At 66.6% G+C, this 56928-nt stretch carries 55 protein-coding genes; 14 read left to right on the top strand and 41 right to left on the bottom strand.

The genetic code is table 11. From position 1 onward, the window contains the following. Positions 1-89 precede the first annotated feature (89 nt). Positions 90-1133 carry an ADP-ribosylglycohydrolase family protein gene (locus LOC57_RS15975; protein ID WP_227914463.1) on the top strand — a complete coding sequence of 348 codons (1044 nt, stop codon included), beginning with the start codon at positions 90-92 and terminating at the stop codon, positions 1131-1133. Between the two features lie 30 nt (positions 1134-1163). On the opposite strand, the gene LOC57_RS15970 is transcribed toward LOC57_RS15975, so the two are convergent. From LOC57_RS15970 to clpS, 9 genes are all read right to left on the bottom strand, one after another. Next, positions 1164-2624, bottom strand: a complete 1461-nt coding sequence (locus LOC57_RS15970) for an HNH endonuclease (RefSeq protein WP_229960902.1) — start codon at positions 2622-2624, stop codon at positions 1164-1166. Between the two features lie 350 nt (positions 2625-2974). Next, complete coding sequence (locus LOC57_RS15965) at positions 2975-3991, bottom strand: exonuclease domain-containing protein (RefSeq protein WP_227924886.1); 1017 nt, start codon at positions 3989-3991, stop codon at positions 2975-2977. Continuing rightward, complete coding sequence (locus tag LOC57_RS15960) at positions 3984-4772, bottom strand: DedA family protein (protein WP_229960900.1); 789 nt, start codon at positions 4770-4772, stop codon at positions 3984-3986. The genes LOC57_RS15965 and LOC57_RS15960 overlap by 8 nt, the downstream gene beginning before the upstream one ends. Before the next feature lie 108 nt (positions 4773-4880). Next, positions 4881-5507 (bottom strand): RdgB/HAM1 family non-canonical purine NTP pyrophosphatase, encoded by a 627-nt coding sequence (rdgB, locus tag LOC57_RS15955; protein ID WP_227913871.1) that lies wholly within the window; start codon positions 5505-5507, stop codon positions 4881-4883. Next, positions 5508-6272: a ribonuclease PH gene (rph, locus tag LOC57_RS15950; RefSeq protein ID WP_231700913.1), complete on the bottom strand. Its 765-nt coding sequence runs from the start codon at positions 6270-6272 to the stop codon at positions 5508-5510. A gap of 27 nt (positions 6273-6299) precedes the next feature. Further along, positions 6300-7145, bottom strand: a complete 846-nt coding sequence (locus LOC57_RS15945) for an MBL fold metallo-hydrolase (protein WP_229960898.1) — start codon at positions 7143-7145, stop codon at positions 6300-6302. Next, positions 7142-8131, bottom strand: coding sequence for a glutamate racemase (murI, locus tag LOC57_RS15940; protein WP_229960896.1), 990 nt, complete (start codon positions 8129-8131; stop codon positions 7142-7144). The genes LOC57_RS15945 and murI overlap by 4 nt, the downstream gene beginning before the upstream one ends. 106 nt (positions 8132-8237) lie before the next feature. Further along, on the bottom strand, positions 8238-8792 hold the full coding sequence (locus LOC57_RS15935; protein WP_229960894.1) for a DUF2017 domain-containing protein: 555 nt from the start codon (positions 8790-8792) through the stop codon (positions 8238-8240). A gap of 73 nt (positions 8793-8865) precedes the next feature. Then, on the bottom strand, positions 8866-9174 hold the full coding sequence (gene clpS / locus LOC57_RS15930) for an ATP-dependent Clp protease adapter ClpS (protein ID WP_227913867.1): 309 nt from the start codon (positions 9172-9174) through the stop codon (positions 8866-8868). An 86-nt stretch (positions 9175-9260) separates the two neighbouring features. Between clpS and LOC57_RS15925 the strand changes: the two genes are divergently transcribed. Both LOC57_RS15925 and LOC57_RS15920 read left to right on the top strand, forming a co-directional pair. Next, positions 9261-10586, top strand: a complete 1326-nt coding sequence (locus LOC57_RS15925; RefSeq protein WP_227913866.1) for a nicotinate phosphoribosyltransferase — start codon at positions 9261-9263, stop codon at positions 10584-10586. Positions 10587-10588: 2 nt separating this feature from the next. Continuing rightward, positions 10589-11206 (top strand): nicotinamidase, encoded by a 618-nt coding sequence (locus tag LOC57_RS15920; protein WP_229960892.1) that lies wholly within the window; start codon positions 10589-10591, stop codon positions 11204-11206. A 155-nt stretch (positions 11207-11361) separates the two neighbouring features. On the opposite strand, the gene LOC57_RS15915 is transcribed toward LOC57_RS15920, so the two are convergent. The 7 genes from LOC57_RS15915 to LOC57_RS15885 form a co-directional block, all read right to left on the bottom strand. Then, the gene (locus tag LOC57_RS15915) at positions 11362-13155 is read right to left on the bottom strand and encodes a DEAD/DEAH box helicase (protein ID WP_227924892.1); all 1794 of its coding nucleotides are present in this window, start codon (positions 13153-13155) and stop codon (positions 11362-11364) included. Between the two features lie 184 nt (positions 13156-13339). Then, positions 13340-13648 (bottom strand): DUF3039 domain-containing protein, encoded by a 309-nt coding sequence (locus LOC57_RS15910; protein ID WP_227918249.1) that lies wholly within the window; start codon positions 13646-13648, stop codon positions 13340-13342. 24 nt (positions 13649-13672) lie between these two features. Next, entirely contained in the window at positions 13673-15250 is a 1578-nt protein-coding gene (locus LOC57_RS15905; RefSeq protein WP_229960890.1) for a transporter, read from the bottom strand. Next, positions 15232-16005 carry an ABC transporter ATP-binding protein gene (locus LOC57_RS15900; RefSeq protein ID WP_227913862.1) on the bottom strand — a complete coding sequence of 258 codons (774 nt, stop codon included), beginning with the start codon at positions 16003-16005 and terminating at the stop codon, positions 15232-15234. Before LOC57_RS15900 ends, LOC57_RS15905 begins: the two co-directional genes overlap by 19 nt. 136 nt (positions 16006-16141) lie before the next feature. Next, the gene (locus LOC57_RS15895; protein WP_229960888.1) at positions 16142-17263 is read right to left on the bottom strand and encodes an NADH:flavin oxidoreductase/NADH oxidase; all 1122 of its coding nucleotides are present in this window, start codon (positions 17261-17263) and stop codon (positions 16142-16144) included. 16 nt (positions 17264-17279) lie between these two features. Then, on the bottom strand, positions 17280-18251 hold the full coding sequence (locus tag LOC57_RS15890; RefSeq protein WP_229960885.1) for a co-chaperone YbbN: 972 nt from the start codon (positions 18249-18251) through the stop codon (positions 17280-17282). A gap of 107 nt (positions 18252-18358) precedes the next feature. After that, the gene (locus tag LOC57_RS15885) at positions 18359-20035 is read right to left on the bottom strand and encodes a hypothetical protein (protein ID WP_229960883.1); all 1677 of its coding nucleotides are present in this window, start codon (positions 20033-20035) and stop codon (positions 18359-18361) included. A gap of 299 nt (positions 20036-20334) precedes the next feature. Here LOC57_RS15885 and LOC57_RS15880 point away from each other — a divergent pair, with 299 nt between their 5' ends. Next, on the top strand, positions 20335-21693 hold the full coding sequence (locus LOC57_RS15880) for an AI-2E family transporter (RefSeq protein WP_442860293.1): 1359 nt from the start codon (positions 20335-20337) through the stop codon (positions 21691-21693). Here LOC57_RS15880 and LOC57_RS15875 read toward each other — a convergent pair. Further along, the gene (locus LOC57_RS15875) at positions 21690-22034 is read right to left on the bottom strand and encodes a hypothetical protein (protein ID WP_227913858.1); all 345 of its coding nucleotides are present in this window, start codon (positions 22032-22034) and stop codon (positions 21690-21692) included. The genes LOC57_RS15880 and LOC57_RS15875 overlap by 4 nt on opposite strands. A 40-nt stretch (positions 22035-22074) precedes the next feature. Here LOC57_RS15875 and nucS point away from each other — a divergent pair, with 40 nt between their 5' ends. From nucS to LOC57_RS15860, 3 genes are all read left to right on the top strand, one after another. After that, complete coding sequence (gene nucS / locus LOC57_RS15870; protein WP_227913857.1) at positions 22075-22770, top strand: endonuclease NucS; 696 nt, start codon at positions 22075-22077, stop codon at positions 22768-22770. Positions 22771-22823: 53 nt separating this feature from the next. Next, entirely contained in the window at positions 22824-24074 is a 1251-nt protein-coding gene (locus tag LOC57_RS15865; protein WP_227913856.1) for an N-acetylglucosamine-6-phosphate deacetylase, read from the top strand. 208 nt (positions 24075-24282) lie between these two features. Continuing rightward, a complete protein-coding gene (locus LOC57_RS15860) occupies positions 24283-24486 on the top strand; it encodes a cold-shock protein (protein ID WP_146361532.1) in 204 nt (67 codons plus the stop codon). A gap of 92 nt (positions 24487-24578) precedes the next feature. Here LOC57_RS15860 and murA read toward each other — a convergent pair whose 3' ends face one another. The 14 genes from murA to LOC57_RS15790 all read right to left on the bottom strand — a co-directional run bounded on the left by murA (position 24579) and on the right by LOC57_RS15790 (position 37409). Continuing rightward, positions 24579-25844 (bottom strand): UDP-N-acetylglucosamine 1-carboxyvinyltransferase, encoded by a 1266-nt coding sequence (murA, locus tag LOC57_RS15855; RefSeq protein ID WP_227913855.1) that lies wholly within the window; start codon positions 25842-25844, stop codon positions 24579-24581. 115 nt (positions 25845-25959) lie between these two features. Further along, positions 25960-26388, bottom strand: a complete 429-nt coding sequence (locus LOC57_RS15850; RefSeq protein WP_227913854.1) for a DUF2550 domain-containing protein — start codon at positions 26386-26388, stop codon at positions 25960-25962. Positions 26389-26397: 9 nt separating this feature from the next. Then, on the bottom strand, positions 26398-26691 hold the full coding sequence (locus LOC57_RS15845) for a F0F1 ATP synthase subunit epsilon (RefSeq protein ID WP_227913853.1): 294 nt from the start codon (positions 26689-26691) through the stop codon (positions 26398-26400). Positions 26692-26696: 5 nt separating this feature from the next. Then, a complete protein-coding gene (gene atpD / locus LOC57_RS15840) occupies positions 26697-28160 on the bottom strand; it encodes a F0F1 ATP synthase subunit beta (RefSeq protein WP_227913852.1) in 1464 nt (487 codons plus the stop codon). Positions 28161-28240: 80 nt separating this feature from the next. Then, on the bottom strand, positions 28241-29134 hold the full coding sequence (locus LOC57_RS15835; RefSeq protein WP_227913851.1) for a F0F1 ATP synthase subunit gamma: 894 nt from the start codon (positions 29132-29134) through the stop codon (positions 28241-28243). Positions 29135-29232: 98 nt separating this feature from the next. Next, positions 29233-30870 carry a F0F1 ATP synthase subunit alpha gene (atpA, locus tag LOC57_RS15830; protein WP_227913850.1) on the bottom strand — a complete coding sequence of 546 codons (1638 nt, stop codon included), beginning with the start codon at positions 30868-30870 and terminating at the stop codon, positions 29233-29235. Between the two features lie 99 nt (positions 30871-30969). After that, positions 30970-31785 carry a F0F1 ATP synthase subunit delta gene (locus LOC57_RS15825; protein WP_227913849.1) on the bottom strand — a complete coding sequence of 272 codons (816 nt, stop codon included), beginning with the start codon at positions 31783-31785 and terminating at the stop codon, positions 30970-30972. Then, positions 31785-32333, bottom strand: a complete 549-nt coding sequence (locus tag LOC57_RS15820; RefSeq protein WP_227913848.1) for a F0F1 ATP synthase subunit B — start codon at positions 32331-32333, stop codon at positions 31785-31787. The genes LOC57_RS15825 and LOC57_RS15820 overlap by 1 nt, the downstream gene beginning before the upstream one ends. Positions 32334-32377: 44 nt before the next feature. Next, on the bottom strand, positions 32378-32596 hold the full coding sequence (atpE, locus tag LOC57_RS15815; RefSeq protein WP_227913847.1) for an ATP synthase F0 subunit C: 219 nt from the start codon (positions 32594-32596) through the stop codon (positions 32378-32380). A 73-nt stretch (positions 32597-32669) separates the two neighbouring features. Beyond that, complete coding sequence (gene atpB, locus LOC57_RS15810; protein ID WP_227913846.1) at positions 32670-33473, bottom strand: F0F1 ATP synthase subunit A; 804 nt, start codon at positions 33471-33473, stop codon at positions 32670-32672. 85 nt (positions 33474-33558) lie between these two features. Next, the gene (locus LOC57_RS15805; protein ID WP_227913845.1) at positions 33559-33834 is read right to left on the bottom strand and encodes an AtpZ/AtpI family protein; all 276 of its coding nucleotides are present in this window, start codon (positions 33832-33834) and stop codon (positions 33559-33561) included. After that, positions 33827-34309, bottom strand: a complete 483-nt coding sequence (locus tag LOC57_RS15800) for a hypothetical protein (RefSeq protein WP_227924900.1) — start codon at positions 34307-34309, stop codon at positions 33827-33829. The genes LOC57_RS15805 and LOC57_RS15800 overlap by 8 nt, the downstream gene beginning before the upstream one ends. A 149-nt stretch (positions 34310-34458) precedes the next feature. Further along, entirely contained in the window at positions 34459-35454 is a 996-nt protein-coding gene (locus tag LOC57_RS15795) for an MraY family glycosyltransferase (protein ID WP_229960881.1), read from the bottom strand. Beyond that, entirely contained in the window at positions 35454-37409 is a 1956-nt protein-coding gene (locus tag LOC57_RS15790; protein WP_229960879.1) for a polysaccharide biosynthesis protein, read from the bottom strand. Before LOC57_RS15790 ends, LOC57_RS15795 begins: the two co-directional genes overlap by 1 nt. A 171-nt stretch (positions 37410-37580) precedes the next feature. Here LOC57_RS15790 and LOC57_RS15785 point away from each other — a divergent pair, with 171 nt between their 5' ends. From LOC57_RS15785 to map, 4 genes are all read left to right on the top strand, one after another. Continuing rightward, positions 37581-38480: a glycosyltransferase gene (locus tag LOC57_RS15785; RefSeq protein WP_227913841.1), complete on the top strand. Its 900-nt coding sequence runs from the start codon at positions 37581-37583 to the stop codon at positions 38478-38480. Positions 38481-38482: 2 nt separating this feature from the next. Then, positions 38483-39454 (top strand): glycosyltransferase, encoded by a 972-nt coding sequence (locus tag LOC57_RS15780; RefSeq protein WP_229960877.1) that lies wholly within the window; start codon positions 38483-38485, stop codon positions 39452-39454. Next, entirely contained in the window at positions 39451-40425 is a 975-nt protein-coding gene (locus LOC57_RS15775) for an NAD-dependent epimerase/dehydratase family protein (protein ID WP_229960875.1), read from the top strand. Before LOC57_RS15780 ends, LOC57_RS15775 begins: the two co-directional genes overlap by 4 nt. A gap of 70 nt (positions 40426-40495) precedes the next feature. Continuing rightward, on the top strand, positions 40496-41278 hold the full coding sequence (map, locus tag LOC57_RS15770; protein ID WP_227913883.1) for a type I methionyl aminopeptidase: 783 nt from the start codon (positions 40496-40498) through the stop codon (positions 41276-41278). Here map and LOC57_RS15765 read toward each other — a convergent pair. The 9 genes from LOC57_RS15765 to argS all read right to left on the bottom strand — a co-directional run bounded on the left by LOC57_RS15765 (position 41275) and on the right by argS (position 53331). Then, entirely contained in the window at positions 41275-42045 is a 771-nt protein-coding gene (locus LOC57_RS15765) for an L-threonylcarbamoyladenylate synthase (RefSeq protein ID WP_229960873.1), read from the bottom strand. The two genes, map and LOC57_RS15765, sit on opposite strands and share 4 nt — an antisense overlap. Beyond that, positions 42042-42956: a peptide chain release factor N(5)-glutamine methyltransferase gene (gene prmC, locus LOC57_RS15760; protein WP_229960871.1), complete on the bottom strand. Its 915-nt coding sequence runs from the start codon at positions 42954-42956 to the stop codon at positions 42042-42044. Before prmC ends, LOC57_RS15765 begins: the two co-directional genes overlap by 4 nt. Before the next feature lie 13 nt (positions 42957-42969). After that, positions 42970-44049, bottom strand: a complete 1080-nt coding sequence (prfA, locus tag LOC57_RS15755) for a peptide chain release factor 1 (protein WP_227913836.1) — start codon at positions 44047-44049, stop codon at positions 42970-42972. A 157-nt stretch (positions 44050-44206) separates the two neighbouring features. Then, the gene (rho, locus tag LOC57_RS15750) at positions 44207-46369 is read right to left on the bottom strand and encodes a transcription termination factor Rho (protein ID WP_229960869.1); all 2163 of its coding nucleotides are present in this window, start codon (positions 46367-46369) and stop codon (positions 44207-44209) included. A 429-nt stretch (positions 46370-46798) separates the two neighbouring features. Beyond that, positions 46799-47794 (bottom strand): homoserine kinase, encoded by a 996-nt coding sequence (thrB, locus tag LOC57_RS15745; protein ID WP_442860736.1) that lies wholly within the window; start codon positions 47792-47794, stop codon positions 46799-46801. 8 nt (positions 47795-47802) lie between these two features. Beyond that, the gene (gene thrC, locus LOC57_RS15740; protein ID WP_227924908.1) at positions 47803-48930 is read right to left on the bottom strand and encodes a threonine synthase; all 1128 of its coding nucleotides are present in this window, start codon (positions 48928-48930) and stop codon (positions 47803-47805) included. A gap of 3 nt (positions 48931-48933) precedes the next feature. Further along, positions 48934-50229, bottom strand: a complete 1296-nt coding sequence (locus LOC57_RS15735) for a homoserine dehydrogenase (protein ID WP_229960867.1) — start codon at positions 50227-50229, stop codon at positions 48934-48936. Positions 50230-50253: 24 nt separating this feature from the next. After that, on the bottom strand, positions 50254-51678 hold the full coding sequence (lysA, locus tag LOC57_RS15730; RefSeq protein ID WP_229960865.1) for a diaminopimelate decarboxylase: 1425 nt from the start codon (positions 51676-51678) through the stop codon (positions 50254-50256). Positions 51679-51681: 3 nt separating this feature from the next. Next, positions 51682-53331, bottom strand: a complete 1650-nt coding sequence (gene argS, locus LOC57_RS15725; RefSeq protein WP_229960863.1) for an arginine--tRNA ligase — start codon at positions 53329-53331, stop codon at positions 51682-51684. A 206-nt stretch (positions 53332-53537) separates the two neighbouring features. Here argS and LOC57_RS15720 point away from each other — a divergent pair, with 206 nt between their 5' ends. Genes LOC57_RS15720 through LOC57_RS15710 form a run of 3 tightly spaced genes read left to right on the top strand, consistent with a single transcriptional unit; the run spans position 53538 to position 56488 of the window. Beyond that, complete coding sequence (locus LOC57_RS15720) at positions 53538-54020, top strand: FMN-binding protein (protein WP_229960860.1); 483 nt, start codon at positions 53538-53540, stop codon at positions 54018-54020. Between the two features lie 9 nt (positions 54021-54029). After that, positions 54030-54941 carry an FAD:protein FMN transferase gene (locus tag LOC57_RS15715; RefSeq protein WP_229960858.1) on the top strand — a complete coding sequence of 304 codons (912 nt, stop codon included), beginning with the start codon at positions 54030-54032 and terminating at the stop codon, positions 54939-54941. Then, positions 54938-56488, top strand: a complete 1551-nt coding sequence (locus LOC57_RS15710) for an FAD-dependent oxidoreductase (RefSeq protein WP_229960856.1) — start codon at positions 54938-54940, stop codon at positions 56486-56488. The genes LOC57_RS15715 and LOC57_RS15710 overlap by 4 nt, the downstream gene beginning before the upstream one ends. A 32-nt stretch (positions 56489-56520) precedes the next feature. On the opposite strand, the gene LOC57_RS15705 is transcribed toward LOC57_RS15710, so the two are convergent. Continuing rightward, the coding region (locus LOC57_RS15705; protein ID WP_229960854.1) for an HNH endonuclease signature motif containing protein at positions 56521-56928 on the bottom strand (408 nt) is incomplete at its 5' end.

Genomic DNA, 56928 nt, shown 5'->3' with positions numbered 1-56928 from the left:
CAGTGCAGTCTGTTAACTCCCTGAATATCCCCTGTGCATCCAGCCTTCCGGCTCCGGGCCAGGAAGCGCCCAGCACCTATGCTGGAGTGGTGAGTTCCGAACCGCATTCCGTTCCCGTGTCCGCTTCCTTCGCATCTTTGTCCGGCAAGATCCGGGGATGCCTGTTAGGCGGTGCCCTCGGCGACGCCTTCGCGAATCCGGTGCCGCCGCGGGATGCAGCCGGACTGGGGATTACAGCGGATACGCAATTGGCCCTCTACTCGCTGGATGGCCTGCAGGAAGCCATCGAGTGGGCCAATCAGGGGTTGGGAGCCGATGAGACAGCCTGCATCTGGCTGGCGTACCTGCGCTGGCTCCGCAGCCGGGGACTGCCGCTGCCCGAAGCGGGCCTGGTGCCTCAGCCGCGCGCCATAGACGCCGAACCGCTGCTTCGCTCTGCAGACGGCGCTGCCGATGCTGCCGGCGCGGATCCGGAAGTGCTCGCGGCCCTGTCCACGGGGGAAATGGCAACCCGACAGCGTCCGGTCAACACCGAAAACAGTTCCGCTGCACCCCTGGTCCGCTCAGCTCCGTTCGGACTGCTGCCCTACGTGGGTGCGGAAACGGTCTACAAGCTGAGCTTGGATGCAGCGTCGCTGACCCACGGGCACCCGGCGTCCCGACATGCCGCGGCGGTCTTTGCCTCCACGGTGCACGGACTGCTGGCTCCCGGGGCTACCTTGCGCGGCGCAGCGGAGGCGGCCACGGAGCAGGCCGCACTGGTTGCGTCCGACGACGGCGGCTCCCCCGAGCTCGTGAAGCGACTGCAGGCCGTATTGGCCGGCACATCTGTGGATGGCACCGTCACCGGAGAAGATACCCGGCCAGCCGCAGCAGAGGACGCACTTGCCCTGGGGCTGGAGATCGCCCTCGCTGCCGCTGACAGTTCGGTTCCTGACTCCGCCGGCGCCATAGTGCCGGCCGCTGTCCGTCAGGCTGCCCTCCGTGGCGGCGCGCCAGCCGCCGTGGTCGCCGGCAGCATGCTTGGAACGCTTTATGGACCGTCGGCGCTGCCCGATGCCGACGCCCTCCGAGAGCACAGCGCCATCGAGAAAATCGCTGGTGCTTTCGCGGCAACGACCATTGCCCCTTAGCTCTGTCCCGGCTTTCCCGGTGCAGTGCAGCTACGTACCCGGCAAGGGTGGGGCGGTTGACCGGTAGCGGTGGCCGGTTGGCGCGATGATGTCCACGGTGTGGCGACGGGCAGCAGCAGTGGCCTTCCGGACCCGCGATCTCGGGTGGCCCGTAGTACCGGACGCCCCGATGACGGCCGCTTTCCACCCTGGCGCTTCCTTGGCCTGGTTGCACGCCTCGCACAGCCCCTGGATATTGGCTGCCTCCGTAGGACCGTCGTCACGGTGTGGCCGGATGTGGTCCTGGTGCCGGATCGGCGCATCACACCACGGGGTCCGGCACGCCTGGTCCCTAGCCGTGACCAATCGGGCCAGGGACACAGGTACGAACCTGGCCTTCGAGTCCATGGCCAGCAGCTCCCCGGAACTCGGGGCAGTGTAGAGGCGGCGCAGCAAGGTCCCGGTCGGGCCAGGCGCACTGGCGGTAGAACCGCTTGAAGGATCTCCGGAGCCATGGGAGGCATCTGTCGGGGACTCCCCCGGCTTCCCTGTCTTCTGAGCCCTTCGACGGGCGCCCTTACCTGCCAGATCCCGCGCCCACGGCGCCGGCACTATTCCGTAGCCGGTCAAGTGTGCCGGCTCTTTATCCCCGGCCAGCAGGGTTCGGTCCGTCATTACCAGCTGCACTTCCACCGGCACCTGCTCAGCCTTTGCCTGGCCGGTGATGCGTTCGACCATGGTGTCGGCCATGATCTGGCCCCGACCGCGGGCATCGCCCCGGGCCCGCAACGAATCCGCAGCACGGCTCAGTGCCGCATACACCGCAACCCCCTGGGCCACCGGCAGCAGACCCGTCAGGTAGGTCATGGTGTCCGGAGCCGGACGGCAGGACACAAACCGGTCCGCCTCCGCCTTCGCCGCCCGCCGCACCAACGCGGCCTGATCAAGCCGGTACGTGATCTTCCGGATCCTCGCTATCAGGCGCTGATCCCCCAATCCGTCCAGCCCGGCAGGATCCCCGGCGATTTCCTGATCTACCAGTTGCCGGTCCTCCACGGATAGGCAGGCGGTCTCGCGAACCAGCAGGGTCGCCCGCCACTCACTGATGTGGCCTTCCGACAACGCTTGAAGCGTGCACGGCATCTCCCGGGTCAAGGCCTTCGCGAAGCCAAGGATCCGTCCGCCCCGGGCCGGAGACTCACGCCGAGCCAACGCCACCTGCGCTCCAACGCCCACACCATGCTTCTCCGCCGGCAGCCCGGCCCGGGCATGAGCCGCACGCACGGACACGTCCAACGCCGCCGCCACCCGGGCCTGCGCCGCACACGCAGCAGCCTTCAGCTCCTCCAAAGCACGGAGCCGGTCAACAAGCCCTGCATCCGAATCAGCAGCAATCGCGGCCAGGGATTCCCCGGAGGCGAGCGCCCGGGACCAAGAGGCCAACTCAACAACAGATGCAACGTCCTCGCCCGGGGCTAGGCGGCCGGTCTGGCCCACAGGCCGTTCAGACACTGCCGGACCAGGCCCTGGTGACGAGGACGGCGTCCTTGCCGTTGCACCTGCACCTGCCTCTGCCTCTGCCCCTGCGCTCGTTTTCATCTTCGTCTTCGACGCCGTTGCCGGAGCCGCAGCGGAGGCACTCGCGGGCGCAAGGCGGAAAACAGGCGCCGGTCGGGGACCCGAGGGGTCGGGCTGCAAGCACTCCGCCACTCGCAATGATTCGAACATGTGTTCGATAGTAACGACCGCAAAAGTTCGCAACAACAGGTGTTTTTGAGCCTGTGGACAAAGTACTTATACAAACAGGTACAGGACGCCCGGCGCGGCGATATCCCCAGACGGACGGCCGCGCCGCCCTCCCCCTACTGCGAAGCCCGGGGCCAAATCCCGCCGAGAGTCTGGAGGAACTCCGCTTCGGAGAGGACTTCAATCCGCTGGCCCCGCTCATGCAAGTCCAAGACCCGCCGGGCCTTGCCGGTCAGGCGTCCGCTGCGAAGGTCCGCCGGTTCGAAGCCGTCGCCGACCACCAGCACCGTGGTTGCGCGGGTGACGTTGCTGGCCGTCCGGGCGCCTACCTCCGCGGCACGGTCCTTGGCGCTCTGGCGGGCCATTCCCAGGTTTCCGGTGAAGACCACGGTCTGCCCGTACAAGGGATGGGCGGGGTCCGCGAGCGGGTTGGGCAGCGGGTTCTCCCCTTCGGACGGCCATCCGGTCCAGGCAGTCCCCGCTGCAGCCGCCGTCCCGGTGCCCTTGGCCATGGCGTCACGGGTGGCTTTGGACAGCTCATGCTGGCCCGGCACATAGGCGGGCAGCCTGGAAGCCTGCATGCCCTGGCGGAGGAAAAAGTCCGGCATGGAGGAGGCCCCGCAGCGCCGGGCAATGTCCACCATGATTCCGGCACAGGCACGGGCGTCTTCTGTGGCGTCGTGGTGGTTCAGCAGCGGAACGCCTGCCGCTTCTGCGGCGAAGGGCAGCGAGTGCGAGGGCAGCTGGTAGGTGCGGCGGGAATGGACCACCGTACAGGTGTAGTCGTACGCCGGGCCGGCCAGCCCGGACACTTCCAGCGCGGACCGGATCACCCCCATGTCGAAGGCCGCATTGTGCGCCACCAGGAGGTCATCCCCAATGAACGCCCCGATCTCGGGAAAAAGCTCGCCAAAGCGGGGAGCTCCGGCCACCATCTCCGGTTCAATGCCGTGGATGCGCACATTGCGCCGGTCGAAGTAGTCGTGCCCCTCGGGCGGCCGCATCAGCCAGGAAGTCTCTTCGACCACCTGTCCGCCGCGGACCCGGACCAGGCCCACCGAGCACGGGGAACCGCGGAATCCGTTGGCGGTTTCAAAGTCGATCGCGGTGAAGTTCAGTCCCGCGTTAAGCATCTTCGCCGGTCACCGGCTTCCGCCGTGAGCTGCGGACCTTGGCAGCAACGAACCACACAGCCGCAATGACAACCGCTGCAATGACGATCTTCTGGAAAACACCGGCGTAGGCCTCAACGAGGTGCCAGCTTTCGCCCAGATAGTAGCCGGCCAGAATGAAGATGGTGTTCCAGATCAGGCTGCCGGCAGTAGTGAGCGCGGAAAAGGTCAGCAGGCCCATCCGTTCAATGCCTGCGGGAATGGAAATGAGGCTGCGGAACAGCGGAATCATCCGGCCAAAGAACACCGCTTTATAGCCGTGGCGTTCAAACCAGGCCTCCACCTTGTCCACATCTTCCAGGTCCACCAGGGGAACCTTGGCCACCACCCGGCGCATCCGGTCCCGGCCGAGCCAGGCACCCAGCCCGTAAAGGGCCAGCGCGCCGAGAACCGAACCCAGCGTGGTCCAGAACAAGGCAGCCGTGAGGGAAAAGCTTCCCTGGCTGGCGGTGAAGCCGGCCAGCGGAAGGATAATTTCGCTCGGCAGCGGCGGAAACAGGTTTTCCAGCGCAATGGCCAGGCCGGCACCGGGGGCACCGATGCTTTCCATCATGCCGACAGCCCAGTCTGCGACCCCGCCAAGGGCGGAGGGCTCCGCTGCGGCCTGTTCCGCGGCAACCTGCCCTTCGGCAGGAGGCGCGACGGCGGCGGGAGCGGCAGGAGGCTCGACGACGGCGGTGCCGGCGGAGAACTCGAAGAAAGTCGGGGAGGTGGCTGCGGGAACGGCTTCAGTAATAGTCATCTCCCGCTCAATTCTGCCCCAGCCCCCTGCGCCGGGCAGAATCCCGGGACCCCTCCCCGGCGTGTTTGGGACACATCACACACCGGGGCCCGGGGATTCGGAGACGGGCTAGCCTTCCGCAGCCAGTGTGCGGACCAATGCCGGAAGCAAGGCACGGAAGGCCTGCCCGCGGTGGCTGATGGCATTCTTTTCCGCGCTGCTCAGTTCCGCGCAGCTGCGCTCGGAACCGGCTGGAACCAGGATGGGATCGTAGCCAAAACCGCCGTCCCCCCGGCGCTCGGTGAGCAGGGTTCCGCGCAGTTCGCCCCGCTCCACGGTTTCCGAGCCGTCCGGGCCGGCCAGTGCCGCGGCGCACACAAAGGCGGCCCCGCGGTGCTCGGCGGAAATGTCCCCCAACTGGGCCAGCAGCAGGTCCAGGTTCGCGGCGTCGTCGCCGTGCCGGCCGGACCAGCGGGCGGAGAAGATGCCCGGCGCTCCGCCCAGGACGTCCACGGACAGGCCGGAATCGTCCGCCACCGCGGGCAGGCCCGTGGCGGCGGCAACCGCATGGGCCTTGAGCAGTGCGTTCTCTTCGAACGTCACGCCTGTCTCGGCGACGTCGGGAACCCCGGCGGCCGCGGCGTCGATCACCTGCGTGTCGACATCGAGCCCGGGCACCTGCCCGCGCAGCAGTTCGCGCAGTTCACGCAGCTTGCCCGGATTGCGGGTGGCCAGGACCAGGCGCGCCTGTGCCATTTATGCCGTGCCCAGGGTCTGCCGCTGGATGGCGGCCAGTTCGGCGGTGCCCTGCAGCGCCAGGTCCAGCAGCGCGTCCAGTTCGGCGCGGTCGAAGGGAGCGCCCTCGGCGGTTCCCTGCACCTCCACGAACTTCCCCGAGCCGGTGACCACAACGTTCATGTCGGTTTCCGCCCGCACGTCTTCGACATAGGGCAGGTCCAGCATGGGCACGCCGTCGATGATGCCCACGCTGATGGCGGCAACGGTGTCCAGCAACGGGGACGCGTTGCGGGCTATGAGCTTGTTTTCCTTGGCCCAGGCCACTGCGTCGGCGAGCGCCACATAGGCCCCGGTGATGGCTGCGGTACGGGTGCCGCCGTCGGCCTGCAGGACGTCGCAGTCCAGCACGATCGTGTTCTCGCCCAGCGCCTTGGTGTCGATGATGGAACGCAGGGAGCGCCCGATCAGCCGGGAAATCTCGTGGGTGCGGCCGCCCAGTTTGCCCTTCACCGACTCGCGGTCATTGCGGGTGTTGGTGGCGCGGGGAAGCATGGCGTACTCGGCGGTGACCCAGCCCTTGCCTTCGCCCTTGAGCCAGCGCGGCACGCCGGGCGTGAGTGAGGCGGTGCACAGCACGCGGGTGTTGCCGAACTCGATCAGGGCCGAGCCTTCGGCCTGCTTCGACCAGCCGCGGGTGATGGTGATGCTGCGCAGCTGGTCCGGGGTACGTCCGTCCGCGCGCACGAGGCTGGCGGACGGGACGGGAGTGGAGGCGGTAGTCATGGCTTCAGTCTATCGCCGGCACTGCGGCTAGACGCTGCGCGCCTTCTGCACCGCCAACGGCTCCGCGAACGGGCTGCCAACGTCGTAAGACACTCCGGCCACGGCCACCGCAAGGTCACCTGTGTAGGAGCCGCGGGCCTCGGCCACGCTGAGGCTGGCGTCATTCCAAACCGGCAGGTGCGTGAGCAGCAGCCGGCGCGCATTAGCGGCAGTGGCCGCAGCCCCGGCACGGCGCCCGGTCAGGTGCACACCCTCGATCGCGTCGTCGCGGCCCTCGTGGAAGGCAGCTTCGCAGAGGAAGACGTCGGCGTCCCGGGCAGCTGCTTCCAACCCCGGGCAGGAGTCAGTGTCCCCGGAATAAGCCAGGGTCCGCAGGGTGGATACGCCGCCGGCGTCCAAGCTGCGGGCCTCGACCCGCAGCGCGTAGGCTTCTTCGGCGGGGTGCCGGACCGGATACGGGGTGATGCTGAAGGGCCCGATCTCCACGGTGCCGCCCGGCGTCCAGTTGCTGAACTCGAAGTCCTCGTGCATCCCCGGATCCAGCTCCAGGCCGTAGGCGGTAGCCATTCGGTCTGCGGTAGCCGCCGGTCCCCACACCTTGATCCGGTCCCGGTTCCAGCCCGAGGGATCCCAGTGCACCGCCACGTGCAGCCCGCACAGGTCCATGCAGTGGTCGGGGTGCAGGTGGGTCAGCAGGACGGCATCAATGTCCCGCAGGTCCATGTAGCGCTGCAGGGCCCCCAGGGACCCGTTGCCCAGGTCCAGCAGGATCCGCCAGTCGCGCACGCCGTCGTTGGCGGTCACGAGGTAGCACGACGCCGGCGAAGCGGGGCCGGGAAAGGAGCCGCTGCAGCCCACAATGGTCAGTTTCATGCGGTGCCGTTCCAGGAGGCGCCGCTCTGCGCCCCCATGTGTTCGGGGGCGTCTGCCCGTGCTGCGGCAATCATCTGCGGGGTGACCCGCGCCATGCTGCCGGTGGGGTAATGCGCTGCCACGTGGTCAACGTGCTGGACGCTGAGGACCTCGGGGCCAAGGAAACGCCGGGCGAGCAGCTCGAAGGAAGCCGAATCCCCGGTTGCGACGAAGGTGTGCTGCGGGGGTGTCTGCGAACGGCGTTCGATGCCGTGGGAAATCAGGGCCCGGTAGACGTCTTTGGCAGTTTCCTCGGCGCTGGACACCAGGGTCACGCCGTCGCCCATTACGTAGGAAATCACGCCGGTGAGCAGCGGATAGTGGGTGCAGCCGAGGACGAGGGTGTCTACGTCCTTCGCCCGCAGCGGAGCGAGGTATTCCTCGGCGGTGGCGAGCACGTCCGGGCCGGAGGTAATGCCGGCCTCCACGAACTCGACGAAAGCGGGGCAGGCCACGGAGGAGACCGTCAGGTGCGGAGCGGCAGCGAAAGTATCGTCGTAGGCCCGCGAGCCCACGGTGGCGGCGGTGCCGATGACGCCGATCCGTCCGGTGCGGGTGGCCGCGACGGCGCGGCGGACGGCCGGCTGGATGACCTCTATGACCGGGATACCGTACCGGCGGGTGTAGCGTTCGCGGGCGTCACGCAGGACGGCGGCGGAGGCAGTGTTGCAGGCAATGACCAGGAGCTTGACGCCGGAGTCCACCAGCTCGTCCATCACGCCCAGCGCGTTGGCCCGCACTTCGGCAATGGGCAGCGGCCCGTACGGCCCCTTGGCGGTATCCCCCACGTACATGATGGCTTCGTTGGGCAGCTGGTCCAGGACGGCGCGTGCCACGGTCAGGCCGCCGACCCCGGAGTCGAAAATGCCGATGGGTGCGTCCGACTTCCCCTCTGACTTCCCAGACGGTTGTGCTGCAGCGGACGGATTGACCCGGTTCGAACTCATAATGTAACGACAATAGTCCTCCCCGCGGCGCCCGCACATTCACCGCTGCGTGCCGTTGCTCACAGCCCAAGCCGGTATTGCGGGTCGGTAAAGCGCCAGTTCAGCGTCAGTTCAGGGTGTCGAGCAGTGCCTGCATCAGTGTTTCCTGCAGCCATGTGACGAAGTTGTACACCAGGGCCAGGTAGCCGTCCACGTCCTGTGCCTTGGACGGGTCCGTTATGTCGTGCAGCCGTTCAGCGTCCTCATCGTCGGCCAGGCCCAGGCGGTCGCCCAGGACCAGCCGGACGTCGTTCAGGGCGCGGGCAAAGAGCCGGGCCTGCTCCGCGTCCAGCCGCAGCGGGCCGGTTTCCAGCTGCAGGGCAGCCGCGCGCAGGGCCGCCTGCTTCGATTCGCGCAGGCTGCGTTCGGTGAACCGGCGGAATTCCAGGGCGTCGTCTTCCGCCTCGGTGCCGTTAGGCAGCAGCCGCAGCAGCGCCGGGTCCTCGGGGGCGGCGGCGGACGGGTCGATCCCCACCATTGCCGCGAGGGGATCTGCGTCCGCTGCGGTGTCCGGTTCCAGCAGGGACTGCACATCGGCGAAGAGCTTGCGCAGCAGGTCCCGCTCCCCCGGTTCCAGGTTGGCGGTGATGCCCTTGCGGGTGAGCTTGAATCCGGTTGCCACGATATCCGTTCTGTTGTGCGTTTCGTCAGCAGCTGTTGAAGTACCGGTGCCTGTTTAAGGGCCCGGGAGCCGGCTAAGCTGCGTCCGCCTTCTGGAAGGTGGCCCACAGCCCGTAGGAGTGCATCGCCAGTGTGTCGCGTTCAGCGGCCTCCCGGGAGCCGGTGGCCACCACCGACTTTCCGGCCTGGTGCACCTCCATCATGAGCCGGTGCGCCTTGGCCTCCGAGTAGTTGAAGTAGCTCTGGAAGACGTAACTGACATAGCTCATGAGGTTCACCGGGTCATTCCACACGATCACCACCCAGGGGACGTCCACGGCGGTAAGGGATTCGGTCTCCTCACGTATCAGGGTGTCCGTGCCGGGTGCAGTGCTGGTAGCCATGGCTTCAATTGTAGTGAGGATTCAGTGCCGAACTGCCGCGGCGGCGTCTTCTCCCCAATCGGGATAAGCGGGTTAGAGTTTTGCCTGTGAACAGTCCCGCCGCTTGGCATTCCCCAAACTCCGCCCTGTATACGGATCATTACGAGCTGACCATGCTCCAGGCCGCCCTGCATTCGGGCACGGCCTCCCGCCGCTCCGTCTTCGAGGTTTTCGCCCGGCGCCTGCCCGACGGCCGCCGCTACGGTGTTGCTGCCGGAACCGGCCGCATCCTGGAAGCCCTGGAAAACTTCCGGTTCGATGCACCGCAGCTGGATTTCCTGGCCCGCACCAACGTGGTGGACGAGCGCACCCTCGCCTGGCTGGCGGATTTCCGTTTCTCGGGCAACATCTACGGGTACGCCGAGGGCGAAGCCTATTTCCCGCAGTCGCCCCTGCTAATTGTCGAGTCCAGCTTCGGGGAAGCGTGCATCCTGGAAACCATGCTGCTGTCCATGCTCAACCATGACAGTGCCATCGCCTCTGCCGCCTCCCGCATGACCTCGGCCGCAGACGGCCGCCCCTGCATTGAAATGGGCTCGCGCCGCACCCATGAGGAAGCAGCCGTGGCCGCAGCCCGGGCCGCGGTAATTGCCGGCTTCAACAGCACATCGAACCTGGAAGCAGGCCTGCGCTACGGACTCAAGACCGTAGGCACGGCGGCGCACTCGTTCACCCTGCTGCACGACTCCGAGAAGGAAGCCTTCACGGCGCAGACCGCTGCCCTGGGCATGGGTACCTCGCTGCTGGTGGACACGTACGACGTCGAACAGGGCGTCCGCAACGCGGTGGAAGTGGCCGGACCGGCGCTGGGCGGCGTCCGCCTTGATTCCGGGGACCTGGTGGCGCAGGCCCGCTGGGTGCGGGACCTGCTCGATGACCTGGGCAACACCGGCACCCGCATCATGGTCACCTCCGACCTGGACGAGTACGCCATCGCGGCCCTGGCCTCGGCGCCGGTGGACACCTACGGCGTCGGGACCTCCCTGGTCACCGGCTCAGGCGCGCCCACCGCCGGCATGGTCTACAAACTGGTCAGCCGCGAGGGTGATGACCATGAGTTTGTTTCCGTGGCCAAGGCGGCCAAGAACAAGGCTTCGCGCGGCGGGCGCAAGTACGCCATGCGCCGGCTGAACGAACACGGCACGGCAACCGCCGAGGTGGTGGGAATCGGCCACGCCCCGGCCGACGACGGCAACGACCGTCCGCTGCTGCACCAGTTCGTTGCCGATGGAGAGATCCTGCCCGGCTGGACCGGGCCCGAGGCCGTCACGCGTGCAGCCCGGCGGCACGCAGAATCCCTGGCCGAACTGCCCACCTCGGTAAACCGCCTGCAGCGCGGCGAACCGGCAATCCCCACCGAATACGAGGAGTAAGCATGGCGCGTGCCCTGATCATTGTCGATGTACAAAACGACTTCTGCGAAGGCGGCTCGCTGGCCGTCTCCGGCGGAGCCGACCTTGCCGGTGAGATCACCGATTACGTGGAAACCTCGGCTGGCCGCTACGACCTGGTGGCCGCCACGCAGGACTGGCACATCGATCCCGGAGCGCACTTCTCCGAGACGCCGGACATGGTCAATTCCTGGCCGCGGCACTGCGTGGCCGGCACACCCGGGGCCCAGCCGCACCCTGACCTGGACACCGAACTGGTGGACGCCTTCTTCCGCAAGGGCCAGTACGAGGCGGCCTACTCCGGCTTCGAGGGCGTGCTGGCCCCGGACGTCGAGGTTCCCCTGGGTGAGCCCGAAGCGGAACCGGACAGCGGCGAAGAGACGCTGAGCCTGGATGACTGGCTGCGCGACAACGATGTAGACGAGGTGGTGGTCCTGGGCCTGGCCGCCGACTACTGCGTGCGTGCCACCGCCATGGACGCAGTGGCCGCCGGCTACACCACCGCAGTCATTCCGGAACTTTCCCGCGGCATCAACCGGGAATCCACCATGGCCGCCTGGGCGGAACTGGAAGACGCCGGCGTCGAGATCATCGACCTCTAGCAGCACACACACGGGGAAGGGGCGGGCCCCAATGAGTACCCCCCAACCACCCGGACACCGCGCGACATTCGCCCCGAGAACCGCGACCTCTCCCCGCACACCCCGGGGCACGGCCGGGACGCATATGCGTCCGGCCCTTCCACGCGTACACGGCGCTACTTGCGCCCGATGAACCAGTCCTGCAGCTTCTTCAACCGCTTGTTCAGCTGCTCCTCGTTGGCCTGGGCCACGGGCGGTCCGCCGCAGATCCGGCGCAGCTCGCTGTGCACCACCCCGTGGGGCATGCCGGAACGGGCGGACCAGGCGGAAACGTTCTTGGCCAGTTCTCCCCGCAGTTCGGTGAGCCGGCGGTGGTCCACCACCTCCGGGGCTTCCGCCGGCGGCGCCTCAGCCGCCCCGGAACGGCGGCCCCTGCGCGAGAGCTGCTCATGCTGGCGCTGGCGCAGCAGCGTGCTCATCTGGTCTGCGTCCAGCAATCCTGGAATCCCGAGGAAGTCCTGTTCCTCCTCGCTGCCCAGCGCTCCGCCGGTGCCGAACTCGCCGCCGTCGAAAAGCACCCGGTCAAACGACGCCTGGGACTCCAGCGCCTCGAACTTCTGCTTGGTCAGCTCACCGGACGCCTTCTCCTCCCGGTTCGCGGCCTCCATCAGGCTGTCCTCCAGCCCGAAGCCTTCCTCTTCCAGATGGTTGTCCGGCCGGTCCAGGGCGTGGTCGCGTTCCACTTCCATCTGGTTGGCCAGCGCCATCAGGTTCGGCACCGAGGGCAGGAACACCGAGGCGGTCTCCCCGCGCTTGCGGGCACGCACAAAGCGGCCCACGGCCTGCGCAAAGAACAGCGGGGTGGCCGTGGAGGTGGCATACACCCCGACGGCGAGGCGCGGCACGTCCACGCCTTCGGACACCATCCGCACCGCCACCATCCACCGCTGCGTACCGGCGGAGAACTCTTCGATCTTCTCCGAGGCCTTGGCATCGTCGGAGAGGATGACCGTGGGAGACTCCCCCATGATCTTCTTCAACCAGCCGGCGTAGGCCCGCGCGTCGTCGTGGTCCGTGGCAATCACCAGGCCGCCGGCGTCGGGCACGGACCGGCGGACCTCGGTGAGGCGCCGGTCAGCCGCGGCGAGTACGGCCGGAATCCATTCTCCGGTGGGGTTCAGTGCCGTGCGCCAGGCCTGGGCCGTAATGTCCTTGGTGACGGCGGCCTCGCCCAGCGACGCCGCCATCTCGTCTCCGGCGCTGGTGCGCCAGCGCATCTGGCCGGAGTAGGCCATGAACATCACCGGCCGGACCACATGGTCCTTGAGCGCCTGGCCGTAGCCGTAGGTGTAGTCCGCCTTGGACCGGCGGATCCCGTCCCGGTCTTCGACGTACTCCACGAACGGAATGGCGGCAGTGTCCGAACGGAACGGCGTACCGGTGAGGGACAGCCGCTTGGCCGCCGGTTCGAAGGCCTCGCGGATGCCGTCGCCCCAGGACAGTGCGTCGCCGCCGTGGTGGACCTCATCCAGGATCACCAGGGTGCGGGCCGCTTCCGTCTTGGCGCGGTGCAACATGGGCTTGGACGCCACCTGGGCGTAGGTGACGGCCACACCGATGAACCCGTGGCCGTGCCGGCCGTCGGCGTTCTTGAAGTTCGGGTCGATGGCCAGGCCAACCTTGGCGGCGGCGTCGGCCCACTGCCGCTTCAGGTGATCGGTGGGCGCGACGACGGTAATCCGGTTAACGATGCCGCGTTCCACAAGTTCGTTGGCCACCCGCAGCGCGAAGGTGGTTTTACCGGCGCCGGGGGTGGCCACGGCCAGGAAATCGCTGGCATTGGAAGCAAAGTACTTCTCCAGCGCTTCGGCCTGCCACTGGCGCAGCTTCGGGGCGGTACCCCAGGCGGCACGTTCAGGATAGGCGGGCGGCAGGGAAGCGCCGGCGCCGAAAAGCGTTTCGGAACTCACGCTGGGAACGCAACCTTTCCAATTTCTCGATTGGTTGTTGCCGTACGGGCGCCGGACGGGGACAGCTCAAAGCACCTGCCGGCAGGGGCAGGCGTCAACACATAGGTCATGCAGGCATCAGGACTAACTGCCTTCAGCAGAAGAAGGCTGGGAAACGGGCGGTCAAGACGGCCGGACGGACGTATTACTTTTTGCCCTTGGGGTTGTCGCCCTCGGGGCGCAGGCCCTCATAGATTTCCTTGCAGGTGGGGCACACCGGGAACTTCTGCGGATCCCGGCCCGGGGTCCAGACCTTGCCGCACAGGGCAATAACCGGTTCGCCGGACAGCGCGGACTCCATGATTTTTTCCTTGCGCACGTAGTGGGCAAAGCGTTCGCTGTCACCGGGCTCCAGCTCTTCACGCAGTTCTTCGCGCTCGATGGTGGCCGTGGAGGTCCCGTTGTCATCCAGGCGGCGGGGATCGTTCTCGAAAGGATCTGGGGGCAGGCTCATGGACACCATCTTAGTACCCGGCACCTACTTGTTGACGGAGACCTGCTGCAGCAGTTCCGGACCCCGCGCGTCCAGCCAGCGGCCACCTACACGGATCCCGGCAACCAGCAGCCCGCCGCCCAGCACCAGCCCTGCGGCCAGTGTCACAACACCCCAGAGCGTACTGCCGGTAACCACCGCGGCAACCGCTGGTGCCAGCACCGGCAGCAGCAGGGCGAACAGGACCATGCTGAAGACACCCTGGACCAGCAGGGACCGGCCGGTGGACCCCGGCGGTGTCTTGAAGGCGTTTTCACCCGGCAGCGGCACGTTGTAGGTGTACCGCGCAGAAACGACGCTGGACACGCCCAAGCCCGCCAGCAGCGCGCCCAGCCCCACGCCGAGGGACGGCAGCACCAGCTCCGGCCGGCCGGTCAGGAACCCGGGCAGCACCGCCGCCAGGAGAACTGCCGGCACGGCAAACACGGCGCAGGCGAGGGCGCGGCCTGCCCGGTCCGCCCGGCCGCTCACGCCGGTGGACAGGTGCAGGGCAAAGGCGGTGTTGTCGTACGCGACGTCGGCGTGGAGCGAAAAGCCCAGCAGGAACCCGATCAGCGGAGCAAGCAGCAAGGTCACCAGCCAGGTGCCGTTGCCCTCGTAGCTGTTGGATCCGAAGACCAGGACCACGGCGAGCAGCGGCACAACCAGCAGCGAGGCGCTGTACCGCGGGTCGCGCAGCCAGTAGATCATGGCCCGGGCGGCAACAGCGCCGGACGGCGTGCCCGGGAACCGGGCGAACAATCCCAGCCCACCGGCTTTGCCCCGGGCCGCTGCGGCCTGCGGCGGGTTGACCAGGGCGCGCTGCAGCAGCAGCTTCCAGGCCACTACCAGCGCCGCCAGGAAGGCTATACCGATGAGGGCCTTGGCGGCCGCGGCGCCGTAGTTGCCCAGGGCCACGTCGCCGGGCACGGACCACACGGCTCCGAGCGGTGTCCAGGACAGGCCGGACGCCAGCCGGACAAGGAAGTCCCCGCTGGAGGCAATGCCCTCCCCCACAGCGGAAATGATGGGACCCAGCAGGACCAGCGGGATGATCAGGAGCATCGTGCTCGCTTCGCGGAACCGGCGCGAACCGGTCAGGGACACCGCTGCAGAAACCGTGACGCGCGCTGCAACCAGGCAGGTGAACAACGCGGCCGCGGCCATCACCAGTGCTGCGGCCAGGGCGGCCGGTGAACGGTACCAGCTCAATGCCTGTGCCAGTACGGCCAACGCCGTGGCGGCGCCGGGGATGCCGATGAGCCCGCCCACGGCCAGCCCCACCAGCAGCTGCCGCATGGGAACGGCGTACGTGGTAAAGCGGGCCGGATCCAGGGTCAGATCCAGCCCGGAAAAAACGACCGGAATGAGCGCCCAGCCAAGGATGGCGGCGGAACCGGCAAGCACGACGGCGGTGCGCGCCAGTGCCGGGTCCGCGCCGACCACGAACAATGCGGCCAGCAGGAAGGCCAGCAGCCCCAGGGCGTAAAGGGCGCCGAGGATGATCCCTACCAGCTGCCACGGGCTGCGGTGCAGCGAGTTGCGCAGCAGCAGCAGCTTCAGTCTCAGAAGGTGCGCAACCATTCCAGCCCCTCCGAGTGTGTACGGCCTCCCACGAGGGAAACAAAACGTTCTTCCAGGCTGGTGCCTCCGCGTACTTCATCCACGGTGCCCGCCGCCAGCAGGTTTCCGTTGGCCACCACCGCAACGTGGTCGCACATCCGCTGGACCAGGTCCATCACATGGCTGGACACAATTACGGTTCCGCCGGAGGAGACGTAACCGGAGAGGATGTCGCGGATGTTGGCGGCGGAGACCGGATCCACCGCCTCGAAAGGTTCGTCCAGGACCAGCAGCCGCGGTGCGTGGATAAGCGCGGAAGCAAGCGCCACCTTTTTGGTCATGCCCGCGGAGTAGTCCACCACCAGCTTGCCTGCATCCGCGGTGAGGTCCATCGCGGCCAGCAGGTCCTTGGTGCGCGAAGCCACCGTGTCCCGGTCCATGCCGCGCAGCAGGCCGGCGTAGGCCACCAGCTGCTCGCCGGTCAGCCGGTCGAAGAGCCGCACGCCGTCCGGCAGGATGCCCATCAGCCGCTTGGCTTCCAGGGGGTGGGCCCATACATCGGTGCCGTGCACCGCCGCAGTGCCCTGGTCCGGGCGGAGGAGCCCGGTGGCCAGGGACAGCATGGTGGTTTTGCCGGCGCCGTTGGGGCCCACCAGCCCGTAGAACGAACCGGCGGGCACGTCCAGGCTGATGCCGTTCACGGCCACCTTGCCGCCGAATCTTTTCGCGAGGCCACGCACCGCCAGGGCGGGGGCCGGTCCTGGTGTTTGGGTCATGGGACCAGATTAACGCCGGGACGGGCCGGAGTGCTCCGCACAAAGGACCAGATTCACGCCCGTGTCCCCGGGGGAGGCTCCCTCCCGGGGACTACCTGCGCCGGCTGATCTGGATGCACCGGGCGGGCGGCGTGCCCTAGAAGCCGCCGGGCCGGGCGGCCCGCTCATACTGGGGCACCCAGGGCAGCTTCGCGTCCAGCTCGGCCGCGGCTCGCATCCACCAATGCGGGTCGCGCAGGGCGGCCCGGGCAATCAGGACGGCATCCGCCGAGCCGGCCTGCAGCACCTGCTCGGCCTGCGCGCCGGTGTCAATAAGCCCGACGGCGGCCGTGGGAACGGACGCTCCGCGGCGGACAGCCTCCGCGTATTCCACCTGGTAGTTCGGTCCTACGGGAATAACGGCACCCGGAACCGCTCCGCCGGTGGACACGTCGATGAGGTCCACTCCGTGTTCCCGGGCCTGCCGGGACAGGACCACCGAAGATTCAGCGTCCACTCCCCCGGGCATCCAGTCCGTGGCAGAGATTCGCAGCAGCAGGGGCATGGACTCGGGGATGACCGCCCGCACCGCGTCAATGACCGCCAGGGTCAGCCGGTTGCGTCCGTCTTCACTGCCGCCCCATGCATCGGTGCGTGTGTTGACCAGCGGGCTGAGGAACTGGTGCAGGAGGTAGCCGTGTGCACCGTGGATTTCGATGGTGTCGAAGCCGGCGTCCACCGCGCGGACCGCTGCGTCGGCGAAATCGGAGATGACCCGGCGGATGCCGGCCTCGTCCAGTTCGACGGGCGCGGCGTAGGTGCCGAACGGGTCCGCTGTGGGACCCACCGTCTGCCAGCCGCCGTCCCCGAGGGGAACGCTGCCGTGCCCGGCCGCAAAGGGAGCATAGGTGGAGGCCTTCCGGCCGGCGTGGGCCAGTTGGATGCCGATGCGTGCGTCCACGGCACCGTGCCGGTGCACGAAGTCGGTGATGCGGCGCCAGCCTGCAGCCTGCTCGTCATTCCATATACCGGCATCCTGCGGACTGATCCGGCCCTCCGGACTGACGGCAGCAGCTTCGGTAATAATCAGGGCTGCACCGCCGGCGGCAAAGGAACCCAGGTGCATCAGGTGCCAGTCATTGGGCACACCCGGCGCGTTGGCGGGGTCCGCGGGATTCACGGCGTCAGCTGAGTACTGGCACATGGCGGCGACCCAGCCGCGGTGGGCCAGCTCCAAACCGCGCAGGGTGATCGGGTCAAAAAGCGATGGTGTATCCACGGAAAAAGCGCCCTTCCTAGAACAGTGCCCGGGCGAGGGCGGAACGGGCCTTAGTGACCCGCGGATCGGATACACCCACTACTTCGAAGAGATCCAGCAGCCGCAGCCGGGCTGTCTCCCGGTCCTCGCCGCGCACCCGCCCGATTAGGCCGGTGATGCGCCGGAAGGCGTCCTCAACGTGCCCGCCGGCAATGTCCAGGTCCGCCACGGCCAGCTGGGCCTGCACATTGTCGGGCTCCTCTGCACCTGCACGGCGGATCCCGTCGGCGTCCACCCCGCGCAGGCGGGCCATCAGCTCCACTTGTGCCAGGCCGGCCTTGGCTTCTGCGTCGGCAGGCTGCTCTGCCAGCGCCTTGCGGTAGGCGGCCGCGGCGGCGTCATAGTCCTCGGCATTGATGGCGTCGAAGGCTTCCTGGTGCAGCGGAGGCAGCGGGGCCTCTTCGGCCGGCGTTTCAGGGGCAGCCCCGTCCAGGGCGCCGTTGACGCCGTTGGTAGCGGCAACCTGCATCAGTTCGGCAACGACGGCGCGGATCTGTTCTTCGGGCAGGGCCCGGTCGAACAGGGGAACCGGCTGGCCCTTGAGCACGGCTGCGACGGTGGGAACCGCAATAGCCTGGAAGGCCTGGGCGATCTGCGGATAGGCGTCAACGTCAACGCGGGCAAGCAGCATCCTGCCGTTCTGCTCCACGGCGACGGCGGCCAGGACCGCTGAAACATTCTGCGACTCGGCGCTGGTATGCGAATACAGGTCGATGACCACCGGCACATCAGCGGAAAGCTGCACCACCTGCGGGAAGGTCTGCTCCGAAACCTCCACAACAAAGGGTGAGGAAGCGGGGGCGGCGGCTGCCGGGCCGGAGCCAGGGGCGGCGGCTGCCGCAGCGGGCGGGGCGGCGGAACGGGCCTTGAGGGCGGAGAGGTCGACTGCACCCCGCAGATTCACAGGTGAGGGGGCCGCCGGCGACGGGCGGTGGTTCGGTGTGCTCATTTCTTCACCTTATTACGCCGCGCCCCGTCACCGGCAAGCCCGTGCCCGCATCCCTGCCGGCGGCGCGGGGCTTGCCCCGGATCCCTTGCGCTTCGCCGCCTCCGCAGCTACTTCAGGGTTGCGCCCAACAGCTGCTGGGCGGCACCCACCACCTGCGCCTGGCTGTTGCTCCCGGCGGCAGGAACGTAGACCATCACCGCTTCACCGTGGCGCACGTCAATGCCTGCACCGGTGTTGGCCTCGCCGGTGAGCGACTGGTACACGGTCCCTTCCAGGTTGATCGAGTCGCCGGCTTCCTTGGGGGTGCTGGAGAACGTGTTGGCGAGGTAGCCGAAAACGATGGCCCCGCCGTCGGCCGTGCGCAGCGCGTGCGTAGCCGAGGGCTCGGCAGTGTGCGTAAACGTGTTCGTGGCGAACTCGTTCTTGGGGTCGGTCTTGACCTGTTCCTGGAACTTCACTACGTCCTCGGTGAACCGGTTTCCGGCGAATGTTGCCTTGTTGTCGCCCTGGGGGTTGGTCAGCGAATCGGCGAGGGCGGCCACGGCCTGCTGCGGGCTCATCAGGAGACCGTTGGCGGAATCGGCCGGAATCTGGTCAGCGCCGGTTCCGGCGGCAGGGGGCTGAGGGAACGTGCTCGCCGGAAGCATCTGGACGGCTGATACAAGCTTGTAGTTCTCGCGTGCCGAGGCCTGGACCAGCAGGAGCGCCTGCGGCACAGGGTTGGCCTCGCCCTGGGTGACGGCAACGATGGTCCGGGGCCAGCTGTCGGTGGCGGCAACTGACTGGGTCCGCAGAGTCTGCGCAGCCACCGGAACCGGAGCTTCGTGATCGGCGGCCTTCGCAGCCACCGCATAGTTCGCCTCGCGCAGGGCATAGGCGGAGCCGCCGACGCGGGGTGCCAGCGCGGTCGCGTCCTTCGCCGCATCGCCGGCCTCAACGGTGCCGGCGACGTCGGCAAGGATGCGTTCCAGCTGCGAATCCAGCACAACCGGGCGGGTGCCTGCTGAACCCTCTTCCGCCAACGCGGGGGCGGGGGTGGCCACAAGTACCAGCGCCGCGGCGGCAGCTGCCGCCATGGCCGGACGACGGCGTGCGGGGGCATGGGCGGTGAAAGCAGAGGTGGAGCTGGGTGACTTTTCGGCGGGAACAGAACGGTTGTCCGGGCCGGCGCTGCGGCGGCCGCCGCGGCGCGGGGTGTCACCGCTGCGCAGGAAGCCCAGGGCAAGGCCGAGGACCGCCAGCAGTGCACCGAGCACAATTAGCGGAACGGCAAGCGGCCGGCTGGCGTCACTTTCCCAGGTCAGCGTCACGTCGCCGGGAGCAGCAGCGGTGCCGTCGGTGGCCAGCAGGATCTCCCAATCGCCCGCAGCCGGCGCCTTCCAGTCATAGGACAGCTCGCCCTCCCCTGCTTCCTCTACTACCCAGAGGTCGGAACCGGCAGGATTCGGGGTCTTCGCCTCGCCCTGTTCGGAGGCTGCGGCCAGCTCGTCGCCGTCTGCGGCTTCCAGCCGGTTGGCGGCGGCTTCGCCTACCCACGCTTCGACGTCGTTGGCCCGGCCAACCGCCAAGGTGAAGGGGGCATCCTGGCGGACCGTGATTTCCACGCCGTCCGGATAGCCGGCCAGCAGTTCCGCGTCGAGGACGGTCACCGGTGCTTTGGCGTCGCTGACGGCAGCGGACGCCGATTCGGTCTCCGGGGGCGCCCAAATGGTGCGCTGCCCAATGCCTACCAGCATCAGCAACACCCCAAGGACGATCAGCGGAACTGCAAATTTGTTTCGCACAACTTACCTATCTTCAGTCAACGACATCTCTGGGCGGCCGCATCCCTGCCCCGGGCAGGCGGGAGCGGGGCCTCTTATACGGCGGCCCCGGCGCGGCGGTTTATTAGTTGTCCTGGCACTTTATAACCCAATGGTAACGAAATCCCGTTCCACCTCCCATTCGCGCCGCCGGCGCCCGCTGCTGTCCGGGTGCGGGGATGCCGCCGAGGATGCGGGAGGAACGGACCGCAAAGGGCCACGGCTGATAGGGTTTCGCAACGTACCAAGAGGCAAAAACAGCAGAGGGAGAGCGTACGCAAATGAGCGAGAACGAGGACGTGCCTGTCCACGCACCGCTCCCCGGACCGGCGGCGAAGGGACCCCGCACGGCAAACCCCGATTCAGCGGAGACCGGCGGTACCCGCGGGGCAGCGGGGCGGACGCGGATGCCCGGGTTCCTCTCCACGGCATCGGACCGGGTGCGGTATAGCCTGCGCCACGGAGTGCCGGGCGCCCGGCCCCGGCGGCGCTTCGAGTTTCCGCCGGAGGAAACGCCCGAAGTCGTAGTGGATCCGGAGGTCCGGCTGCCGGATGAACGCCTGAGCATCAGCGGTGCCGAGCATGCCGAACCCGACGTCCACAGCCTGCGTACCCATCCCATTTACTTCGGCTTTATGCTCACCGTGGGCGTGGGGCTGGCCCTGCTGCTGTACTTCGTCATCACCAACGTGGGCGAGTTGCTGGTGTGGATCGGGGCCGCGCTCTTCATTGCCCTGGGGCTGGACCCGGTGGTCCGCTGGCTCGCGGCCCGGCGCATCCCCCGCCCCGCAGGCATTGCCATCACGGTGCTGGTGCTGGCCGGCGTCGTCGCCGCCTTCTTCGCAACACTGATTCCCACAATCGTCAGCCAGACCTCGGAAATTATTTCCAAGGCGCCGGGCTACGTCGATAACTTCCTGGCCTCGGACTTCTTCATTAACATTGACCGGCAGTTCAAGGTACGTGACCGGATCGACGAGGAGGTCACGAAGTTCTTCTCGAACGGTGATGCCGTGGGCGGGGTGTTCGGCGGGGTCCTCAGCGTTGGCACCGTGATTGCCAACGGCCTGTTCGGCGCGTTGATCATCCTGGTCCTGACCCTGTATTTCCTGGCCTCCCTGCCCTCCATGAAGAAGTGGGCCTACCGGCTCGCCCCGCGCAGCCGCCGCCGGCGGGTGGAAGCCCTGTCCGAGGAAATCACCGGCAGCGTGGGCAACTACGTGATTGGCCAGGGATTCGTAGCCCTCCTCGACGCCACCTACGCGTTCATTGTGATGACGATTACCGGGGTGCCGTTCTCGGTGCTGCTCGCGTTCCTGGTGGCGCTGCTGGCCTTCATCCCGCTGGTGGGTCCGCCCATCGCGCTGGTCCTGGTGTCACTGGTGGCACTGACCGTGGGGTGGCAGACGGCCGTCGTGTTCGCCATCCTGTACATGGCCTATCTGCAGTTCGAAGCGTATTTTGTTTCGCCGCGGGTGATGCAGCGCGCCGTGGCGGTGCCCGGGGCGGTGGCCGTCATCGCGGTGATCGCCGGCGGTACCCTGCTGGGCGTCCTCGGCGCACTCATCGCCATTCCCACTGCGGCGGCGATCCTGCTGCTGCTCAAGGAAGTCTTTATCGCCCGCCAGGACCACCACTAGTATCGGCGGCGGATCCGCCAGCAGTGGCTGTGCCAGTGCCGGCGGCCCTCCACTGCCGCCTGCCGGCCCAGCAGCGAGTCCTCCTGCCAGACCACCAGGTGCGGAGTTCCGGGCGGAATGACCTGCCCGCAGCCGGGGCACCGATAGTCCTTGGCAGCGTTCTTGGCGGTGATCTGCCGCACGGACCATTCTCCGTCGGGGCCGCTCTCATGGTGCGGAATTCCGGCGCGGGTACGCTCCAGATCCATGTCCGGGGCCGCAGCGGCCCACTTGCGCCGGGCATTCCTTCCGGCGGGGCTGCCGGCGGCGGGCGCGCGGCGGGGACGGTTGGAACGGGGCATGTAAGTCATTTTGCCGCAGATGAGCCGGTAAAGTGCAACTGTGCGTTTAGTAATAGCCCGCTGCTCCGTTGACTACGTCGGCCGCCTCCGTGCCCATTTGCCCCTGGCCGTAAGGCTCCTGATGGTCAAGGCCGACGGTTCCGTCCTGATCCATTCCGACGGCGGCTCCTACAAGCCGCTGAACTGGATGAGCCCTCCGGCCACCATGCGCAGCGTGGAACCGGACGATACGGATGCCGAAGCCGGTGTCACGGAAGTATGGAACGTCCAGAGCGCCAAGACCGACGACCGCCTGGTGATCAGCATCCATGAGCGGTTCTCCGACGTTTCCCATGACCTGGGCGTTGACCCCGGACTCATCAAGGACGGCGTGGAAGCGGACCTGCAGCGGCTGCTGGCCGAACAGATCAACCGCCTGGGCGAGGGCTACACCCTCATCCGCCGCGAGTACATGACGGCCATCGGTCCCGTGGACATCCTGGCCCGCGATTCCTCCGGTGCCACGGTGGCCGTGGAGCTCAAGCGCCGCGGCGACATCGACGGCGTCGAGCAGCTGACCCGCTACCTTGAACTGCTCAACCGGGATCCGCTGCTGGCTCCGGTCAAGGGGATCTTCGCCGCCCAGCAGATCAAGCCGCAGGCCCGGGTGCTGGCCGAAGACCGGGGCATCTCCTGCCTGACCCTGGACTACGATGCCATGCGCGGAGTGGATGACCGGGACTCCCGTCTTTTCTGAGCCTGCAGTTGCGCGGCTGCCCCGCCGGCTCAGGGCATGCCTAGAATCGGTGCATGACTCCTACTGCGCCTTCCGCAACCCGCGGCTATCTCCGGGGCACCGTCCTCACTCCCGACGAGCCGGTTTCCGACGGCGTGCTGGCCTTCGAGGGCGACCGGATTGTGTATGCCGGACCAGCGTCCGGATTTGATGACGCCGGGTGGCCGGACCCGGTGGCGGTCCCCCCTGGTGCGCTGATCATTCCCGGCCTGGTGGACCTGCACTGCCACGGCGCCCTGGGCTCCGACTTCGCCACCGCCGGCCCCGACGGGATCCGGCAGGCGGTATCCTTCCTGCACGCCTCGGGGACCACTTCCCTGCTGGCCAGCATGGTCACCGGATCCCGCCAGTCCCTCCTGGCGGCCGCGGAGCGGCTGGGCGCCCTGGCCCGCGAGGGGCTCATTGCGGGCATCCACGCCGAGGGGCCCTTCCTCTCGCCGGTGCGCCGGGGTGCGCAGGACCCCGAGTACCTGCTCGCTCCCGATCCGGATTTCGTGGATGCGCTGGTAGAGGCTTCCGACAGTGAGCTGGTGACCATGACCTACGCTCCGGAGCTTCCAGGGGCCGAGGACCTGGTGGACAGGCTCATCCTGCGGGGCGTCACCCCCTCCCTGGGCCACACCGACGCCGACGACGCCACCGCCGCGGCGTCGCTTGCGTGGGCCCGTGACGAGATGGACGAGGCCGGGTTTGACGGCTACGCACCCCGCCCCACCGTGACGCACCTGTTCAACGGAATGCCGCCGCTCCACCACCGCTCCCCCGGGCCTGCCACTGCCTGCCTGCGGGCCGCACGGAAGGGCGACGCCGTGGTCGAGGTAATTGCCGACGGCGTGCACATGGACCCGGCCATGGTGCGGACCGTCTTCGAGCTGGCAGGCGCCGGCAACATAGCCCTGGTCAGTGATGCCATTGCAGCTACCGGTCTGCAGGACGGCAGCTACCGGCTGGGCAACCTGGCCGTGGAAGTCCGTGCCGGTACCGCCCGCCTGGCCGGGGGTGGATCAATTGCCGGCGGCACGGCCACCCTGCTGCAGTGCCTGCAGCGGACCGTGGCTGCGGGCGTGCCGCTGCACGACGCCGTGCGCGCCGCAGCCGAGGTGCCTGCCGACGTGCTCCGGCTGGCGGACGAGGTTGGCGCACTTCGCCGGGGACTGCGCGCCGACGCACTGGTGCTTACACCCGATCTTCAGCTGCACGCGGTGCTGCGGCTCGGCTCCTGGCTGGACGCCCCGGAAACTCCGAAAACTGGGAAAAATAGTTGAAAATATTTCGTTTCCGGCATTGACCCCGGAAATCGGTTATGCCACTCTATTACCAAGTCTTTGTGTAGGTGTATTTCATGCTCGCAAGACCGTTGCGAGCGAGAAGCTCCTCAAGGAACTGCTGAACGGCAAGAACTTGGGCTTTCTTGCTTCAGTAACATAACCCGGCACGAAGCGTGCAGGTAAGTTCCATTTATGAGGAGAAACAATGGCTCAGGGTACCGTCAAATGGTTTAACGCCGAAAAGGGCTTCGGCTTCATCACCCCGGACGACTCCGACGGCGACGTCTTCGTCCACTACTCCGAAATCCAGACCAACGGATTCAAGACCCTCGACGAGAACCAGCGCGTTTCCTTTGAAATCGGCCAGGGCGCCAAGGGCCCCCAGGCCACCGGCGTCACCGCCCTCTAAGGACCGCGTTCCCTTCGGGACAACAGTTTTGCAGCAAACGTAAAAGCCCCCGGCAGCTGCCGGGGGCTTTTACGTTTTCGAGGGTTCGTCCTTTATCCGCGGCGGCGCACCACATTGGCGCCCAGGCCGCGAAGGTTTTCCATAAAGTTCTCATAGCCGCGGTCGATATGCTCCACGCCGCGCACCTCGGTAGTTCCGTCTGCCGCAAGACCGGCAATAACCAGCGCAGCTCCGGCACGAATGTCATTGGCTACAACCGGCGCAGCGGAAAGCATCGGCACGCCCTGGATAAGGGCGTGGTGGCCGTCCAGCCGGACCACTGCCCCCAACCGGGCCAATTCCGATGTAAAGCCCCAGCGCGCTTCAAACACATTCTCCGTCACCATTCCCGAACCGGCTGACACCGCGTTCAGGGCCACCACAAACGGTTGCAGATCGGTGGGGAAACCCGGATAAGGCAGGGTCGATACATTGATCGGTTCCGGCGTGGCCGGACCCTTCACGGAGAACCAGTCCTCCCCCGTGCTGACCTCGCAGCCGGCCTGGACCAGTTTGTCCAGCACCACGGCCAGAGCCGATGCATCTGCGGACCGTACTTCGATTTCGCCCCCGGTGATCGCCGCCGCAAACGCCCACGTTCCGGCAACAATCCGGTCCGGCACGGTGCGGTGGACCACAGGATGCAGTGCGTCGACGCCCTCGATGACCAGCGTGTTGGTACCCACGCCGGTGATCCGGGCACCCATCGCATTGAGCATCTGCGCAATGTCACTGATCTCCGGTTCGCGCGCAGCGTTGTCGATCACCGTGCGTCCGCGGGCCAGGGTGGCTGCCATCATCAGGTTTTCCGTGGCGCCCACGCTGGGGAAGTCCAGGATGTGAGCCGCGCCGTGCAGGCCTTCCGGCACCGACGCCACCAGGTAGCCATGGTCTATCCCGATCGAGGCGCCCATCAGCTCGAGTCCGGAACGGTGCATGTCCAGTCCGCGGGAACCGATGGCGTCGCCGCCGGGCAACGCCACCTCGGCGCGCCGGCACCGGGCCACCAGCGGGCCAAGTACGGAAATGGAGGCCCGCATGGCACGGACCAGGTCATAGTCGGCCTGGTGGCCCAGCTCCCGGGGCACATCCACCGCCACGGACGCGGCGTCGACGTCGTAGTCCACTGTGCAGCCCAGCCGGCGCAGCAATTCGGCCATGATCCAGACGTCCTGGATGTTGGGCACGTTGGTGATGACCGACCGCCCCTGCGCGAGCAGGGTTGCGGCCATCAATTTCAGGACGCTGTTCTTCGCGCCGGGAACAGTGACGGCGCCGCGCAGGGTGGACGGACCGGTAACAACAATGACGTCTTCCATTACTCCATTCTAGGTGGAGCCGGCGCACCGTCCGGGCCGCCAACAGTGCCCGGACAGCACAAAAGGCACAGGGGAATCCCTGTGCCTTTGATGCTTGGGCTTTGGCCGGCCGGTGCTACCGCCAGGTGCCGATGCCAACTACGGGGCCGGCTTCGATCCAGGACGACAGTCCGGTGTAGGCCTCATAGTTCATGGCCACCAGGACAGCGCTGCCCTCGTAATTCAGCCGTACCACTACGGCGCCCGGCTGGATGCGTGCGCGCTCGGCCTCGGTGGGTTCGCGCCAGCCGCCCATTTCCAGCGAACTGCGCAGGAAACGGTAGGGCGGGCGCGGACTCAGTGATACGAGCCGCAGCCACTCCAAGTGGGTGTCCGTATAACGGCAAACCCCCATCCGCCACCCGCCGGGCGGGAAGCAGATGGAGGCATCAAGAGTCCCCAGGGTGCGCCGCAGCTGACTGCGGCGCACCCAGAAAAGCAGTACTGCGAGGACAAGCAGCCCGAACAGGGCAGCCAGCGCAATGAACACGTAAGAACCGTCCATTGGTGGGGGTCAGCGGATCCCGGCGGTTGCTTCGTTGGTCACCTTCGCATTGTCGGCCACAATGACCACGCGGTTGTTGTCCACGGAGAAGAAACCACCGTCGACGCTCACCTCAATGCGGGAGCCGGAAACCGGCTCAATGGCCAGTCCACCCTCAGCAAGGATGGCCAGCACCGGCGAGTGGCCGGGAAGGATCCCGATCTCGCCGTCGCTGGTGCGGGCCTTGACCATCTTCGCCGCACCGGACCACACGAAGTGGTCGGCTGCGACAATCTCAACCTGGAGTTCAGCAGTGTCCGCCATGGGGCTCACTTCCCGGTCTGCTCTTGGATCTTCGCCCACTGACGCTCGACATCATCCATGCCGCCGACGTTGAAGAAGGCCTGCTCGGCGATGTGGTCCACGTCGCCGTCGCAGATGGCCTTGAAGCCCTCGATGGTGTCCTTGACGGAAACCGTGGAGCCTTCGACGCCGGTGAACTGCTTGGCGGTGTAGGTGTTCTGCGAGAGGAACTGCTGGATACGGCGTGCACGCGACACGACGATCTTGTCCTCTTCGGAGAGTTCGTCGACACCGAGGATGGCGATGATGTCCTGCAGTTCCTTGTTCTTCTGGAGGATCTGCTTGACGCGGATAGCCGTGTCGTAGTGCGCCTGGCCGACGTACTGCGGGTCGAGGATGCGCGACGTCGAGGTCAGCGGATCCACGGCCGGGTACAGGCCGCGGGATGCGATTTCACGGGAAAGTTCCGTGGTCGCGTCCAGGTGGGCGAACGTGGTGGCCGGGGCCGGGTCGGTGTAGTCGTCAGCAGGGACATAAATGGCCTGCATGGACGTGATCGAGTGACCCTTGGTGGACGTGATGCGCTCCTGCAGCAGACCCATCTCGTCAGCCAGGTTCGGCTGGTAGCCCACGGCGGAAGGCATGCGGCCGAGAAGAGTGGAAACCTCGGAACCTGCCTGCGTGAAGCGGAAGATGTTGTCGATGAAGAGCAGCACGTCCTGGTTCTGCACATCGCGGAAGTATTCCGCCATGGTCAGGCCGGAGAGGGCCACGCGAAGGCGCGTTCCCGGCGGCTCATCCATCTGGCCGAATACAAGGGCCGTGTCCTTCAGGACGCCTGCCTCTTCCATTTCAACCCAGAGGTCGTTGCCTTCACGGGTACGCTCGCCAACACCAGCGAATACCGAGGTACCGCCGAAGTTGCGGGCAACACGGGTGATCATTTCCTGGATCAGAACGGTCTTGCCGACGCCGGCGCCGCCGAACAGGCCGATCTTTCCGCCCTTGATGTACGGGGTCAGGAGGTCGATCACCTTGATGCCGGTTTCCAGCATCTCGGTGGAGCCCTCGAGGTCCGCGAAGTTCGGTGCCTTGCGGTGGATCGGCCAGCGCTCGGAGATTTCCAGCTTGTCAGCCGGAACGTCCAGGGGCTCGCCCAGCACGTTGAAGATGTGGCCCTTGACGCCGTCGCCTACGGGCACGGAGATGGGGGCACCGGTGTCGACCACGGCTGCGCCGCGGACCAGGCCGTCAGTGGCCTGCAGGGAGATTGCACGGATGAGGTTGTCGCCCAGGTGCTGGGAGGTCTCAAAGGTGATGGTGCGGGTTTCGCCGTTGACCGTCAGTTCGGTGGTCAGGGCGTTGTAGATGGTGGGGATTGCGTCAGCCGGGAATTCGACGTCGACAACCGGGCCAATGACACGGGCGATACGGCCTGTGGCGCCCGGTGCTACGGAGGTTGCTCCGTGCTCGGCAGTTTGGGCAGTCATCTCTCTCACTTCACTCAGTTAGATGGCGTGTGGACTAAGTTTTGTTTTGCGTTGGAGCTTCTTGCGGCGGTTGCTGCTGGTTAGGACGCGCTGAGCGCGTCTGCTCCGGCGACAATCTCCGAAAGCTCCTGGGTGATTTCAGCCTGACGGGCGTTGTTGCGAAGTCGCGTGTACTTCTTGATCAGGTCCGTGGCGTTATCCCCTGCGGCCTTCATGGCGCGCTGGCGGGCGGCAAGCTCGGAAGCTGCGGCCTGGAGCATGGCTGCGAAGATGCGCGACTCGATGTAGCGCGGCAGCAGTGCGTCCAGGACCTTTTCCGGCTCGGGCTCGTATTCGTAGAGAGGCAGGAACTCAGCGGTTGACTGGGCTTCTTCCTCTACTACCTCCAGCGGCAGCAGTCGGATGACCGCAGGTTCCTGAATAACCATGGACTTGAAGCGCGTGTACACGATGTGGATTTCGTCCACGCCGCCGTCTTCGTAGGCCGTATTGAAGTCATCGAGGAGTGCCTTGCCGATTTCTCGGGCTGTTTCGAACTCGGGTGCGTCGGTACCGCCGGTCCAAACCCGTTCCACGGAACGGTTGCGGAAGTCGTAGTACGCCTGCGCCTTGCGTCCGACAAGGTAGGTCTTAACTTCCTTGCCCTCTTCACGGAGCAATTCATTAAGTGCTTCGCCCTGCTTGAGGACACCGGCGGAGTATGATCCGGCAAGACCGCGGTCGGAGGTCATGATGACCACGGCTGCGCGCCGGATCTGCTCCGGTTCGGTGGTCAGCGGATGATCGATCTCCGACTGGGATGCCACAGCAGAAACGGCACGGGTGATCGCATTGGAGTAAGGCAGTGACGCAGCCACACGGGTGCGCGCCTTTCCAATGCGAGAGGCAGCAATCAGCTCCATCGCCTTGAAGATCTTCTGCATCGACGTGGTCGACGCGATCTTCTGGCGGTAGACCCGAATTTGGGCTCCCATACTTTTCCTTTCAGTTCCTAGCGTTCGAACTAGGGGCTAAGGCAAGGGCCAAGGGTCCGCTGCCGGGCGGTGTGCCCGGCAGCGGAGGTCCAAAGCCGTTAGCGCTTCTGCTTGACGATCTTTTCCTGGTCTACGGCTTCCCCGTCCAAGGCGGAGGTTTCTTCGTGGCCGGCGGCAACCATGCGGTTGTCACCTTCGCCGAAGAAGCCCTGCTTGAAGTTGGTGATGAGGGTCTTCATCTCATCAACCGTGGAGTCCTCGAGCTTGTTCGTCTCGGCCAGGACGGTCATGACGGACGAGGAGTGGCGTACGTGCTCCAGGAACTCGGCCTCGAAGCGGCGGACGTCCTCAACGGGAACGTCGTCCAGGTAGCCGTTGGTGCCCATCCAGATCGATACGACCTGGTCTTCCACCGGGTACGGGGCGTACTGGCCCTGCTTGAGCAGTTCCATCAGGCGTGCGCCGCGGGTCAGCTGCTGGCGGGAAGCCGCATCCAGGTCCGAAGCGAACATGGCGAATGCCTGCATGTCGCGGTACTGGGCCAGTTCCAGCTTCAACGTACCGGAGACCTTCTTCATGGCCTTCTGCTGTGCGGCGCCACCAACACGCGACACGGAGATACCGACGTCGACGGCGGGGCGCTGGTTGGCGTTGAAGAGGTCCGACTGGAGGAAGATCTGGCCGTCAGTGATGGAGATGACGTTGGTCGGGATGTAGGCCGAGACGTCATTTGCCTTGGTCTCGATGATCGGCAGGCCGGTCATCGAGCCGGCACCGAGCTCGTCGGAGAGCTTGGCACAACGCTCCAGCAGGCGGGAGTGCAAGTAGAAGACGTCGCCCGGGTAGGCTTCGCGTCCCGGCGGGCGGCGCAGCAGCAGCGACACGGCGCGGTAGGCTTCGGCCTGCTTGGAGAGATCATCAAAGATGATCAGGACGTGCTTGCCCCCGTACATCCAGTGCTGGCCGATGGCCGAACCGGCGTACGGTGCCAGGTACTTGAAGCCGGCCGGGTCGGATGCCGGGGAGGCCACAATGGTGGTGTACTCCATGGCGCCCTTGTCTTCCAGCGTGCGCTTGATTTCAGCGACGGTGGAAGCCTTCTGACCGATGGCGACGTAGATGCAGCGAACCTGCTTCTGCACGTCGCCGGAGTCCCAGTTGGCCTTCTGGTTCAGGATGGTGTCCACGGCAATGGCGGTCTTACCCGTCTTGCGGTCACCAATGATCAGCTGGCGCTGTCCGCGGCCGATCGGGATCATGGCGTCGATTGCCTTGAGGCCGGTCTGGAGCGGCTCATGGACCGACTTGCGCTGGGTAACGCCCGGTGCCTGGAGTTCCAGGGCACGGCGTGCCTCGGCCTGGATCGGGCCCAGGTCATCCATGGGCTCGCCCAGCGGGTCGACAACGCGGCCCAGGAAGGCATCGCCTACGGGTACGGACAGGACTTCACCGGTGCGGTGAACTTCCTGGCCTTCTTCGATACCGGCAAAGTCGCCAAGTACAACGACACCGATTTCACGGGTGTCAAGGTTCTGGGCCAGGCCCAGCGTGCCGTCCTCGAACCGAAGCAGCTCATTCGCCATAACGGAGGGCAGGCCCTCCACACGGGCAATGCCGTCGCTGGCGGTGGTTACGCGGCCAACTTCAACGCGCTCTGCGTTTCCGGGTTCGTAGGACGCCGCGAATTCATTCAACGCATTACGGACGTCGTCGGCGTTGATGGTCAATTCGGCCATCTGCAGTCCCTGCTCTCCTATGTTGTGATCATCGCTTGAAAGCCGATGACCGTGATTGGTACTCAATTGTTTCTCCGGCCGTTTCCGGCCGTGACGTGACTAGACAGCGAGCTTTCGGCGAAGTTCAGTCAGGCGTGTTGCAACGGTGGAATCAACTACTTCATCCCCCACTGTGACACGGATGCCGCCCAGAATCGCCGGGTCCACGTTGACGTTGATCTTCAGCTCGCGGCCATACAGTCCGTTGAGAGAGGACTGCAGACGCTTCTGCTGTTCCTGCGTCAGCGGACGGCTGGACTGCACTTCGGCAATCCACCGCTGCTGCCGGGCAGCTACCAGTTCCATGAAGCGGGTGACCAGTGCCGAGGGCCGCAGGCCGCGCGGGGCGGTCACTGCCTGCCTGATCAGCACCTTTGCTTCAGCGCCCGCGCCCGGTACCAGCTTCAGCGCCAGTTCGGAACGCGCTGCGGCCGAAGCCTGCGGTTCCTGCAGGGCACGCTGCACCTCATGGTTGGCTGCAACGGCCTGGTTGAAGCGGAACAGTTCGCTTTCCAGGGCCTCGAGCCCGGCCAGGCCGGGACCCTTGTTTTCCGCTACAGCGGAAACAACCGTTGCACCCAGGGTTTCCAGGGCATCGCCGAGGTCACGCGCAGTGCGCCACCGCGACTCCACCAGAGAAGCAACGAGCTGCTCGGCGCTGGTCGAAACCTTGCCGCCTACCAGCTTCGAGACCAGGGCTGCCTTGGCGGAGGCTTCACGAGCCGGATCCGTCAGTGCGCGGACCAGACCGGCGTCGCTGTCCAGCAGGCCAAGAATTCCAAAGAGTTCCTCGGCCAGGGACGCAGTGGCGCCGGGAAGCATGCCTTCCAGCTTCGTCTGTGCCGCGGCCAGGGACTCGCTCGATATACCTGCCATTACTGGACCGCACCTGCGTTCTGGGATTCCAGGTCGTCAAGGAAGCGGTCAACTACACGGGCAGCACGGGCATCGTCGGCGAGGGACTCGCCTACGATCTTGCCGGCCAGCTCCGTGGCGAGGGTGCCCACTTCGCTGCGGAGGGAAACGACAGCTGCCTGGCGCTCCGCCTCAATGGCGACGTGGGACTGTTCCATGATGCGGGCGGATTCGGCGCCTGCCTTGGCCTTGAGATCAGCGAGGATCTGGGCGCCTTCGGCGCGTGCTTCCTCACGGATCCGGTTGGCCTCGGTGCGGGCATCGATCAGCTGCTGCTTGTATTCATCCAGGGCCGCGCTGGCCTCGGCCTGTGCGGCTTCGGCCTTCTTGAGTCCGCCTTCGATGGCCTCGGTACGCTCTGCGTACGTCTTCTCGAACATCGGGACGACGAACTTGACCACGATGAACATCAGCACAGCGAAGCCAAGCAGTGTTACGAGGATCTCCCAGATGTTTGGGATCAGAGGATTCGCGCCTTCTTCAGCGGCGAGGATTAGTGCCTCGTTCATTTCAATCCGTCCTATCTACTTGGTTAGGAAAATACGCGCTGAAGTTAGCTGAGGACGAACGCGAAAACCAGACCAAGGATAGCCAGTGCTTCAGTCAGTGCCAGGCCCAGGAAGGCGATGGGCTGCAGGACGCGCTGGGCTTCCGGCTGACGGGCTACACCGTTGATGTAGGCAGCGAAGACCAGACCCACGCCGATGGCGCCGCCGATGGCGGACAGACCGTAGCCGACGAGGTTGATGTTGCCGTTGATTTCACCAATCATTTGGCTTGTTCCTTTCAAGATGCCCCGGAGGGCAGGTTGTGTGGTTCAGGGGTTTCCCCCGGAGAGGGGAGGTTTAGTGTTCCTCGGCGATTGAGCCTTGGATGTAGATCGCGGTCAGCAGGGTAAAGACGTAGGCCTGCAGGACCTGGATCAAGACTTCGAACAGGAACATAGCGACGCCGCCGATCAGGGTGAGAGCACCCAGCGGCTTCAGCAGTCCCTCAGCCTCGAGCAGCAGGAACGAGGTTCCGGCACCCGCCAGCATGATGATGAGGTGGCCCGACAGCATGGTTGCGAAGAGTCGCAGGCTGTGCGTGATCGGACGGACCAGGAAGGTGGAGATGATTTCGATCAGCACCACGAGGGGCAGGATGGCAATCGGCACGCCGGACGGAACCGTGGCGTACTTGAAGTAGGCAATGCCGTGCTTCTTGATGCCGAGGATGATCCAGGTGAAGTACACGATGCCGGCCAGGGCGTAAGCCGTGCCCACGTGGGACGTGGTCGGCAGCTGCGCCAGCGGGATGCTGCCCCAGAGGTTGTTGATCAGGATGAAGAAGAAGAGCGAGAACAGCAGCGGGGTGAAGGCCTTGAAGTCCTTTTCACCGATGATGTCCCGGCCGATCGAGTTGCGAACGAAGTTGTAGCTCCACTCGCCCAGGAACTGCAGCCGGCCCGGGACCATCTGGCCCTTTCGGGCAGCGGCTACGAAGAACCATCCGAGAATGAGGACGGAAAGGAGGATAAGCAGCATCTGCTTACCAAATCCTTCTCCACTTTCGGCGCCCCAGGGAAGGATCTCAGGGAGGTGCATGTCTTCGAGGGTGGGTGGAACGAATCCCTCGTCATTGGAGGCGGGAAGCGCAAGCGCGATCAACGCGTTTCCTCTCTGCTGTGTCCATCGTTGGGCATATCATTGGCGGGCACGCGCGAGGTGCGCCCTCTAAACAGGTTTTGTGAAATCAATTCGATTTATCCGTATCCGGCTGTTTTCCACCCTTGGCGGGTCGGTCCGCATCCGTGGCCTGCCTGTGCGCGGCGGCCACATAGTAGCCACTGACCGCGCCCAGAACGATACCGGCCGGTAAAATCCAGCGAGTTCCCAGGAGACTATCCAGGCTCCACCCTATCAAACCCAAGGCGATGATTCCCGCCAGCACATACTGCAGTGCTGCGCGGCGCCTGGACGCGGGAGCTTGGAAGGCTGCGGGGGTAACTGCGGGCTTTTTCTCAGGCATTCGAAGCTCCTTCGCTGGAAGGTTCCGCTGCTTCGGTAAAGATCAGGTGCCGGGTTGCTGCAAAGGCACGGATCTCCGTTGCCTGCCACAGAACCACGGCGCCGACAGCACTCAACGCAAACCATTCACGGTGCAGCCATTCCGGCGTACCCAATCCGAAAAGAATGACGGCGAAACCCACAACTTTTATGGCATAGGTAACTACGAACATTCCAATTGCGCCCGAAGGATTTCTCCGGCCGACAAAATGCCCAACCAAGAGGCTGATGCCGAAGAAGGCCGCAATGAGGAACCATCCGAGCACAGAACTTGCCGCAGCGTATCCGTCCGCAAACACTGCCGCCGAGGCCGCAGCCAGCACGGCTGCGCCGCCGGTGACGGCAAGGGCCCGACCGAGGATCCCCAGCCAGGGGGCCTTCGTTGGCCCGGAGGGGGTCAGGAACCCGCTGGTGCGGGAACCGTCTGTGGATCTCATGTGTGGGCAGTCTTCCTTGCCTGGATGGTTCGCCTGGATACTTCTGGAAAAGGCGCGGGGCTACCGCGACCCTTGAATTCTACAGTACATAGAAGAAGCCCCCGGCCCGGCCGCGGCGCAGGCAGCCTCCATCCGGACCGCCTGCGCGGCTACTGGGCGTAGCGCCGCGCGAAGAGTGCAGGCGAAGCGAGGTAGAACACCACCACGGCGACGGCGAAGAGGACTCCGGCCAACGTGGCGCCGGCCCCCGCGCCCGCTGTGAACAGGCCTGCCAGGCCCACCACCAGGGTGCAACCGGTCACCAGCAGGGACACCTGGACATGGCTCAGTCCGGCGTCGGTCAGCCGCTGGTACACATGCTGGCGGTGCGCCGTGTACCACCGCTCTCCCCTGCGCACCCGGCGCAGGAGCGTTGAAAACGTGTCCGCCAGGTACACCAGGAGCGGGAACAGCAGGTACTCCACATAAACGCCGGCAAGAAAAGCAGCCACAGCGGTACCCGCAACGGAAGCGCCCAGCAGATAGCTTCCGACGTCCCCCAGGAACACCTGTCCCCTGCCGAGGTTCCACGGCAGGAAAGCGGCAAACGCAGCAGCCGTGACGGCACCGGCAACAGTCAGCCAGACATGGTCCGACAGCACGCCGCTGATGGAATAAAGCACTCCCACCACCAGTCCGTGCAGGCCGGAAATGCCGTTGATGCCGTCCATGAAGTTGGCCACGTTGATGTAGGCCGCAATGGCCACCCCGCCCACCGGCACCCACCACCAGCTCTGCTCCATGGTCCAAGCCAATGCAGCGGTGCCCGCCAGCCCGATAACCAGCTGGCTGCCGGCACGAGTCCGGACGGATACACCGCGCCAGTCTTCAATCCAGCCAAGCAGCGAGGCCAGGCCGATGACCGCAATGAGGATGGCGACAATGGACCGGTCAACGGACACGAGTCCGGTAGCCAGGGACAGCACCAGCCCCGCCAGGACACCGGCCGCGACCGTCAGGCCCACACCGCGGATCACCACGGTGGTGTGGGAGGACCGCTCGTTTGGAACATCCAGGACGCCCAGCCGGCGCAGCAGCGGGATAAAAACAAAGGGCAGCAGCAGGCTTATCAGGAACGCCGCCGCCGTGCACACGGCCAGCAGCATCAGCCGGTCCGCCGTTCACGGTAGGCGTCGCCGCCGTCCAGTTGGCCGCCGTCCAGTTCGCGGCCGTGCAGTTCGCGGCCGTCCACGGGGGAATCCGTTCCCTCGGGGCTGGCCCCGGAAAGCCGTACTACCCCGGCCCCACCCTCAACAGCGGGCGCGCCGGCAATCCCGCAGCGCCGCAGCCAGTCGGCCAGATCCAGGTCCTCGGGATTGAGGACCGCAACGGACGCGTGGGAGATCTTGGGGTGGAACGGCCGTGAATCCTCTTCACCGGACCCCACCAGGATTTCGTGCATTTTTTCACCCTGGCGCAGGCCGGTGAACACAATATCGATGTCCTTGCCGGACATGGCGATCATGCGGCGGGCAACGTCGAGGATCTTCACCGGTTCGCCCATGTCCAGGATCATGACCTCACCGCCGCGGCCGATTGCCCCGGCTTGGATCACCAACTGGCAAGCCTCGGGAATGGTCATAAAGAAGCGGGTGACCTCGGGGTCCGTAACGGTCAACGGACCGCCTTGGCGGATCTGCTCGCTGAAGAGGGGAAGCATGGACCCCCGGCTGCCAATGACGTTGCCGAACCGCACCGACACGTACTGCTCGCCGGTGGCCTGCGCCATCCAAGCGGTCAGCTTCTCGGCTACCCGCTTGGAATGCCCCAGTACGGTGGTGGGGTTGGCTGCCTTGTCAGTGGAGATGTTCACGAAGTGGCGCACGCCCGCCTTGCGGGCAGCGGCCAGCACGTTTGAGGTGCCCAGCACATTGGTTTTCCATGCTTCCTGCGGGTACTGCTCCAGCAGCGAAACGTGCTTGAGGGCGGCGGCATGGAAAACGACGTCGGGACGGCGCTCGGCAAAGATGCGCTCCAGTGCCTGCGGATCCCGGATATCGGCCAAAACCGTGTCCCTGCCGTCCAGCAGCCCGCGTCCGGTGATGGAAAGCTGGGTGAGCTGCAGCCCGGTCTCATCCCGGTCCACCATGATCAGCTCCCCCGGATTGAACGCGGTGATCTGGCGGCACAGTTCGGAGCCGATGGACCCGCCGGCACCGGTGACCAGCACCTTCTTGCCGGACAGGTAGCCGGCCACCTCCTCAACGCGGATGTCCACGGGCCGGCGGCCAATCAGGTCCTCCACCGCGACGTCGCGGAATTCCGTGAGACCGGCGCCCTCGCCTTTGGACAGCATGTCCTTGAGCGGAGGCAGGACAAGTACGCGCAGGTCCAGGCCCTCTGCACGGTCCGAAATCTCGCGCACCTGTTTGGCTTCGACGTCGGCAATGGCAACAATCAGCACGGTGGCGCGGGTGCGGTGCACTACCTCGGCAAGGTCGGTGAGTTTGCCCAGGACCGGGACAGTCGCCAGCCGCAGGTGCTTCTTGGCGGGGTCGTCGTCAATCAGGCCCACCGGGTAATACGGGGATCCGGGATCCTTCATCATCCGGGACACGAGGGAACCGCCCAGGAACCCGGCACCGTAGATCAGCGTGCGCTGGGCCTCTTCGCCCGGACGGGCCCGGCTCTCCACGTACATCCGCTTCACGTAGCGGATGGCCGCCATGAACAGGCAGGCGAACGGGAAGGCGATCATTCCGGTGCTTCGCGGGATGTCGATCACCAGGCCGAACAGGGCACTGGCAAGGACCAGGATGGCGGAGACTATGAGCGTCACCACGGCCAGCAGGCGCATCTCGTGGAAGCTGCCGAAGCTGTAGCGCCCGCGGTAGAGGGCGAAGGAATACCCGACGATCAGCTGGGTCAGGACTGCCACGCCGCAGAACACGGCCAGTCCCCCCGGATTGATCTGCTCAACCGTCAGCTCGTACCGCAGCACAAGCGCCAGGACGATGGATACGATCCAGGCCAGGGAATCCAGCATGTACTGCGACCACAGCCACAGGACAGGTTTTTCCTCCCTTGGAAGGCTGGCGGTCTCCGTAGGTTTTTGCCTCATGGTCCTCAACGGGTAGGTACCCGGCTCTCTTCTCGGTGGTGCGAAGAACAGGTGGAAGAATCCGGTGTAATAGACTGGAATCTATTCAGCATACTAACTGCACACCCTGTTCTGTTCCGGCCCTGCTGTTTAGACGGGGCCGTTCCTGCGGGTGGCTGCGAAAGGATCATCTTGCCGGACTCCGTTGCCGTAGCAGCAGTCACCTTCGACCGTCCCGATGACGTCAAGACACTCCTCGGTGCACTCGCTGCCCAGACTGCCAACATCACATCCGTGGCCCTGGTGGACTCCGGCAAGAGCCCGGTTGCCGAGATTGCCGAAAGCTCTGCGGCACCTGTGAACTACATCCGTTCGAACACCAACCTGGGCGGGGCCGGGGGCTTCTCCCTGGCCATTCTTTCAGCCATGGCCTCCGGTGCCGAGTGGATCTGGATCATGGACGACGACGCCCATCCCGAGGACCCTCAGTGCCTCGCCGTGCTCCTCGCCGCCGCACAGGAACGCGGGCTCGACGTCGTCCTGCCGCTGGTGGTGGCCCCAGGCGCCCCGGACACCCTCTCCTTCCACTTCCGCCTGGACGGGAAACTGACCCACGACCGCGCCGCAGTCGCCGCCCGGGGGTTCCTGCCCAACGTGGGCCACTTCTTCAACGGCGCGCTGATCCGGGCCGATGTGTTCTACCGGGTGGGCCTGCCGGACCTGCGCCTGTTCATCCGCGGCGACGAGACGGATTTCATGATCAGGCTGCGCCGCGCCGGCGTCGCTTTCGGCACCGTCACCACAGCAGCCCTGACGCATCCCGCCGCATGGTCGGAGGTGCAGCCCGTGCTGGGAGACCGGATGCATGTCCTGGTCCCGGATACGCCGTTCAAACAGTTCTACTTCTACCGCAACCGGGGCCACCTCACCCGGCGTTACGGCCGGGTCAAGTCCTTCGTGGCCGACGCCGCCGGTTACCCGATCCACTTCGCCCGCACGAAAGACCCCAAGGGCTTCGTCCGCTGGCTGCGCGCCTACGCCGCCGGGATGAGCGGGCGCCGCTTCGGACCGCCGTCGGACTTCGGGTTCTAGCAATGGCGAAGCCTGCCGGTGAAGCCGAGCTGACAATTGTCATCACCACCTTCAACCGCGCCGGTTACCTTTCCGGGCTGTTGGAAAGCATCAAGGCGCTTGATCCCGCTCCGGCCGCCGTGGTGGTGGTGGACAATGCCAGCACCGACAATACGCCTGAGGTCCTCGAAGCGGCCCGCAGGGGCTTCCCGGTTCCGCTGACCGTCCTCCGGCTGGAGACCAACACCGGCGGCGCCGGCGGATTCGCGGCCGGAACGGAAGCCGCGCTGGCCGACGGCGCAGGCTGGCTGTGGCTGATGGACGACGACGTCGAGGTACTGCCCGGCGCCGTGGCTGCGCTGCGCAAATGGACCGGCAGCTACGACTGCATCCACGGCCGGCGGCTTGACGGCTCCGGTGCTCCGTTCTTCTGGCAGCACCGCTTTGTGCCCTTCCTCGGCGTGCACGTCCCCGTACGGGGCAACGTTTTCCGCGACTCGCCCGTGTTCGAAACCAATCTGGGCTGCTTCGAGGGAATGCTCATCAGCGCTGAGCAGGTGCGCCGCATCGGCCTGCCGGACGCCCGCTACTTCATCAACGGCGATGACCTGATCTACGGCTGGCTGGCCTCCCTCGACCGGCCGGTGGCGTACGTCAACGATTTCGTGATCCGCAAGGTGCGCGCCCAGAAGCAGATTGATCTGGGCATCCGGCACCTCAACGATTCCAGCGACCTGGGCCGGTTCACGTCCATGCGCAACCGAGGCCACACGGCCCGCTACCTGCAGGTCCACGGACGGTACAACCGTGCCGGCTTTGCCCTGGGCACCGTCCTGACCGCAGGCAAGGAAATACTGCGGCTGGTCGCCGTGGAGCGCACACTGCACGGCGCCGGCCGCCTATGGGCTGGCTGGCGCGAAGCCCGGCGCATCCTGCAGGACCGTTCCTGGTCCCCCACGCCTCCCCTGCCCGCCACCCGAAAGCAACAGGTTTGAGCTCCGCATCCACATCATCAGTTCCCGCACCGCACTCCCCGGTCTGGGCCGTTGTCGGCGCCACCGGATTCATCGGTTCAGCCATCCGCTCCGAGCTGGCCGCCCGTGGTATTGAGGTCCGCAGTGTCCGTGCACCTCGACTGCACGCCGACGGCACGGACCTGCAGTCACTGAAGGACCGGGCTGCCGGCCTGGACACCGAACGGGCTTCGCTCACCGCCGGGCTGGCCGGCGCCGACGTCGTTATCAACGCTGCCGGGCTGGCGACTCCAGGTGCCGGGGATTCCCCCGAACTGCGCGGCGCCAATGCGCTGCTGCCGCTGCTGATCGCCGACGCGGCCGACGCCGCCGGGGTCCGGCGGTTTGTGCACCTGAGCAGCGCCGCTGTGCAGGGTCACCGCCCGTTCCTGGATGAAAGCAGCCACGTCGAACCGTTCTCGGCCTATTCCCGGTCCAAGGCCCTGGGTGAACAGGCCCTCTCGGCGCGTACCGCCGGCAGTTGCAGCGTAACCACCGTCCGCGCCACTTCGGTGCAGGGCCCCGGCCGCGCCACCACCGCCAAGCTGGCCCGGCTGGCCGCCTCGCCGCTGGCCTCAGTGGCCTCACCGGGCACGGCTCCGAGCCCGGTGAGCTCCGTGGATTCCCTCGTCGACTTTGTCCTGAGGGTGGCCGGACACCGCGGACCCGTGCCGGCGGTAGTACTGCAGCCGTGGGAGCAGGCTTCCGTATCTTCGGTCCTGGAGGCGGCCGGCGGACGCCGGCCGGCCCGCCTGCCGGCCTGGTTCTGCCGGGCTGTGCTGCGCCTGGGCTACGGGCTGTCCTCGCTGGCCGGTGAACGCCTGCACGGCCCGCTGCGCCGCGTGGAGATGATGTGGTTCGGGCAGCGGCAGGAGCCGGGCTGGGCCGAAGAAACCAACAACGTTCCCCGCCCCCGGGTGCAGGACGTGCTGCAGGAGGCATCCCGCGGGTGAATCGGCGGCCAAGCGCCCTGAACCGGACCTAAGCCGGATAGGGTGGGTGGATGCTGATGAAAGCCACCCCATGATCGAGATCCTGAACCCGGACGAACTGGCCCGCGCCAGGGTCACCGGACGCCTGGTTGCGGACATCCTGCAAGCCCTGAAGGCGCGGACGAAAGTCGGCACGAACCTGCTGGACATTGACCGGTGGGCAGCGGAAATGATTGCCGCCGCGGGAGCGCGCTCCTGCTATGTCGACTACGCGCCGTCATTCGGCCGCGGCCCGTTCGGCCACTACATCTGCACCGGGGTCAACGATGCAGTGCTGCACGGCCTCCCCTACGACTATTCGCTGGCCGAGGGCGACCTGCTGAAACTGGACTTCGCCATCACCAAGGATGGGATGGCAGCCGATTCGGCCATCAGCTTCATTGTGGGCGAAACCCGCCCGCCCGAAAGCGTCGCACTGATCCGCGCCACGGAACAGGCACTGGACGCAGCCATTGCCGCTGCCGTGCCCGGTGCCCGGATCGGCGACATCTCCGCCGCCATCGCGTCGGTGCTTGGCGCCGCCGGGTATCCGGTCAATACCGAATTCGGGGGCCACGGCATCGGCACCACCATGCACCAGGACCCGCACGTTCCCAATGCCGGGCGTGCGGGTCGCGGGTACAAGCTGCGGCCGGGGCTGATGCTGGCCCTGGAACCGTGGGTCATGGCGGACACGGCGCAACTGGTGACCGACGCCGACGGATGGACGCTGCGCAGCGCCACCGGCTGCCGGACCGCGCACAGCGAGCACACTGTAGCCATTACCGACGGCGGCGCAGAGATCCTCACGCTGCCGTCCGGCGGACGGGCTTAGCCCTGCTCTTTGACCAGTGACGGTGCCGTGCCGCCGTGCGCCTCAGCAGTACCAGCAGCGGTATCGGTGGCCGCATCTTCGGCAGCAGCTTCTTCAGCAGGCGGCTCTTCGCCCAGACCCAGAATCCCGGGAACCACTTCCCGCAGGGCTTCCAGGCTGACGGCGCCCTGCCGCACAACACGCATGGGCTCGCTGGTGGCGTCCACAATGGTCGAGGGCACGCCGTCGCTCCCGGCAACCGGGCGGTGCCCCGCTTCCAGGTAGACCTCCACCGACTCAGCCAGCATTGCCTGCGCCTCGGCAGCGTTCTGGGCGGCGGGCGAGCCGGTCCGGTTAGCCGAGGACACGGCCAGGGGGCCGGTGACTCCCAGCAGCTCCAGGGCGATGCGGTCATCGGGCATCCGCAGGGCGACCGTGCCCATGGTGTCGCCCAGGTCCCAGGACAGGGAAGGCTGGGCGTGGCAGATCAAGGTCAACCCGCCGGGCCAGAAGGTACGGGCCAGGTTGCGGGCGTCTTCGGGGATGTCCGTGGCCAGTCCGTCCATGGTCTGCATCCGGGGAATCAGCACGGGCGGCGGCATGCTGCGGCCGCGGCCCTTGGCTGCAAGCAGCGTGGCTACGGCCTGGGGCGAGAACGCGTCGGCGCCGATCCCGTAGACCGTATCAGTGGGAAGGACCACGCAGGCCTTGGCAGCGATCGCCCGCTGCGCGGCAGCCAGGCCCTCGCTGAGTTCCTCTGGATTGGTGCAGTCATAACTGGTGCTCACGGCAACATTCTTTCGGTAGGGGATGCCATAGGTTCTGGTTCGGCGGCCGCACGCCGGATGGCCGACGTCGCCCGCGGGCGTCCATTGAGGTCGAGGTGGGAACGCACGTCCGTCCACGCGGGATCGGCCGCAAGCCGGCGGGCAATGTCCTGGGCCTGCACTTCGGCATGCTCCATTACGAAATAGCCGCCGGGAACGAGCAGCCGCGCCGCAGTACGGGCGGCCGCCATGGGCAGTTCCATCCCGTCCGCTCCCCCGCCGTACAGGGCCATGGCCGGATCATGCTCGGCGGCTTCCGGCTCGTTGGGTACGGCGTCGGCGGGAATGTACGGCGGGTTGGATACCACCACGTCAAAGGAGCCGTTGTGGCCCGGCAGCGCATCGCGCAGGTCGCCCTGGACCAGCCGAACACCCAGCGGTGCCAGGTTCCGCTCGGCCCAGGCAAACGCCAGCGGGCTGAGCTCGACGGCGTGGACCTCGGCGCCGGGCACCTCGGAGGCCACCGCCGCGGCGATGGCACCGGAGCCCGTGCCCAGGTCCACCACCTTGGCACCAGCGGCGCGGCGGGCGGCATCGATGGCCAACTGCGCCACGGTCTCCGTCTCGGGGCGGGGCACAAAGACCCCGGGCCCCACGGCCAGTTCCAGATAGCGGAAGTGGGCCTTTCCGGTGATGTGCTGCAATGGCACCCGTGCGGCACGCTCAGCCACGAGGTCGGCGTAGCCGGCCGGTGTGGGAGCATCCGTAAAGGCCAGGGCACGCACACGGCCGGCGGTCTCGCCCAGCAGGTGCGCGGCAAGCAGTTCGGCATCCACCCGGGGCGACGGGACCCCCGCGGCTGCCAGCTCCGCCGCGGCGGCCCGCAGGGCTTCGGCCAGTAGGGGTTCGGCGCCGTCCCGGGTGTCCGGCACTGGCTGAGGCTGGTTAGCTTTCGTCACCGATGGCGTCCAGACGGGCCTGTTCATCCATTTCGATGGCGGCCTGCACCACGGCCTCCAGCTCACCGTTCAGCACGGTGTCCAGGTTGTAGGCCTTGTAGCCGGTGCGGTGATCCACAATCCGGTTTTCCGGATAGTTGTAGGTACGGATGCGCTCGGAGCGGTCCATGGTGCGGATCTGCGACTTCCGGATGTCCGAGTTGGCGGCGTCGATCTTCTCCTGCTCGTGCGCCAGGATGCGGGAGCGGAGCACGCGCATGGCTGCTTCACGGTTCTGCAGCTGCGACTTCTCGTTCTGCATGGCCACCACAATGCCGGTGGGCAGGTGGGTGATGCGCACGGCGGAGTCGGTGGTGTTCACTGACTGGCCTCCCGGGCCGGAGGAGCGGTAGACGTCGATCTTCAGGTCGTTCTGGTTGATCTCGACCTCTTCGGGCTCATCCACTTCCGGCAGCACCAGCACGCCGGCGGCCGAGGTGTGGATCCGGCCCTGCGACTCGGTGACGGGAACGCGCTGGACGCGGTGGACACCGCCTTCATACTTCAGGCGGGCGTAGACACCCTCGGCCGGGTCGTTGGAGTTCCCCTTGATGGCCATGGATACATCCTTGTAGCCGCCGAGGTCCGACTCGGTGGCGGAGATGATCTCGGTGCGCCAGCCGCGGTGCTCGGCGTAGCGGGTGTACATGCGCAGCAGGTCGCCGGCGAAGAGAGCAGCTTCGTCGCCGCCCTCACCGCCCTTGACCTCGATGATGACGTCGCGGCCGTCATTGGGGTCACGCGGAATCAGCAGGCGGCGCAGCTTTTCCTGGGCGTCGGCCAGCTGGTCCTTCAGGACGGGAACCTCGGCGGCGAACTCCGGATCCTCATCCGCCATCTCGGATGCTGCGGCCAGATCGTCCTCGAGTCCGTGCCACCGGTTGTAGGCATCCACGATCCGGCTCAGCTCGGCGTAGCGGCGGCCCAGCCGGCGGGCCAGGCCCTGGTCCGCGTGCACTGCCGGATCGGAGAGGCGCAGCTGGAGTTCTGCGTGCTCATCCAACAGACCCTGAATGGACTCAAACATGTTTTCGGTTCCTCTTTCGACTGTGTTTCCCACAGGCAGTTTATCGGCCTGCAGGGGATCCCGTGCTCCGGTGGCTGCACCGGGTTAACGGACAAGCCGCCCAGGCCCGGGCCCCGGCTGGTGCCGGGACCCGAGCATGAGCGGCTCGATAAGGCAGCTAGTCGTCCTTGCTGCCCAGGGTGGTTTTCTGGATCTGCATCAGGAATTCCACGTTGGACTGCGTTTCCTTGATCTTGCCGGTCAGCAGTTCCAGCGCCTGCTGGGTATCCAGGCCGGAGAGGACGCGGCGCAGCTTCCACATGATCTTGACTTCATCAGGAGACAGCAGGTTCTCTTCGCGGCGGGTACCCGAGGCGTTGACATCAACGGCCGGGAAGATGCGCTTGTCCGCAAGGTTGCGGGACAGACGCAGTTCCATATTGCCGGTTCCCTTGAACTCTTCGAAGATGACCTCGTCCATCTTGGAGCCGGTCTCCACCAGGGCCGTGGCCAGGATAGTCAATGACCCGCCGTTTTCGATGTTGCGGGCAGCACCGAAGAAACGCTTGGGCGGGTACAGGGCGGAGGAGTCCACGCCGCCGGAGAGGATACGGCCCGACGCCGGAGCGGCCAGGTTGTAGGCACGGCCCAGGCGGGTCATGGAGTCCAGCAGCACAACAACGTCGTTGCCCATTTCCACCAGGCGCTTGGCGCGCTCAATGGCGAGCTCTGCCACGGTGGTGTGGTCATCGGCGGGACGGTCGAAGGTGGAGGCGATGACCTCACCCTTCACCGTGCGCTGCATATCGGTGACTTCTTCGGGACGTTCGTCAACCAGGACCATCATCAGGTGGACTTCAGGGTTGTTGATGGTGATCGCGTTGGCGATGGACTGCAGGATGAGCGTCTTGCCGGCCTTCGGCGGCGAGACGATCAGGCCGCGCTGGCCCTTGCCGATCGGTGCCACGAGGTCGATGACGCGCGGGCCGATCACCTTGGCGGAAGTCTCGAGGCGCAGGCGCTCGGAGGGGTACAGCGGAACCAGCTTGGAGAAGTCCACGCGGTCCTTGTTGTCCTCGGCGGGCTTGCCGTTGACCGAGGTCAGGCGCACCAGTGCGTTGAACTTCTGACGCTGGTTGCCGCCCTGGTTTTCACCTTCGCGGGGAGCGCGGATGGCGCCAACCACGGCGTCGCCCTTGCGCAGGTTGTACTTCTTGACCTGGGCCAGGGAAACGTACACGTCGTTCGGGCCCGGGAGGTAGCCGGAGGTACGCACGAAGGCGTAGTTTTCCAGCACATCCAGGATGCCGGCGACGGGCAGCAGCACGTCGTCCTCAGTGACCTCGACGTCGTCAACCTCGGGGTTCTGGTTGCGGTTGCGGCGGCGTTCGTTGCGGTCGCGGAAACGGTCGTTGCGGTCGCCGCGGTCGTTGCGGTCATTCCGGTTGCGGTTGCGGCGGTTGCGGCCGCGTCCGTTCTCTTCGTTGTCATCGCGGTTGTTGTCGCGGTCGCGGTTGTTCTCGCGGTTGCCGTTGTTCTCGCGGTTGCCGTTCTCACGGTTGTTGTCGCGGTTCTCGCGGTTGCCGTTCTCGCGGTTTTCGCGGTTGCCGTTTTCGCGGTTGCCGTTTTCGCGGTTGTTGTCGCGGTCGCGGGTGCGGCGTTCGCGGCGCTCTCCGCGCTCGTCGTCGGAGCGGGTCTCAGCGTTATTGGAAGATCCGTTGCTGGAAGCTCCGTTGCCCTCGGCCCGCTTCTCGCCTGCATCCGGTGCCTCCGCACCGTTGGAGGAAGCACCGTTGGAGGAGGCGTTGGTCTCACCGCTGTCGCTGCGGCGGTTGCGCGTGCGGCGGTTGCCGCGCTCACGCTGGTTCTCGTCGCGGGCCGGACGGCCGTTGTCGGCTGCTTCGGTGGTTTCAGCCTGCTGGGGTGCCTGCTGGGCCGGTGCCTCTGCCGGAGCTTCGGCCGGTGCGGAGGTGACTACACCGTCACTGGCGGCACGCCGGTTGCGGTTCCGGGTACGTGCCGGGCGCTCAGCGGCCTGCTCCTGTGCAGCGGGAGCCGAAGCTTCCGGTGCGGTCACGGCACCCTTGGCAGCGTCATCGCCGGCCCGGGATTCGCGCACGGGGCGGTCGGCCACTGCACCGCCGCGCTGGTGGTTGGAAATGGCCGTAACCAAGTCCCCCTTGCGCATCCGGGAGCCGCCGGTGATGCCGAGCTGGCCGGCAAGTGCCTGGAGCTGTGCGAGCTTAAGGCCTGCAAGGCCTGCACTCTTTGAAGTGTTCTCGCCGGCGGAGCCGGCGGATACGGATTCCACGCCTGCAGTCAGGCTGGTGGTGTCTGTCACGAAGGATCCTTCCCCCTCGTCGGGCGGTCCGGCGCATTGCCGGCCGCGGTGATTGGCCCTGGGCCCATGGTCAGACATTGGGCCAGGGTTCGCCTGCTTCCGGCAAGGGCCGGAGAAGGGCGAATCTGCTGGGTGCCTTTTAAGAAGAATCCACGCGGAGTTTGGCCAGCGTTGCTGCCGAACACGCGGCATTCAGTGGGACGCGCCGCTTCTTGGCGGTTCCGGATGAAGGCTACACCGAAGACTGTGCCTCCGCTGGTCAGGCAATTGAATCGACAACCAGCCGGTACGGGTGCAACTGCACCTGACGGCGGCAAGGTGTTTTCAACGAAAGCCCGGGGCGGCCCAACAAATCTGTTACCCAGGTCATATTTGAAACCCAGATCACAATCCAGATGGACGGCCGTGCCGGCGGGAGCACTAGAACGGTTAGTACCGCTGGTGCACTTCCACTCTAGCACCATCTCGCTGAACGCCAAGACTGAGAACACGCCACTTTTCGCGGCTTCCTGCGGCAAGCAGATGTTCCGTGATGAGTCCCTCCGCTTCGCGCGCCTCCGCAACCCCGGCGGCCAGGCACAGCACCGTGGGGCCGGCCCCGGAAATCACAGCTGCGAAGCCAGCTGCGCGCAGGGACGCCATCAATTCCGCGCTGGGGAGCATGGCCGGGGCCCGGAACGACTGGTGCAGTTCGTCGCGGGTTCCCTCCAGCAGCAGTGACGGGTCATGGGTCAGGGCGTGGACCAGCAGGGCAGCCCGCCCTGAGTTTGCCGCGGCTGTGCGGTGCGGAACGCTGGCGGGCAGCAGCCCGCGGGCGCTTGCGGTGGACAGTTCAGTGGCCGGAATGGCTGCCACCGGCACAACGTCCGGGTGCACCGACGCACGGGCGGAACGGAAGCGTCCGCCCGTTTCCCAGGAGATCGCGAGGTCGCCGGCCAGGGCCGGCGCCACATTGTCCGGATGGCCTTCCAGCGCCGAGCAGGCGTGCAGCAGGCCCGCGGCATCCAACCGCGCCTCCGCGGGAAGCAGGGTGTTGGCAGCCAGCACGCCGGACACGATCGCCGACGCCGAGGAGCCCAGGCCGCGTCCGTGCGGAATGGCGTTAGCTGCGCTCAGGTGCAGCCCCGGAGCCGTGTATCCGGCGGCGGCCAGGGTGGAGAGCAGGGCCCGGACCACCAGGTGGGAGGAATCCAGCGGCACGTTCCCGGCGCCCTCCCCCGCCACTTCGACGAGGATGCCCTCCTCCTCGACCGTGCGGACCCGTACGGTGTCATGGAGGTCCAGGGCCAGGCCCAGGGAGTCGAACCCCGGACCGAGGTTGGCGCTGGTCGCCGGCACCCTGACGCTGATGTCCTGGCCCGGAGTCACCGGCCGGGACGGCGTCCGGGCACCGGCGAGACCGGCACCGGGCAGCTCCACCTGCACGCGCGTACCTACTTTCCGGAGGCTGCCGGGGCAGCCGCTTCCAGGCCCAGCGCGGCGGCCACGCTGACGACGTCGAAATCCACCTTGGTGGGCTCGACGTCGGAACCGTCTGCGGTGCGCAGGGCCCACTGCGGGTCCTTCAGGCCGTGCCCGGTAACCGTAATGACGATGGTTTTGCCGGCGGGAACTTCGCCAGCGGCGTGCTTCTTGAGCAGCCCTGCCACACCCGCAGCAGAGGCCGGTTCCACAAACACGCCTTCGCGTGCGGAAAGCCAGCGGTGCGCTTCCAGGATTTCGGTGTCGGTGACGGCCTCGATCAGCCCGCCGGATTCATCGCGTGCGGCAATGGCTGCATCCCAGGACGCCGGGTTGCCGATCCGGATGGCGGTGGCAATGGTGTCGGGATCGCTGACCGGGTGCCCCTTCACCAGGGGCGAAGCGCCCTCGGCCTGGAATCCCCACATGTGCGGCGTCTTGCTGGCCACCGGCGCGAGTTCCTCGCCGGCAACGTTCGTGTAAGGCGCGGCGTACTCGGAGTAACCCTTCCAATACGCGGTGATGTTCCCGGCGTTGCCCACCGGCAGCAGATGGTAGTCCGGGGCGTCCCCAAGCGCGTCCACCACTTCGAAGGACGCGGTTTTCTGGCCTTCGATGCGTGCCGGGTTTACCGAGTTCACCAGGAACACCGGGTAGGCCTCGGCGAGCTTGCGCGCCACTTCCAGGCAGTTGTCGAAGTTGCCGCGCACCTGCAGCAGCTGCGCGCCGTGGGCAATGGCCTGGCTGAGCTTGCCCATGGAAATCTTGCCGTCCGGGACCAGCACGGCACAGGTGATGCCGGCCTGCGTGGCGTAGGCGGCGGCCGAGGCGCTGGTGTTGCCCGTGGAGGCGCACACAACGGCCTTGGCACCGGATTCAACGGCGGCGGTCATGGCCATGGTCATCCCGCGGTCCTTGAACGAGCCGGTGGGATTCATCCCTTCAACCTTGAGGTAGACCGTGGATCCGGTCAGCTCCGAGAGGGCCTTGGCATGAACCAGCGGCGTGCCGCCTTCACCCAGGGTGATGACTTCGGTGCTGTCGGTGACCGGCAGCCGGTCGGCGTATTCGCGGATAACGCCGCTCCATTGGTGAGCCACGGCTCAAACTCCTTCTACCCGCAGGACGGATTTAACGTTCGTGATGACGTCAAGGTCCTTGATGGCCTCAACGGTGGCCGCCAGGGCGGCCTCGGAAGCACGGTGCGTGACGAAGCGCAGTTCGGCGCTGGCCCCTTCACCGTGGATGGTCTGGCGCATGGTCTCAATGGAGACGCCGTGTTCGGAGAAAACCCGGGCGACGGCGGCCAGCACGCCCGGCTGGTCCGCCACCTCCAGGCCAATGGAGTAGCTGGTGGTGACTTTCTGAAGCGGCAGTGCCGGCAGGTGTCCGGAAGGCCGGCCGGCGGGAACCGGTCCGCCCAGGACCAGCCGCCGTGCCGCCGTCACCACATCACCCATCACGGCCGATGCAGTGGGTGCGCCGCCGGCGCCCTGGCCGTAGAACATCAGTTCCCCGGCGTTCTCGGCCTCGACGAACACGGCGTTGAAGGCTCCGTGCACGGCGGCCAGCGGATGACGGCGCGGCAGCAGGGTGGGATGCACCCGTACGCTCACGCCCTCGGTGCCGTCGTCGTCGGCGAACCTTTCGGCGATGGCCAGCAACTTGATGACGAACCCGGCGTCCTGCGCCGCACTGATGTCTTCGGCCGTCACGGAGCTGATGCCCTCGCAGGACACGGCGGAAAGGTCAAAGCCGGTGTGGAAGGCCAGGGAGGCAAGGATGGCACCCTTCGCGGCAGCGTCATGCCCCTCCACATCGGCGGTGGGATCCGCCTCCGCGTACCCTAGCCGCTGGGCGTCGGCCAGCGCGTCGGCGAACTGCGCGCCGGTGGAATCCATGGCGTCCAGGATGTAGTTGGTGGTGCCGTTGACAATTCCCATCACCTTGGTGATCCGGTCCCCGGCCAGGCTGTCCCGGATGGGGCGCAGGATCGGGATGGCTCCGGCCACTGCCGCTTCATAGGAGAGCTGGACGCCGGCGGCGTCGGCCTTCTCGTACAGCGCAGCACCGTCCGCGGCGAGCAGGGCCTTGTTGCCGGTGACCACGGCGGCGCCGTTGCCCAGGGCGTGCATAATCAGGGTGCGGGCCGGCTCGATCCCGCCCATCAACTCGATCACGATGTCCGCGCCAGCCACCAGTGCCTCGGCGTCGGTGGTGAACAGGTCCGCGGGCAGCTGCACGTCGCGGGACGCGTCCGGGTTGCGGACGGCAATGCCGGCCAGCTCCAGCCGGGCGCCGAGGCGGGCGGTGAGGTCTGCGGCGTCATCGATGAGGATCCGGGCGACCTGCGATCCCACGTTTCCGCATCCCAGCAGGGCCACTTTCAGGGTCTTCATGGTGCGTGCCAACTCCTCTAACGGTTAGGAAACGTCGCGTGCCAACAGATCGTCCTCGGTTTCGCCGCGGACAATCAGGCGGGCGGTGCCGTTCCGCACGGCGACTACGGGCGGACGGGCAATGTAGTTGTAGTTGCTCGAAAGCACCCAGCAGTAGGCACCGGTGCCGGGAACGGCCAGCAGGTCCCCGGCCGTGACGTCCCCGGGCAGGTAGGCATCCCGGACCACTATGTCCCCGCTCTCGCAGTGTTTACCAACCACGCGCGACATAACCGCGTCATCTTCGGAGGCCCGCGAGGCCAGCACGGCGGAGTAGTCGGCGCCGTACAGCACCGGGCGGGCGTTGTCGCTCATCCCGCCGTCCACGCTGACATAGCGACGCGGCGAGGTGCCGCCGCCGTTCGTGTCCACCCGGACGGTCTTGGTGGTGCCGGTGCGGTACAGCGTGAACGTGCTCGGGCCCACGATGGCGCGGCCGGGCTCAATCGAGATCCGCGGCACGGCCAGGCCCAGTTCGGCGCAGGTACTGCCGACGACGGCGGCCATGGCGTTGGCGATCTCGGCCGGCGGCCGCGGGGCGTCGGCCTCGGTGTAGGCGATGCCGTAGCCGCCGCCCAGGTCCAGCTCCGCCAGTTCGACGCCGTACCCCTCCTTCACCTCGGCCAGGAAGCCGAGCAGCCGGCGGGCAGCCAGCTCGAAGCCGGCGGATTCGAAGATCTGCGAGCCAATGTGGCAGTGCACGCCCACCAGGTTCACGCCGTCGTGCTTCAGCGCGTTTTCCACGGCGGCCATAGCCGGGGAGCGCCCGTCCAAGTCCGGATCCGCGACCATCGACAGGCCGAACTTCTGGTCCTCGTGGGCGGTGGCAATGAACTCGTGGGTGGACGCGTGCACTCCCGGGGTCAGGCGCAGCATCACGTTGGCGCGCTCGCCCCGGGAGGCTGCGAGGTTCCCCAGCAGCTCCAGTTCGCCCAGGCTGTCCACCACGATGCGTCCCAGCTCCATGTCCAGGGCGCGGGTCATTTCAGCCACGGACTTGTTGTTGCCGTGCAGGCCCAGCTGGCTGCCGTGCAGTCCGGCGCGGCGGGCCACCGCCAGCTCGCCGCCGGAGCAGGTGTCCAGGCGCAGGCCTTCCGAGGAGACCCAGCGGGCCACCTCGGTGCACAGGAAGGACTTGCCCGCGTAGTAGACGTCCACTCCCCCGCACAGGCCGGCGAACGCGGCGTCGAAGGAGTCCTTGAAGTCCCGGGCGCGCGCACGGAAGTCATCCTCGGACATCACGAACACCGGGGTGCCGAACTCCCCGGCGATCCGGCTGACCGGAATACCGGAAATTTCCAGCTCGCCGCTATCCCCCCGGGCGACGTCGCGTGCCCACATCTGCGGACGCAGGGCATTAGGGTCCTCCGGGTGGCTGAGCCAGGCGGGGGCCAGGGGTGAAGCAGTCATGAGTTACATCCGTTCGGGTGCGGATACTCCCAGCAGGCCCAGGCCGTTGGCCAGGACCTGGCGTGCGGCGAGGTTCAGCCACAGGCGGGTGCGGTTGGTATCGGTGATTTCCTCGTCGCCCTGCGGCGCAATGCGGCAGGCGTCGTACCAGCGGTGGTACGTGCCGGCGATGACCTCGAGGTGGCGGGCCACGCGGTGCGGCTCGCGGAAGGCGCTGGCCTGGGCGACGACGCCGGGGTACTGGCCCAGCGCGGCGAGCAGGGCGCTTTCGGTGGGGTGGTTCAGCAGCGAGGCGTCGAAAGCGGAATCGTCGACGCCGGCCGCCTCGGCGTTGCGGGCCAGGGCATGTGTGCGGGCGTGGGCGTACTGGACGTAGAACACGGGGTTCTCGTTGCTGCGCTTGGTCAGCAGGTCCAGGTCCACGTCAATGTTGGAGTCGGCGGAGAAGCGGGCCAGGGTGTAGCGGGCAGCGTCCACGCCCACGGCCTCCACCAGGTCCTCGAGCGTGACTACCGTGCCTGCGCGCTTGGACATGCGCACCGGCTTGCCGTCCTTGACCAGGTTCACCATCTGGCCGATCAGGACCTCCACGCACTCCGGGTCGTGGCCCAGGGCTGCGGCAGCGGCCTTCAGGCGTGCCACGTAGCCGTGGTGGTCCGCGCCGAGCATGTAGACGTTCAGGTCGAAGCCGCGCTCGCGCTTGTTGTGGATGTAGGCGATGTCGCCGGCAATGTAGGCGGCGTTGCCGTCCGACTTGATGACCACGCGGTCCTTGTCATCACCGAACTCGCTGGAGTTCAGCCACCAGGCGCCGTCCTTTTCGTACAGGTTTCCCGAGCCCTTCAGCTGCTCCAGAAGCTTGTCCACCTGTCCGTTTTCGTGCAGGGAATCCTCGTGGAAGTAGACGTCGAAGTCGACGCCGAAGTTGTGCAGTGACTCCTTGATGTCACCGAACATGAAGTCCACGCCCACTGCACGGAAACGCTCCTGCGCCTCGGCGTCGGGCAGTTCCATGATGCCGGGCTCGGCGGCGAGCACGCGGTTGGCGATGTCCTCGATGTAGGCGCCGGCGTATCCGTCTTCGGGGGCCGGTTCGCCCTTGGCGGAGGCCAGCAGGGACCGGGCGAAGCGGTCAATCTGCGCGCCGTGGTCATTGAAGTAGTACTCGCGGGTCACGTCTGCGCCCTGGGATTCGAAGACCCGGGCCAGGGCGTCGCCCACGGCGGCCCAGCGGGTGCCGCCCAGGTGGATGGGGCCCGTGGGGTTGGCGGAGACGAACTCGAGGTTGATCCGCGTGCCCCTGAGGATTTCGGATGTGCCGTAGGCGGGGCCGGCGTCGACAATTGCCTTGGCCAGTTCACCGGCGGCGCCGGCGTCGAGGGTGATGTTCAGGAAGCCGGGGCCGGCAATGTCCACCTTGGCCACGCCGGTGATCTTCTCCAGCCGGCCCTTCAGGATTTCCGCGAACTGACGGGGATTCATGCCGGCCTGCTTGGACAGCTGCAGGGCAATGTTGGTGGCCCAGTCACCGTGGTCCCGGTTCTTCGGGCGCTCCACCCGGACCTCCCCGGGCAGCTCGACGCTGAAGTCACCGGCATCGATGGCGTCTTGGAGGCAGGCAGTTACGGCGGAGGAAAGTTCTTCAGGAGTCACCGGTTAAGCATAGCCGGGTGCGGCACTGGCCTCGTTGTGTATGACAGGCCTTACCCAGCCAACGCCCAGCGCCGGGGGTAATGATGCGGTGTAATAAAGGGGAAAGTGGATGCGATGTAATGAAGGGGAAGGCGTTTGCCGGCTCCTTGCAGCCGTGGCCTGGCAGTCTTCCCCTAATCCCCGGAACCCCAATAACGAGGAGAACCGTGAACCGAGCGAGCAAGTCCCTGTTGTGTGCCGCCGCCGGCCTGTCCCTGCTCTCTGCCGCCGGATGCGCAGCGGGCGAAGACAGTGAAAGCGCGGACGCTGCCGAAGCACCGGCCAGCCCGTCCGCCAGCCAGTCCGCTGCCCCGTCCCCCGCCGCCACGGCGGATGCGTCCGCTTCCGGCGCTTACGCGGACGGCGAGTATTCCGGCACCGGAAGCTACATCCCGCCGTCGGGCACCTCCGAAGACGTGGATGTGACGCTGCGGCTGGAAAACAATGTGGTGACCGAACTGGAAGTGAAGACTTCACAGAAGAATCCCACCTCCAAGCAGTACCAGCGCGAATTCACCTCCAACGTGCAGGAGCAGGTGGTGGGCAAGAACATTGATGAGCTCGATGTGCACAAGGTGGCCGGATCCTCGCTGACCAGTGAAGGCTTCAACCGCGCACTGGATGCGATCCGCCCCGTGGCGGGATCCTAGGTACCGCCGATGCATACCGTGGGCTTCCAGGCGATCGGCACGGCGTGGACGCTGTCCACGCCGGATCCCCTGGAAGCCTCCGTGCAGGCTGCCGTTGCGGAGCTGGTCCAGGACTATGACCGGACCTGGTCCCGCTTCCGCAGCGACTCCACGGTGGCGCGGATGGCCGACGGTGCCGGCAGTTTTGAGCTGCCCGGGTCCGCTGCCGGGCTGCTGCGTCTTTTCGACGCCCTGAACCGGCTCACCGACGGCGCAGTGAATCCCCTCGTCGGGCGTTCCCTGGAGGTTTTGGGGTACGACGCCGCGTACAGCTTCCGTGTCTGGGGACCGTCCCTGCCGGCAGCGGCGTGGGCGGAAACCGTGTCCTGGACCGAGGCTCAGGGCGGTTCCGGGGCGGGCGGTTCCGGGGCGGGCGGTTCCGGGGCGGGCGTGACGGTGCGCACTTCCGCTCCGGTGACATTCGATATTGGTGCCGCCGGAAAGGGGCAGCTGGTGGACCTGGTCTGCGGCGTGCTGGAGTCCGCCGGCGTCCGCCGTTATGTGGTGGACGCAGGCTCGGACCTGCGCCATGCCGGTGCCGAGCCCCTGCGGGTGGCTCTGGAACATCCGTATGACCCGGCGCGGGCCATCGGCGTGCTGACCCTGGCCGACCGGGCGCTGTGCGCATCCGCAGTCAACCGCCGCCGATGGGGCGAAGGCCTGCACCATGTCCTGGACGCGCGGACCGGCGCTCCCGTGGACGCAGTGGCAGCCACCTGGGCCTTAGCCGCAGACGCCATGACCGCCGACGGGTTGGCCACGGCCCTGTTTTTCGCCGATCCGCAGACCCTCGCGGCCGGGTTCGACTTTGACTATGTCCGGATGTTTACCGACGGCCGGGCCGACTATTCCCCTGCAATGGCTGGAGTCCTGTTCCCATGAGCGTCAACGCACCTGCTGCCCCGCGCACCCTGAACACCTTTCTGGGCCGCTGGACCATGTACCGGCTCACCGTTTGGTTGCTGCTGGCCTGTGTTGCCTGGTCTTTTGTGCTCTCCTTTGCCGGGGTGCTCTTTTATACTCCGGCTGAGCTGGGGGCCACGCTGCTGACCGCCGTAGCGTCCACCCTGGTCACCAGCAGGGTGGCCGGGCTGCTGTTGCGCACCCGTCCGCTGACGGATTCCTCGCTGATCACCGGACTGCTGCTGTACTTCCTGTTCTGGCCGGGCACCGGGGGCGCGGAGTTGGGCACAGTGGCCCTTGCCGGTGCTGCAGCGACTGCGTCCAAATACGTGCTGGCCGTCCGGCGCCGGCACATCTTCAACCCGGCAGCGGCCGGCGCGTTTGTTGTTGCCCTGACCGGATTGGGAGGTGCGGCCTGGTGGGTGGCCACCCCGTGGATGCTGGTAGCCGTGCTGCCTGCTTCCCTGCTGGTCCTGTACCGGAACCGCCTGCTGCCGATGGCCGGAGTGTTTGCGCTGACCGCCGTGGTGGTCCTTGTGTTCCGGTTTATGGCAAACGGAGAATCTGCCGCCGATGCCCTGGTCACGGTCGCCGGCTCTTATCCGCTGGTCTTCCTGGCCGGTTTTATGCTTACCGAACCGCTGACCCTGCCCCCGCTGCGCGCTCAGCGGCTGGCGGAGGGCGTCGTCGTCGGCGTCCTTTTTGCCGTGCCGCTGTCCTTGGGCCCCGTCGCCATGTCCCCCGAACTGGCCCTGCTGGTGGGCAACGCGCTCGCCTTTGTGCTGGGACAGCGCGGCGCCGTGCGGCTGCGCCTGCAGGCCACGCGGGAGCTGACCCCGACCGCCCGTGAAGTCGTGTTCGTCCCGTCCCGTCCGGTCCGGTTCCGTGCCGGCCAATACCTGGAGCTCGCGGTCCCGCACTTCGAGCCCGATTCCCGCGGGTCGCGGCGGATCTTCAGCATCACCACGGCACCGGGCGAACCAGGCACGGTGGCTGTGGGGCTGCGGGTGGCGGCAGAGGCCGGCAGCAGCTTCAAGACTGCGCTGATGAAAATGCGTCCCGGCGCAGAAGTGACGGCGACAGCCGTGGCCGGAGACTTCCTGCTGCCCCGGGATCCGGCCAAGCCCGTACTGATGATTGCTTCCGGTATCGGCATTACGCCGTTTATCAGCCAGTTGCGCGCGGTACGCGGCGAAGGACATGGCGGAACGGCACGCGCGCAGACGGCAAGGGACATTGTCCTGGTTTATGCCGCGTCCGATGTCGCCGAACTGGCCTACGCTGACGAGCTGCGGGCATTCGGGATCCGGGTGCTGGTGTGCACCCCGGCTGATCCCGAAATCCCGGAGTGGACATGGCTTGGTGCCGGCCTTCCGGACGCCGCAGTGCTGCGGCAGGAAGTTCCCGATATCGCCTCCCGGGCGGTGTACGTTTCGGGTTCGCCCCTGGCTGTGGCGGCCGCCCGCAAGGCGGTCCGCAGCGCGGGAGGGCGGCGGATCCGGACCGATCCGTTCCTGGGGTACTAGTCCCGGGCGTTCCCCCGGTGTCCATTCCCTGGTTAAAAAGGTGGCGGTGTCACCAGGGTGGACGCCTGTCCCGGCTCAGGTCGGACACGAGCCAGTTCCAGGAAGGGTTCGGTTCGGTAGACCCGTCCCGTGGGTGAGGTCCATTCCATCACTCCCGGTTCCGGTTGCCGGGCCTTCCAGAATCCCAGGGTTTTGAACCGGTGATGCCTCCGGCATAAATGGGCGAGGTTGCCATGGTCCGTAGGGCCTCCGTCCGCCCAGTCGGTGGTGTGGTCGATTTCCGTGACCGCGGTGCTGACCCGGCAGCCGGGGAACCGGCAGGTTCCGTCCCTGGCACGTAGCCATCGGGCCAGTCCGGCGGGGACTTTCCGGCGCCTGCCCACGCCGAGGATTTCCCCGGTGTCCGGGTCCTGGACGAGTCCGGTCCAGCGGGTGGCGTG

The sequence above is a fragment of the Arthrobacter sp. zg-Y750 genome, from assembly GCF_020907365.1.
Lineage (GTDB): Bacteria > Actinomycetota > Actinomycetes > Actinomycetales > Micrococcaceae > Arthrobacter_B.
Note: the sequence above shows the minus strand (reverse complement) of the source record. Positions and strands in the feature narration are given on the sequence as shown.

What these genes read in the sequence shown, in the direction of transcription:
- LOC57_RS15965 (WP_227924886.1), bottom strand. Translation starts at nt 3,991, where the DNA reads ATGCTTAACGCGGGACTGAACTTCACCGCGATCGACTTTGAAACCGCC.
- LOC57_RS15960 (WP_229960900.1), bottom strand. Translation starts at nt 4,772, where the DNA reads ATGACTATTACTGAAGCCGTTCCCGCAGCCACCTCCCCGACTTTCTTC.
- rdgB (WP_227913871.1), bottom strand. Translation starts at nt 5,507, where the DNA reads ATGGCACAGGCGCGCCTGGTCCTGGCCACCCGCAATCCGGGCAAGCTG.
- rph (WP_231700913.1), bottom strand. Translation starts at nt 6,272, where the DNA reads ATGACTACCGCCTCCACTCCCGTCCCGTCCGCCAGCCTCGTGCGCGCG.
- LOC57_RS15945 (WP_229960898.1), bottom strand. Translation starts at nt 7,145, where the DNA reads ATGAAACTGACCATTGTGGGCTGCAGCGGCTCCTTTCCCGGCCCCGCT.
- murI (WP_229960896.1), bottom strand. Translation starts at nt 8,131, where the DNA reads ATGAGTTCGAACCGGGTCAATCCGTCCGCTGCAGCACAACCGTCTGGG.
- clpS (WP_227913867.1), bottom strand. Translation starts at nt 9,174, where the DNA reads ATGGCTACCAGCACTGCACCCGGCACGGACACCCTGATACGTGAGGAG.
- LOC57_RS15920 (WP_229960892.1), top strand. Translation starts at nt 10,589, where the DNA reads ATGGCGCGTGCCCTGATCATTGTCGATGTACAAAACGACTTCTGCGAA.
- LOC57_RS15910 (WP_227918249.1), bottom strand. Translation starts at nt 13,648, where the DNA reads ATGAGCCTGCCCCCAGATCCTTTCGAGAACGATCCCCGCCGCCTGGAT.
- LOC57_RS15905 (WP_229960890.1), bottom strand. Translation starts at nt 15,250, where the DNA reads ATGGTTGCGCACCTTCTGAGACTGAAGCTGCTGCTGCTGCGCAACTCG.
- LOC57_RS15900 (WP_227913862.1), bottom strand. Translation starts at nt 16,005, where the DNA reads ATGACCCAAACACCAGGACCGGCCCCCGCCCTGGCGGTGCGTGGCCTC.
- LOC57_RS15890 (WP_229960885.1), bottom strand. Translation starts at nt 18,251, where the DNA reads ATGAGCACACCGAACCACCGCCCGTCGCCGGCGGCCCCCTCACCTGTG.
- LOC57_RS15880 (WP_442860293.1), top strand. Translation starts at nt 20,335, where the DNA reads ATGAGCGAGAACGAGGACGTGCCTGTCCACGCACCGCTCCCCGGACCG.
- LOC57_RS15875 (WP_227913858.1), bottom strand. Translation starts at nt 22,034, where the DNA reads ATGCCCCGTTCCAACCGTCCCCGCCGCGCGCCCGCCGCCGGCAGCCCC.
- LOC57_RS15865 (WP_227913856.1), top strand. Translation starts at nt 22,824, where the DNA reads ATGACTCCTACTGCGCCTTCCGCAACCCGCGGCTATCTCCGGGGCACC.
- LOC57_RS15860 (WP_146361532.1), top strand. Translation starts at nt 24,283, where the DNA reads ATGGCTCAGGGTACCGTCAAATGGTTTAACGCCGAAAAGGGCTTCGGC.
- murA (WP_227913855.1), bottom strand. Translation starts at nt 25,844, where the DNA reads ATGGAAGACGTCATTGTTGTTACCGGTCCGTCCACCCTGCGCGGCGCC.
- LOC57_RS15850 (WP_227913854.1), bottom strand. Translation starts at nt 26,388, where the DNA reads ATGGACGGTTCTTACGTGTTCATTGCGCTGGCTGCCCTGTTCGGGCTG.
- LOC57_RS15845 (WP_227913853.1), bottom strand. Translation starts at nt 26,691, where the DNA reads ATGGCGGACACTGCTGAACTCCAGGTTGAGATTGTCGCAGCCGACCAC.
- atpD (WP_227913852.1), bottom strand. Translation starts at nt 28,160, where the DNA reads ATGACTGCCCAAACTGCCGAGCACGGAGCAACCTCCGTAGCACCGGGC.
- LOC57_RS15835 (WP_227913851.1), bottom strand. Translation starts at nt 29,134, where the DNA reads ATGGGAGCCCAAATTCGGGTCTACCGCCAGAAGATCGCGTCGACCACG.
- atpA (WP_227913850.1), bottom strand. Translation starts at nt 30,870, where the DNA reads ATGGCCGAATTGACCATCAACGCCGACGACGTCCGTAATGCGTTGAAT.
- LOC57_RS15825 (WP_227913849.1), bottom strand. Translation starts at nt 31,785, where the DNA reads ATGGCAGGTATATCGAGCGAGTCCCTGGCCGCGGCACAGACGAAGCTG.
- LOC57_RS15820 (WP_227913848.1), bottom strand. Translation starts at nt 32,333, where the DNA reads ATGAACGAGGCACTAATCCTCGCCGCTGAAGAAGGCGCGAATCCTCTG.
- atpE (WP_227913847.1), bottom strand. Translation starts at nt 32,596, where the DNA reads ATGATTGGTGAAATCAACGGCAACATCAACCTCGTCGGCTACGGTCTG.
- LOC57_RS15805 (WP_227913845.1), bottom strand. Translation starts at nt 33,834, where the DNA reads ATGCCTGAGAAAAAGCCCGCAGTTACCCCCGCAGCCTTCCAAGCTCCC.
- LOC57_RS15800 (WP_227924900.1), bottom strand. Translation starts at nt 34,309, where the DNA reads ATGAGATCCACAGACGGTTCCCGCACCAGCGGGTTCCTGACCCCCTCC.
- LOC57_RS15795 (WP_229960881.1), bottom strand. Translation starts at nt 35,454, where the DNA reads ATGCTGCTGGCCGTGTGCACGGCGGCGGCGTTCCTGATAAGCCTGCTG.
- LOC57_RS15790 (WP_229960879.1), bottom strand. Translation starts at nt 37,409, where the DNA reads ATGAGGCAAAAACCTACGGAGACCGCCAGCCTTCCAAGGGAGGAAAAA.
- LOC57_RS15780 (WP_229960877.1), top strand. Translation starts at nt 38,483, where the DNA reads ATGGCGAAGCCTGCCGGTGAAGCCGAGCTGACAATTGTCATCACCACC.
- map (WP_227913883.1), top strand. Translation starts at nt 40,496, where the DNA reads ATGATCGAGATCCTGAACCCGGACGAACTGGCCCGCGCCAGGGTCACC.
- prfA (WP_227913836.1), bottom strand. Translation starts at nt 44,049, where the DNA reads ATGTTTGAGTCCATTCAGGGTCTGTTGGATGAGCACGCAGAACTCCAG.
- LOC57_RS15735 (WP_229960867.1), bottom strand. Translation starts at nt 50,229, where the DNA reads ATGAAGACCCTGAAAGTGGCCCTGCTGGGATGCGGAAACGTGGGATCG.
- lysA (WP_229960865.1), bottom strand. Translation starts at nt 51,678, where the DNA reads ATGACTGCTTCACCCCTGGCCCCCGCCTGGCTCAGCCACCCGGAGGAC.
- LOC57_RS15715 (WP_229960858.1), top strand. Translation starts at nt 54,030, where the DNA reads ATGCATACCGTGGGCTTCCAGGCGATCGGCACGGCGTGGACGCTGTCC.
- LOC57_RS15710 (WP_229960856.1), top strand. Translation starts at nt 54,938, where the DNA reads ATGAGCGTCAACGCACCTGCTGCCCCGCGCACCCTGAACACCTTTCTG.